Annotated in this window: 70 protein-coding genes, 3 tRNA genes and 1 rRNA gene (2 of these 74 running past the window's edge); 18 read left to right on the plus strand and 56 right to left on the minus strand. The window is 25.8% G+C overall.

Going from position 1 to position 56,527, the window contains the following annotated elements:
• Positions 1–773: ribosomal RNA gene (locus H0H66_RS01670) — 16S ribosomal RNA — on the minus strand (it extends 758 nt beyond the left edge of the window).
• Positions 774–1,012: 239 nt separating this feature from the next.
• Between H0H66_RS01670 and queA the strand changes: the two genes are divergently transcribed.
• Genes queA through H0H66_RS03145 form a run of 4 tightly spaced genes read left to right on the plus strand, consistent with a single transcriptional unit; the run spans position 1,013 to position 5,199 of the window.
• Positions 1,013–2,056, plus strand: a complete 1,044-nt coding sequence (queA, locus tag H0H66_RS01675) for a tRNA preQ1(34) S-adenosylmethionine ribosyltransferase-isomerase QueA (RefSeq protein ID WP_185857724.1) — start codon at positions 1,013–1,015, stop codon at positions 2,054–2,056.
• Positions 2,057–2,082: 26 nt separating this feature from the next.
• Positions 2,083–3,060: a polyprenyl synthetase family protein gene (locus H0H66_RS01680; protein WP_185857725.1), complete on the plus strand. Its 978-nt coding sequence runs from the start codon at positions 2,083–2,085 to the stop codon at positions 3,058–3,060.
• 25 nt (positions 3,061–3,085) lie between these two features.
• Complete coding sequence (locus H0H66_RS03140) at positions 3,086–3,295, plus strand: toprim domain-containing protein (protein ID WP_394366935.1); 210 nt, start codon at positions 3,086–3,088, stop codon at positions 3,293–3,295.
• Positions 3,296–3,312: 17 nt separating this feature from the next.
• Positions 3,313–5,199 carry a type IA DNA topoisomerase gene (locus H0H66_RS03145; RefSeq protein ID WP_394366942.1) on the plus strand — a complete coding sequence of 629 codons (1,887 nt, stop codon included), beginning with the start codon at positions 3,313–3,315 and terminating at the stop codon, positions 5,197–5,199.
• A 10-nt stretch (positions 5,200–5,209) separates the two neighbouring features.
• On the opposite strand, the gene H0H66_RS01690 is transcribed toward H0H66_RS03145, so the two are convergent.
• Entirely contained in the window at positions 5,210–5,632 is a 423-nt protein-coding gene (locus H0H66_RS01690; RefSeq protein WP_185858239.1) for a hypothetical protein, read from the minus strand.
• Between the two features lie 281 nt (positions 5,633–5,913).
• Here H0H66_RS01690 and rsmI point away from each other — a divergent pair, with 281 nt between their 5' ends.
• Positions 5,914–6,576: a 16S rRNA (cytidine(1402)-2'-O)-methyltransferase gene (gene rsmI, locus H0H66_RS01695; protein ID WP_185857726.1), complete on the plus strand. Its 663-nt coding sequence runs from the start codon at positions 5,914–5,916 to the stop codon at positions 6,574–6,576.
• Here the strand turns inward: rsmI and H0H66_RS01700 are convergent.
• Positions 6,573–7,565 carry an aspartate-semialdehyde dehydrogenase gene (locus tag H0H66_RS01700; protein ID WP_185857727.1) on the minus strand — a complete coding sequence of 331 codons (993 nt, stop codon included), beginning with the start codon at positions 7,563–7,565 and terminating at the stop codon, positions 6,573–6,575. The genes rsmI and H0H66_RS01700 overlap by 4 nt on opposite strands.
• A 28-nt stretch (positions 7,566–7,593) precedes the next feature.
• Here H0H66_RS01700 and gmk point away from each other — a divergent pair, with 28 nt between their 5' ends.
• Positions 7,594–8,211 carry a guanylate kinase gene (gmk, locus tag H0H66_RS01705; RefSeq protein WP_238785040.1) on the plus strand — a complete coding sequence of 206 codons (618 nt, stop codon included), beginning with the start codon at positions 7,594–7,596 and terminating at the stop codon, positions 8,209–8,211.
• A gap of 3 nt (positions 8,212–8,214) precedes the next feature.
• Here the strand turns inward: gmk and H0H66_RS01710 are convergent.
• The 3 genes from H0H66_RS01710 to H0H66_RS01720 form a co-directional block, all read right to left on the minus strand.
• Positions 8,215–8,289: transfer RNA gene (locus tag H0H66_RS01710), tRNA-Pro, on the minus strand.
• Positions 8,290–8,299: 10 nt separating this feature from the next.
• A tRNA-Asn gene (locus H0H66_RS01715) sits at positions 8,300–8,373 on the minus strand.
• Complete coding sequence (locus H0H66_RS01720; protein WP_185857728.1) at positions 8,351–8,806, minus strand: RpiB/LacA/LacB family sugar-phosphate isomerase; 456 nt, start codon at positions 8,804–8,806, stop codon at positions 8,351–8,353. Before H0H66_RS01720 ends, H0H66_RS01715 begins: the two co-directional genes overlap by 23 nt.
• Before the next feature lie 112 nt (positions 8,807–8,918).
• Between H0H66_RS01720 and H0H66_RS01725 the strand changes: the two genes are divergently transcribed.
• The 6 genes from H0H66_RS01725 (at position 8,919) to H0H66_RS01750 (ending at position 12,803) form a co-directional block, all read left to right on the plus strand.
• A complete protein-coding gene (locus H0H66_RS01725; protein ID WP_238785041.1) occupies positions 8,919–10,139 on the plus strand; it encodes a phosphoglycerate kinase in 1,221 nt (406 codons plus the stop codon).
• A 56-nt stretch (positions 10,140–10,195) separates the two neighbouring features.
• The gene (locus H0H66_RS01730; RefSeq protein ID WP_185857729.1) at positions 10,196–10,810 is read left to right on the plus strand and encodes a superoxide dismutase; all 615 of its coding nucleotides are present in this window, start codon (positions 10,196–10,198) and stop codon (positions 10,808–10,810) included.
• A 23-nt stretch (positions 10,811–10,833) separates the two neighbouring features.
• The gene (gene folB / locus H0H66_RS01735) at positions 10,834–11,178 is read left to right on the plus strand and encodes a dihydroneopterin aldolase (protein ID WP_394366936.1); all 345 of its coding nucleotides are present in this window, start codon (positions 10,834–10,836) and stop codon (positions 11,176–11,178) included.
• A gap of 1 nt (position 11,179) precedes the next feature.
• Positions 11,180–11,250: transfer RNA gene (locus tag H0H66_RS01740), tRNA-Cys, on the plus strand.
• A gap of 78 nt (positions 11,251–11,328) precedes the next feature.
• Positions 11,329–12,081: a uroporphyrinogen-III synthase gene (locus H0H66_RS01745; RefSeq protein ID WP_185857731.1), complete on the plus strand. Its 753-nt coding sequence runs from the start codon at positions 11,329–11,331 to the stop codon at positions 12,079–12,081.
• Positions 12,078–12,803 carry an Ig-like domain-containing protein gene (locus tag H0H66_RS01750; protein WP_185857732.1) on the plus strand — a complete coding sequence of 242 codons (726 nt, stop codon included), beginning with the start codon at positions 12,078–12,080 and terminating at the stop codon, positions 12,801–12,803. The genes H0H66_RS01745 and H0H66_RS01750 overlap by 4 nt, the downstream gene beginning before the upstream one ends.
• Here H0H66_RS01750 and glmS read toward each other — a convergent pair whose 3' ends face one another.
• Together glmS and H0H66_RS01760 are read right to left on the minus strand one after the other, a co-directional pair.
• Entirely contained in the window at positions 12,804–14,660 is a 1,857-nt protein-coding gene (gene glmS / locus H0H66_RS01755) for a glutamine--fructose-6-phosphate transaminase (isomerizing) (protein ID WP_185857733.1), read from the minus strand.
• Between the two features lie 31 nt (positions 14,661–14,691).
• Positions 14,692–15,510, minus strand: a complete 819-nt coding sequence (locus H0H66_RS01760) for a glycogen/starch synthase (RefSeq protein WP_185857734.1) — start codon at positions 15,508–15,510, stop codon at positions 14,692–14,694.
• A gap of 166 nt (positions 15,511–15,676) precedes the next feature.
• On the opposite strand from H0H66_RS01760, the gene rnr reads away from it, so the two are divergent.
• Complete coding sequence (rnr, locus tag H0H66_RS01765; protein ID WP_185857735.1) at positions 15,677–17,626, plus strand: ribonuclease R; 1,950 nt, start codon at positions 15,677–15,679, stop codon at positions 17,624–17,626.
• Positions 17,627–17,630: 4 nt separating this feature from the next.
• Here the strand turns inward: rnr and coaD are convergent, their stop codons facing one another.
• Complete coding sequence (gene coaD / locus H0H66_RS01770; protein WP_185857736.1) at positions 17,631–18,101, minus strand: pantetheine-phosphate adenylyltransferase; 471 nt, start codon at positions 18,099–18,101, stop codon at positions 17,631–17,633.
• A gap of 76 nt (positions 18,102–18,177) precedes the next feature.
• On the opposite strand from coaD, the gene H0H66_RS01775 reads away from it, so the two are divergent.
• From H0H66_RS01775 to H0H66_RS01785, 3 genes are read left to right on the plus strand one after another with little or no spacing between them, the layout of a single operon-like run.
• On the plus strand, positions 18,178–19,218 hold the full coding sequence (locus H0H66_RS01775) for a PSP1 domain-containing protein (RefSeq protein WP_185857737.1): 1,041 nt from the start codon (positions 18,178–18,180) through the stop codon (positions 19,216–19,218).
• Between the two features lie 20 nt (positions 19,219–19,238).
• Complete coding sequence (locus H0H66_RS01780; protein WP_185857738.1) at positions 19,239–21,542, plus strand: transglycosylase domain-containing protein; 2,304 nt, start codon at positions 19,239–19,241, stop codon at positions 21,540–21,542.
• Positions 21,543–21,545: 3 nt separating this feature from the next.
• Positions 21,546–22,496, plus strand: coding sequence for an NAD(P)-dependent oxidoreductase (locus H0H66_RS01785; RefSeq protein ID WP_185857739.1), 951 nt, complete (start codon positions 21,546–21,548; stop codon positions 22,494–22,496).
• 32 nt (positions 22,497–22,528) lie between these two features.
• Here the strand turns inward: H0H66_RS01785 and H0H66_RS01790 are convergent, their stop codons facing one another.
• The 3 genes from H0H66_RS01790 to H0H66_RS01800 all read right to left on the minus strand — a co-directional run bounded on the left by H0H66_RS01790 (position 22,529) and on the right by H0H66_RS01800 (position 26,125).
• Complete coding sequence (locus H0H66_RS01790; protein WP_185857740.1) at positions 22,529–24,196, minus strand: diflavin oxidoreductase; 1,668 nt, start codon at positions 24,194–24,196, stop codon at positions 22,529–22,531.
• A gap of 154 nt (positions 24,197–24,350) precedes the next feature.
• Positions 24,351–25,259, minus strand: a complete 909-nt coding sequence (cysK, locus tag H0H66_RS01795; RefSeq protein WP_185857741.1) for a cysteine synthase A — start codon at positions 25,257–25,259, stop codon at positions 24,351–24,353.
• A 32-nt stretch (positions 25,260–25,291) separates the two neighbouring features.
• On the minus strand, positions 25,292–26,125 hold the full coding sequence (locus tag H0H66_RS01800) for a serine O-acetyltransferase (protein WP_185857742.1): 834 nt from the start codon (positions 26,123–26,125) through the stop codon (positions 25,292–25,294).
• A gap of 555 nt (positions 26,126–26,680) precedes the next feature.
• Between H0H66_RS01800 and H0H66_RS01805 the strand changes: the two genes are divergently transcribed.
• Complete coding sequence (locus H0H66_RS01805) at positions 26,681–27,910, plus strand: NADP-dependent isocitrate dehydrogenase (protein ID WP_185857743.1); 1,230 nt, start codon at positions 26,681–26,683, stop codon at positions 27,908–27,910.
• Between the two features lie 8 nt (positions 27,911–27,918).
• Here H0H66_RS01805 and H0H66_RS01810 read toward each other — a convergent pair whose 3' ends face one another.
• Genes H0H66_RS01810 through menB form a run of 5 tightly spaced genes read right to left on the minus strand, consistent with a single transcriptional unit; the run spans position 27,919 to position 32,469 of the window.
• A complete protein-coding gene (locus H0H66_RS01810; protein WP_185857744.1) occupies positions 27,919–28,950 on the minus strand; it encodes an AMP-binding protein in 1,032 nt (343 codons plus the stop codon).
• A gap of 3 nt (positions 28,951–28,953) precedes the next feature.
• Positions 28,954–30,051, minus strand: a complete 1,098-nt coding sequence (locus H0H66_RS01815; protein ID WP_185857745.1) for an enolase C-terminal domain-like protein — start codon at positions 30,049–30,051, stop codon at positions 28,954–28,956.
• Positions 30,051–30,743, minus strand: coding sequence for a metal-dependent hydrolase (locus H0H66_RS01820; RefSeq protein ID WP_185857746.1), 693 nt, complete (start codon positions 30,741–30,743; stop codon positions 30,051–30,053). Before H0H66_RS01820 ends, H0H66_RS01815 begins: the two co-directional genes overlap by 1 nt.
• A gap of 14 nt (positions 30,744–30,757) precedes the next feature.
• Complete coding sequence (menA, locus tag H0H66_RS01825; protein ID WP_185857747.1) at positions 30,758–31,648, minus strand: 1,4-dihydroxy-2-naphthoate octaprenyltransferase; 891 nt, start codon at positions 31,646–31,648, stop codon at positions 30,758–30,760.
• Positions 31,645–32,469, minus strand: a complete 825-nt coding sequence (gene menB / locus H0H66_RS01830; RefSeq protein WP_185857748.1) for a 1,4-dihydroxy-2-naphthoyl-CoA synthase — start codon at positions 32,467–32,469, stop codon at positions 31,645–31,647. The genes menA and menB overlap by 4 nt, the downstream gene beginning before the upstream one ends.
• A gap of 78 nt (positions 32,470–32,547) precedes the next feature.
• On the opposite strand from menB, the gene H0H66_RS01835 reads away from it, so the two are divergent.
• Complete coding sequence (locus H0H66_RS01835; protein ID WP_238785042.1) at positions 32,548–32,946, plus strand: hypothetical protein; 399 nt, start codon at positions 32,548–32,550, stop codon at positions 32,944–32,946.
• Here the strand turns inward: H0H66_RS01835 and H0H66_RS01840 are convergent.
• From H0H66_RS01840 to rplM, 39 genes are all read right to left on the minus strand, one after another.
• Complete coding sequence (locus H0H66_RS01840) at positions 32,920–34,197, minus strand: SLC13 family permease (RefSeq protein WP_185857750.1); 1,278 nt, start codon at positions 34,195–34,197, stop codon at positions 32,920–32,922. The two genes, H0H66_RS01835 and H0H66_RS01840, sit on opposite strands and share 27 nt — an antisense overlap.
• Before the next feature lie 35 nt (positions 34,198–34,232).
• Positions 34,233–35,525, minus strand: coding sequence for a phosphopyruvate hydratase (eno, locus tag H0H66_RS01845; RefSeq protein WP_185857751.1), 1,293 nt, complete (start codon positions 35,523–35,525; stop codon positions 34,233–34,235).
• Complete coding sequence (gene rplQ / locus H0H66_RS01850; RefSeq protein ID WP_185857752.1) at positions 35,518–35,952, minus strand: 50S ribosomal protein L17; 435 nt, start codon at positions 35,950–35,952, stop codon at positions 35,518–35,520. Before rplQ ends, eno begins: the two co-directional genes overlap by 8 nt.
• A gap of 29 nt (positions 35,953–35,981) precedes the next feature.
• A complete protein-coding gene (locus H0H66_RS01855; protein ID WP_185857753.1) occupies positions 35,982–36,980 on the minus strand; it encodes a DNA-directed RNA polymerase subunit alpha in 999 nt (332 codons plus the stop codon).
• 26 nt (positions 36,981–37,006) lie between these two features.
• On the minus strand, positions 37,007–37,615 hold the full coding sequence (rpsD, locus tag H0H66_RS01860; protein ID WP_185857754.1) for a 30S ribosomal protein S4: 609 nt from the start codon (positions 37,613–37,615) through the stop codon (positions 37,007–37,009).
• Between the two features lie 16 nt (positions 37,616–37,631).
• Positions 37,632–38,027, minus strand: coding sequence for a 30S ribosomal protein S11 (rpsK, locus tag H0H66_RS01865; RefSeq protein ID WP_185857755.1), 396 nt, complete (start codon positions 38,025–38,027; stop codon positions 37,632–37,634).
• A 2-nt stretch (positions 38,028–38,029) separates the two neighbouring features.
• Positions 38,030–38,410, minus strand: coding sequence for a 30S ribosomal protein S13 (rpsM, locus tag H0H66_RS01870; RefSeq protein ID WP_185857756.1), 381 nt, complete (start codon positions 38,408–38,410; stop codon positions 38,030–38,032).
• Positions 38,411–38,416: 6 nt separating this feature from the next.
• Positions 38,417–38,533: a 50S ribosomal protein L36 gene (gene rpmJ / locus H0H66_RS01875; RefSeq protein WP_185857757.1), complete on the minus strand. Its 117-nt coding sequence runs from the start codon at positions 38,531–38,533 to the stop codon at positions 38,417–38,419.
• Between the two features lie 22 nt (positions 38,534–38,555).
• Positions 38,556–38,771 (minus strand): translation initiation factor IF-1, encoded by a 216-nt coding sequence (gene infA / locus H0H66_RS01880; RefSeq protein WP_014726678.1) that lies wholly within the window; start codon positions 38,769–38,771, stop codon positions 38,556–38,558.
• Positions 38,772–38,815: 44 nt separating this feature from the next.
• Positions 38,816–40,198, minus strand: coding sequence for a preprotein translocase subunit SecY (gene secY, locus H0H66_RS01885; protein WP_185857758.1), 1,383 nt, complete (start codon positions 40,196–40,198; stop codon positions 38,816–38,818).
• Positions 40,195–40,674, minus strand: coding sequence for a 50S ribosomal protein L15 (rplO, locus tag H0H66_RS01890; protein ID WP_185857759.1), 480 nt, complete (start codon positions 40,672–40,674; stop codon positions 40,195–40,197). Before rplO ends, secY begins: the two co-directional genes overlap by 4 nt.
• Positions 40,667–41,176 (minus strand): 30S ribosomal protein S5, encoded by a 510-nt coding sequence (rpsE, locus tag H0H66_RS01895; protein WP_185857760.1) that lies wholly within the window; start codon positions 41,174–41,176, stop codon positions 40,667–40,669. Before rpsE ends, rplO begins: the two co-directional genes overlap by 8 nt.
• Positions 41,177–41,180: 4 nt before the next feature.
• Positions 41,181–41,501 (minus strand): 50S ribosomal protein L18, encoded by a 321-nt coding sequence (gene rplR / locus H0H66_RS01900; protein WP_185857761.1) that lies wholly within the window; start codon positions 41,499–41,501, stop codon positions 41,181–41,183.
• Between the two features lie 11 nt (positions 41,502–41,512).
• Entirely contained in the window at positions 41,513–42,058 is a 546-nt protein-coding gene (gene rplF / locus H0H66_RS01905) for a 50S ribosomal protein L6 (protein ID WP_185857762.1), read from the minus strand.
• A gap of 14 nt (positions 42,059–42,072) precedes the next feature.
• Entirely contained in the window at positions 42,073–42,456 is a 384-nt protein-coding gene (gene rpsH, locus H0H66_RS01910; RefSeq protein ID WP_185857763.1) for a 30S ribosomal protein S8, read from the minus strand.
• 15 nt (positions 42,457–42,471) lie between these two features.
• Positions 42,472–42,741 carry a 30S ribosomal protein S14 gene (gene rpsN / locus H0H66_RS01915; protein ID WP_185857764.1) on the minus strand — a complete coding sequence of 90 codons (270 nt, stop codon included), beginning with the start codon at positions 42,739–42,741 and terminating at the stop codon, positions 42,472–42,474.
• Positions 42,742–42,743: 2 nt separating this feature from the next.
• Positions 42,744–43,295, minus strand: a complete 552-nt coding sequence (gene rplE / locus H0H66_RS01920) for a 50S ribosomal protein L5 (RefSeq protein WP_185857765.1) — start codon at positions 43,293–43,295, stop codon at positions 42,744–42,746.
• A gap of 2 nt (positions 43,296–43,297) precedes the next feature.
• Positions 43,298–43,519 (minus strand): 50S ribosomal protein L24, encoded by a 222-nt coding sequence (gene rplX / locus H0H66_RS01925; RefSeq protein ID WP_185857766.1) that lies wholly within the window; start codon positions 43,517–43,519, stop codon positions 43,298–43,300.
• On the minus strand, positions 43,516–43,887 hold the full coding sequence (gene rplN, locus H0H66_RS01930; RefSeq protein WP_185857767.1) for a 50S ribosomal protein L14: 372 nt from the start codon (positions 43,885–43,887) through the stop codon (positions 43,516–43,518). The genes rplX and rplN overlap by 4 nt, the downstream gene beginning before the upstream one ends.
• A 24-nt stretch (positions 43,888–43,911) precedes the next feature.
• Entirely contained in the window at positions 43,912–44,193 is a 282-nt protein-coding gene (gene rpsQ / locus H0H66_RS01935; RefSeq protein ID WP_185857768.1) for a 30S ribosomal protein S17, read from the minus strand.
• Positions 44,177–44,377: a 50S ribosomal protein L29 gene (gene rpmC / locus H0H66_RS01940; protein WP_185857769.1), complete on the minus strand. Its 201-nt coding sequence runs from the start codon at positions 44,375–44,377 to the stop codon at positions 44,177–44,179. The genes rpsQ and rpmC overlap by 17 nt, the downstream gene beginning before the upstream one ends.
• Before the next feature lie 2 nt (positions 44,378–44,379).
• A complete protein-coding gene (gene rplP, locus H0H66_RS01945) occupies positions 44,380–44,793 on the minus strand; it encodes a 50S ribosomal protein L16 (RefSeq protein WP_185857770.1) in 414 nt (137 codons plus the stop codon).
• A gap of 11 nt (positions 44,794–44,804) precedes the next feature.
• Positions 44,805–45,506: a 30S ribosomal protein S3 gene (gene rpsC / locus H0H66_RS01950; RefSeq protein ID WP_185857771.1), complete on the minus strand. Its 702-nt coding sequence runs from the start codon at positions 45,504–45,506 to the stop codon at positions 44,805–44,807.
• A 5-nt stretch (positions 45,507–45,511) separates the two neighbouring features.
• On the minus strand, positions 45,512–45,889 hold the full coding sequence (gene rplV / locus H0H66_RS01955; protein WP_185857772.1) for a 50S ribosomal protein L22: 378 nt from the start codon (positions 45,887–45,889) through the stop codon (positions 45,512–45,514).
• Between the two features lie 6 nt (positions 45,890–45,895).
• The gene (gene rpsS / locus H0H66_RS01960; RefSeq protein ID WP_185857773.1) at positions 45,896–46,180 is read right to left on the minus strand and encodes a 30S ribosomal protein S19; all 285 of its coding nucleotides are present in this window, start codon (positions 46,178–46,180) and stop codon (positions 45,896–45,898) included.
• A 9-nt stretch (positions 46,181–46,189) separates the two neighbouring features.
• The gene (gene rplB, locus H0H66_RS01965) at positions 46,190–47,014 is read right to left on the minus strand and encodes a 50S ribosomal protein L2 (protein ID WP_185857774.1); all 825 of its coding nucleotides are present in this window, start codon (positions 47,012–47,014) and stop codon (positions 46,190–46,192) included.
• Positions 47,014–47,304, minus strand: a complete 291-nt coding sequence (locus H0H66_RS01970) for a 50S ribosomal protein L23 (protein WP_185857775.1) — start codon at positions 47,302–47,304, stop codon at positions 47,014–47,016. The genes rplB and H0H66_RS01970 overlap by 1 nt, the downstream gene beginning before the upstream one ends.
• Before the next feature lie 3 nt (positions 47,305–47,307).
• Complete coding sequence (gene rplD / locus H0H66_RS01975) at positions 47,308–47,937, minus strand: 50S ribosomal protein L4 (protein ID WP_185857776.1); 630 nt, start codon at positions 47,935–47,937, stop codon at positions 47,308–47,310.
• The gene (gene rplC, locus H0H66_RS01980; RefSeq protein ID WP_185857777.1) at positions 47,928–48,560 is read right to left on the minus strand and encodes a 50S ribosomal protein L3; all 633 of its coding nucleotides are present in this window, start codon (positions 48,558–48,560) and stop codon (positions 47,928–47,930) included. The genes rplD and rplC overlap by 10 nt, the downstream gene beginning before the upstream one ends.
• A 4-nt stretch (positions 48,561–48,564) precedes the next feature.
• Complete coding sequence (rpsJ, locus tag H0H66_RS01985; protein ID WP_185857778.1) at positions 48,565–48,870, minus strand: 30S ribosomal protein S10; 306 nt, start codon at positions 48,868–48,870, stop codon at positions 48,565–48,567.
• A gap of 23 nt (positions 48,871–48,893) precedes the next feature.
• Positions 48,894–51,005, minus strand: coding sequence for an elongation factor G (fusA, locus tag H0H66_RS01990; RefSeq protein WP_185857779.1), 2,112 nt, complete (start codon positions 51,003–51,005; stop codon positions 48,894–48,896).
• Positions 51,006–51,019: 14 nt separating this feature from the next.
• Entirely contained in the window at positions 51,020–51,502 is a 483-nt protein-coding gene (rpsG, locus tag H0H66_RS01995) for a 30S ribosomal protein S7 (protein ID WP_185857780.1), read from the minus strand.
• Between the two features lie 7 nt (positions 51,503–51,509).
• A complete protein-coding gene (gene rpsL, locus H0H66_RS02000) occupies positions 51,510–51,887 on the minus strand; it encodes a 30S ribosomal protein S12 (protein WP_185857781.1) in 378 nt (125 codons plus the stop codon).
• A 90-nt stretch (positions 51,888–51,977) separates the two neighbouring features.
• On the minus strand, positions 51,978–52,799 hold the full coding sequence (map, locus tag H0H66_RS02005; protein WP_185857782.1) for a type I methionyl aminopeptidase: 822 nt from the start codon (positions 52,797–52,799) through the stop codon (positions 51,978–51,980).
• 13 nt (positions 52,800–52,812) lie between these two features.
• Positions 52,813–54,360 (minus strand): 2,3-bisphosphoglycerate-independent phosphoglycerate mutase, encoded by a 1,548-nt coding sequence (gene gpmI, locus H0H66_RS02010; RefSeq protein WP_185857783.1) that lies wholly within the window; start codon positions 54,358–54,360, stop codon positions 52,813–52,815.
• A 10-nt stretch (positions 54,361–54,370) separates the two neighbouring features.
• On the minus strand, positions 54,371–55,186 hold the full coding sequence (tsf, locus tag H0H66_RS02015) for a translation elongation factor Ts (protein WP_185857784.1): 816 nt from the start codon (positions 55,184–55,186) through the stop codon (positions 54,371–54,373).
• A gap of 5 nt (positions 55,187–55,191) precedes the next feature.
• Positions 55,192–55,899 (minus strand): 30S ribosomal protein S2, encoded by a 708-nt coding sequence (gene rpsB, locus H0H66_RS02020; protein WP_185857785.1) that lies wholly within the window; start codon positions 55,897–55,899, stop codon positions 55,192–55,194.
• 16 nt (positions 55,900–55,915) lie between these two features.
• Positions 55,916–56,293, minus strand: a complete 378-nt coding sequence (gene rpsI, locus H0H66_RS02025; protein WP_185858242.1) for a 30S ribosomal protein S9 — start codon at positions 56,291–56,293, stop codon at positions 55,916–55,918.
• On the minus strand, positions 56,293–56,527 hold the 3' portion of the coding sequence (gene rplM / locus H0H66_RS02030) for a 50S ribosomal protein L13 (protein WP_185857786.1). 218 nt of this gene lie beyond the right edge of the window; only the last 235 of its 453 coding nucleotides appear in the window; its start codon lies beyond the right edge, outside the window; it ends in the stop codon at positions 56,293–56,295. The genes rpsI and rplM overlap by 1 nt, the downstream gene beginning before the upstream one ends.

The following is a 56,527-nucleotide window of genomic DNA, read 5'->3' on the forward strand; positions in this document are numbered from 1 at the left end:
GCTTTCGTGCCTCAGCGTCAGTATAGACTTAGTAACTTGCTTTCGCGATCGGTGTTCTGTGTAATATCTATGCATTTCACCGCTACACCACACATTCCAGCTACTCCAATCTCACTCAAGTTTATCAGTATCAATAGCCATTTTAACAGTTGAGCTGCAATATTTCACTACTGACTTAATAAACCGCCTACGCACCCTTTAAACCCAATAAATCCGGATAACGCTCGTGTCCTCCGTATTACCGCGGCTGCTGGCACGGAGTTTGCCGACACTTATTCGTATAGTACATTCATAATTCTTATCACGTAAGAATTTTTATTCCTAAACAAAAGCAGTTTACAACCCGTAAGGCATTCTTCCTGCACGCGGCGTGGCTGGTTCAGAGTTTCCTCCATTGACCAATATTCCTCACTGCTGCCTCCCGTAGGAGTCTGGTCCGTATCTCAGTACCAGTGTGGGGGATCACCCTCTCAGGCCCCCTACCGATCATTGCCTTGGTAAGCCTTTACCTTACCAACTAACTAATCGGACGCACGCCCATCTTTTGCCGTATTACTACTTTAATAATAAAATCATGCGATTTCACTATGCTATAGAACATTAATCCAAGTTTCCTCAGGCTATTTTCTAGCAAAAGGTAGGTTACGTACGTGTTACGCACCCGTACGCCGGTCGCCATCAAAATCTATAAAGATTTTATGTTGCCCCTCGACTTGCATGTGTTAAGCCCGCCGCTAGCGTTCATCCTGAGCCAGGATCAAACTCTCCGTTGTAAAAATTTGTAAAAATTAATATACGTAAAATCTTATTAAAAAATCCTGAAATATCAGGTCTAGAAGCTTCTTTATGCAAAGAACAATAAATATAATTCCAAAAATATTCTATATAATATAGAATGTGCAAGTATACGTCTTTTTTTAATCAAAAAAAAGTTTCAATCAATATATATATTTTTTTTTAAAAAAATAATCTAATTTTAATAAAAATACAAATTTCCTAATTATTAACTAATATGAGAACTTCAGATTTTTATTTTTTATCTCCTTTGAATCTTCTTGCTAAATTTCCTAAACAAGAAAGAGATGAATCTAAATTAATGATTATTCATAGAATGAATCAAAAAATAGAACATAAATTATTTAAAGATTTACATGAATATTTTGAAGAAGGAGATATTATGATTCTCAATAACACCAAAGTTTTTCCTGCAAGATTATTTGGAAATAAAGAAAAAACAGAAGCTAAAATAGAAGTTTTTTTACTGAGAGAATTGGATCCAAAAGATAGAACATGGGACGTATTGGTTGATCCTGCAAGAAAAGTAAGAGTAGGGAATAAATTAAATTTTGGGTCTGGATTAACGGGAGAAGTTATAGATAATACTACTTCTAGAGGTAGGATTTTACAACTTAATTTTAATGGCCCCCATGAAAAACTTATAAGAAAGATAAAAGAATTAGGAAAAACACCTTTACCAAAATACATTAATAGACAACCGGAAAAAAATGACGAGGAACGTTACCAAACTGTATATGCAAAAAAAGAAGGATCTGTTGCTGCACCTACAGCAGGATTACATTTTTCAAAACATTTATTAAAAAAATTAGAAATAAAAGGAATTAATTTAGTAGAAATTACTTTACATTTAGGATTGGGAAGTTTTTTAACAGTAGAAGTAGAAGATATATCAAAACATAAAATGGATTCTGAAAAATGTTCTATAAATGAAAATGTATGTAAAATAGTTAATTCCGCTATACAAAAAAAAAAAAGGATTTGTGCTGTAGGAACTTCTTCTATGAGAGCAATTGAAAGCTCTGTTTCTTCTAACAAAAATTTAAATCCATTTTGTGGATGGACTAACAAATTTATTTTTCCTCCTTATCATTTTAGTATAGCTAATTCTATGATCACAAATTTTCATATGCCAAAATCTACATTACTTATGATGACAGCAGCTTTTACAGGATTTGATTTAATAATGAAAGCATATCAAATAGCAATGGAAAAAAAATATAGATTTTATTCTTATGGAGACGCCATGTTAATATTATAATTATAAAAAGATATCATGATGATATTATGAAAGTTATATTAGAAAAAATAAAAACTACTATAAAAGAAGAAATTAAAGAATTTGAAAAACAATTTTCAAGTGTAATTAAAAGTAATATTCCTCTCATAGATAAAATTACTCATTATATAATTCATAGAAAAGGAAAGTTAATTCGTCCTATATTTGTTTTTTTAGTTGCTAAAATGCTAGGAACAATACGTAAAAAAACATATCATACCGCTTGCTTAATTGAACTTATACACACAGCAACTCTTGTTCATGATGATGTTATAGATAACAGTTATCTTCGACGTGGTTCTTTTTCTGTAAATGCTATATGGAAAAATAAAACTGCTGTTTTAATAGGTGATTACTTATTGTCTAAAAGTCTTTTGATCGCAACAAATAACAATTATTATGATTTGCTTAAAATTGTATGTAAGACTATAAAAAATATGAGTGAAGGAGAATTATTACAAATGGAAAAATCTAAACAATTAGATATTACTGAAAAAATTTATAATCAAATTGTTTTTCATAAAACAGCAAGTTTAATTGCTGCTTCTTGCGAAGCAGGAGCTCGTTCAGTTCATACAGATGAACAAACCGCTTTAAAAATGAGAAAATTTGGAATTCTTGCAGGAATAGCATTTCAAATAAAAGATGATTTATTTGATTATGAAGAAAAAAACGAAAATTTTATAGGTAAACCTATAGGAATAGATTTAAAAGAAAGAAAAATAACATTACCCCTTATTTATACAATTCAAAAAGCTTCTAAAGAAGATCAAAAAAATATTTTAAGCTATATAAAAAATTATGACGAAAAAAAAAAATATAAGATAATTGATTATGTAAAAAAATACAAAGGGTTAGAATATGCAACTCAAAAAATGATTAAACTTCGTAATAAAGCATTAAAAATTTTAGAATTTTATCCAGAGGGAAAAATTAAAAACACACTTAAAATAATGATTAATTTTATAGTGGAAAGAACTCAATAAGTCAAACAATTAAATTTACATGTAGATGAAAAAAAATTTGGTCATTGTAGAATCACCTACTAAAGCTCATACAATACAAACATTCCTTGGAAACAATTATTATGTTATATCTAGTTATGGACATATTATAGATTTACCAGAAAAAAAAATAGGAGTTCAAATTCAAAATAATTTTAAACCTACCTATGTAATGTTATCCAAAAAAAAAAAATCGTTCAAAATATTAGAACATTAATAGAAAATTACGAAATCATTTGGTTAGCTTCAGATGAAGATCGTGAAGGAGAAGCCATAGCTTATCAAATTTATAAAACATTTAATATTCCTAATAAAAAATATAAAAGAATAGTTTTTCACGAAATTACAAAAAAATCCATTCATAATGCTATAAAAAACCCTAGATCAATTAATTATAATTTAGTTTATGCTCAACAAGCTAGACGAATTATAGATCGATTAGTAGGGTTCAAACTATCTCCTATTTTATGGATAAAAATTAATACAGGTCTTTCTGCAGGTAGAGTTCAGTCTATAGCTGTAAAATTAATAGTAGAACAAGAAAAAAAAATCCAAAATTTTGTTCCTTCTCCAATTTATCAAATAAATGGAATTTTTTATTATCCTAAACAAAAAATAACTTTTAATGCTCTTTTGGAAAATGAAATAGAAGATAAAAAAAAAATGAAAAATATTTTAACATTATGTATGAATAGTACTTTTATAGTAAAAAAAATTATTACTAAAAAAGAAAAAAAAAGTCCTCCTCCACCATTTACCACTTCATCTTTACAACAAGAAGCTTATAATAAGCTAAATTATTCTATATCTAAAACAATGTTTTTAGCTCAAAAATTATATGAAAAAGGATTTATTACATACATTCGAACAGATAGTACAAGTTTATCCAAAACTATATTATCGGAAATCAAAGATTTTATACTTTTTTCATATGGGATAAAATATTTATCCCTCAAAGAGTTTTCGAAATATAAAAAAGAAAATAAACCATTTCAAGAAGCTCACGAGTCGATTCATCCTACTGTTATTAATTTTAACAAAAATTATTTAGACTCATTAGATATATTTCAAAAACGTCTTTATAAATTGATATGGAAACGAACAATTATGGGACAGATGACAGATACTATGATTGAAAAAAAAAATATTTACATTAAACCTTCTCAATTAAAAAATTTTTTTATATATACAAAAAAGACTGTTTTATTTGATGGATTTATGAAAATCATAAACCAAGATAAAAATGAAAAAATAGATACTTTCTTAATCAAAAAAGATTTTTTATTAGATAAAAAAGAAATTATAGCTCAACAAATAGTGAAAAATCATTTGTATAGGTATAATGAAGGAAGCTTAGTCAAAAAATTGGAAAAACTAGGAATAGGAAGACCTTCTACTTATGTTCCTATAATTTCTACTATTCAAAAAAGAAATTACGTTCATATACAAAAAATTTCAAAAAAAACAGAAAATCGTGAAATTTTTATTTTAAAAGGAAATTCAATTATTAAAAAAAATGACAATTTTACTAAAATTGAAAAGAATAAATTTTTTCCTACAGAAATAGGTGTTTTAACAACTAATTTTTTAAATCAAAATTTTTATGAAATCGTAAATTATACTTTTACTGCAAATTTAGAAAAAAATTTTGATGATATAGCTCAAGGAAGACAATCCTGGATCGAAGTTGTTAAAAATTTTTATGGTGAGTTTTATAAGAAAATACAATATGTTAAAAAACATGTAGATAAAATTAGAAAAGAACGTTTTCTTGGAACAGATCCAAAATCTAATCAAAAAGTTTTTTCAAAAATAGCTAAATATGGACCTGTTGTTCAAATGGGCGAATTTAATAGTCTTAAAAAACCAAAATTTTCTCCTTTATTAATAAATAAACAAAAAATAGAAACAATTTCTCTTACAGAAGCTTTGAAGCTTCTTGAATTACCAAAATCGTTAGGAATATTTGATGGAAAAGAAATTCTATTAAAAATAAATAAATACAATATTTATATTAAATATAACAATCAATCAATTCCAATCGATGAAAAAATATTTTTGAATAATTTTTTAAATTTAGAAGAAGCTATTAACATTATAATTGAAAATAAAAATAAATAAAAAACTTTAGCTAAGTATCAAAATATCTTTGATTTAAATAAGTAGTAGGATAGGCTTGATCATGTCCTGTTCGTTTAACATGATCTAAATATTTAGGAATATAAGATAAAGCTTTAACTCTATCAGATAAAGACATTCGGTTCCATATATTTTCAGCCATTCTTTTTTTTCCTACTTTATATTTATAATCTATCCAAAAACGATTGAAAGACAAATCTGCAGGAATTTCTTCTATCGAAAAAGATGCTCTAGCATTTTTCATTTTATTTATAATTGATTCATTATAAGGTAAATATTTTCCTATCCATATATAATGTGATAAAGAAAGTCTTTCGGGAAAAATAACTTCTCTTAAAAAACCATTTAAATCATATTTAAATATAATATCCCCAGATACTAAATGACTTCTAAATATATATTGTTTACCTCTCATTATTATTGATTTCATCAGCATTAATTAATATCTTATTAATGCATTAACTCAACTATTATTATAAACAACTATTTTATTTGATGATGAAATTTTCAATTTTAAAAAAAAGTATTTTACATAATTTAGTTTAGTTTTTTTTTAAAATTAAATTATTATAATTTTAATAAAATTGTAATAATTTAATAATTATAATAAACATTCTCCATAATAGAAGTTATGGATTTTTATTTTTAGAACAATAGATTCATTATATCTTTTTTCATAAATCATAAATTTTAAATATGTTATATATTGTCCCTACTCCTATAGGAAATTTAGAAGATTTTACCTTTAGAAGTTTACGAATCTTAAAAGAAGTAGATCTAATTCTAGTAGAAAGTTATAAAGTTTCCAAAAAATTATTGGATTTTTATAATATTAAAAATAGTATAGATAAATATCATATTCATAATGAACATAAAATGATTCCTTTTTTTATCAAAAAAATTAAAAAAGGAAAAAAATTAGCGTTAATATCTAACGCAGGAACTCCCAGCATATCTGATCCTGGTTTTTTACTTATTAGATCTTGTATTCAAGCTTCTATTAAAATAGAATGTTTACCTGGACCTACAGCTTTTGTTCCAGCATTAGTTTGTTCCGGTATATCTATCAACGAATTTATTTTCATTGGTTTTTTACCAAGAAAAAAAAGAAAAATTAAATTAGAAAACTTATCTAAAGAAAATAGAACCATTGTATTATATGAATCCCCTCATAGATTGATACAAACATTAAACGAAATGAAATACTTTTTTGGATCAAAAAGAAATATTGTTATCTGCAAAGAGTTATCTAAATATTTTCAGAATATATCAAGAGGAAACATAGAAAAAATGATTTTATATTATCAAAATATAGGAAGAATATTAGGAGAATATACTATTATCATTGAAAAGAATTAATTCAATATATTTTTTTTTATCAGATATTCTGCAATTTGAATAGCGTTGGTAGCTGCTCCTTTACGGATATTATCTGCTACGATCCAAATATTTATAGAATTTTGAAATGAAAAATCTTCTCGTATTCTTCCTACAAAAACTTCATCTTTTCCATGAGCATATAATGGCATTGGATAAATATTTTTTTTTGGACAATCTTGAACCATTATTCCTTTTGTTTTTAATAATATTTCATATATATCATCTATAGTAGGCTTTTTTTTAAATGTAATATTAACACTTTCTGAATGTCCTCCTATTACAGGAACACGTGCAGCAGTCGCCGTTATTGCTATATTATAATTATTTATTATTTTTTTTGTTTCATTGATTAGTTTCATTTCTTCTATTGTATATCCTTTATCTGTAAATTGATCACAATGAGGCAATACATTTTGATAAATAGGGTATGGATATATTTTGCAAGAAAAATCTCCGTTTTTTTCTTTATGTAACTGATTTACAGCTTTTTTTCCAGTTCCTGTTACGGATTGATAAGTGGAAACAATAATTCTTTTAATTTCATATTTTATATGTAACGGAAATAACACCATTACTAATTGTATTGTAGAACAATTTGGATTTGCAATAATTTTGTCTTGTTTACATAAACAAGAAGCATTAATTTCAGGAATAATTAATTTTTTGCAAGGATCCATTCTCCATGCAGAAGAGTTATCAATAACTGTAGATCCTATATTTGAGAATTTTGGGGCCCATTCTTTCGATATATTAGATCCTGCTGAAAATAAAACAATATCAGGTTTTTTTAAAAATAAATCATATATACTAATGACTTTGTATATTTTTTTTTTAAAAAAAAATTTTTTACCAATAGATTTTTCAGAAGCAGATAGATATAACTCTTTTAATGGAAAATTTCTTTTTTCCAAAAGATCAATCATAACACGACCTACCATCCCTGTTATACCTACTATTCCTAATTTCATTTCTTTATATAAAAATTTTTAATTTTTCATGACATTCAACAAAACAAAGTTAGGTAAAATAATGAAAAAAGGAAAAATGATTATTTTATCAGGACCCTCTGGCTCTGGAAAAACGACTATATCACATTGTTTACTTTCAACATTTCCGGAATTAAAATTTTCGGTATCATGTACAACACGATCAATTCGAAATAATGAAATACACGGAAAAGATTATTATTTTTTGTCAGTAAATTCTTTTATTTCTAAAATAAAAAAATATCAATTTGTAGAATGGGAGGAAGTTTATCCTAAATTATTTTATGGAACTTTAAAAAACGAAATTTTCAAAATTTGGAAATCTAATCAACATGTTTTGTTTGATATAGATGTAAAAGGAGGATTAAATTTAAAAAAAAAATATCCTAATAATTCTTTATCCATATTTATAATGGTAAATTCTGTCAAAATATTGAAAGAAAGATTAATTGCAAGATCTTACAAAAATTCAAATGATAACGAAATGAATTTAAATATTCGTTTAAATAAAGCTAGAGAAGAAAATGATTACGCTAAATTATTTGATTTTGTTTTATTAAATAATATTGATTTATGTCAAACAAAAAGAAAAGCCATTCAAATAGTTTCCAATTTTATTCATAAATAATAATCGGGGTGACTGGATTTGAACCAGCGACCACACGCCCCCCAGACGTGTACTCTAACCTATCTGAGCTACACCCCGATAAAACGAACTCCTCAGGCTGGATTCGAACCAGCGACACCCTGATTAACAGTCAGGTGCTCTAACCAGCTGAGCTACTGAGGATTTTTGGAATTTTTTCTACTCTTATTTTATGTCTTCCCCCTTCAAAATTTGTTTCTAAAAATATTTTTACAATTTCTATAATTTTACTTTTATCCACAAAACGTGCAGGAATACTAATAATGTTAGCATTGTTATGTTTTCTAGCCAAAATAGCAATTTCTTTTTCCCAAACTAAAGCTGCACGAATTTTTTGATATTTGTTAGCCGTCATAGCGGCTCCATTTCCACTTCCACATATAATAATTCCAAAATCTGCCTTTCCTTTATTTACAAATTCGGCTGTAGGATGAATAAAATCCGGATAATCAACTTGTATTCCATATTTGGAAAATCCAAAGTCTTTAATTTTGTGTCCTTTTTCAATTAAAAAATTATTAATCACATATTTATAATGTACTCCTGTATGATCAGACCCTATTGCTATTATTAACATTACGTTTTTGAAAAAGAAAGAAACAATGAATATACATAAAATTTGAAAAATTGATATTATTATTCAATATATAAATTGAGTAATTTTGTACATTTACAAATACCATTTGATTATGATGAAGGAAATAAAAACGGTTGATGACTTTAATTTCAAAAATCAAACGGCTCTAATAAGAGTTGATTTTAACGTTCCTGTAATTATTTCAAATCAATCTTACAAAATAGTAGATCACACACGTATTTTGAAAAGTATTCCTACTATTCAAAAAATCCTTTCTGAAAAAGGAAAAATTGTTATCATTTCTCATTTTGGAAGACCAAAAGGAATTCCTTCTAAAACTTATTCTTTAAAATTTTTAACAGATTACTTATCCCAACAATTAAAAATTACCGTTCATTTTTTTGAAGATTGTATAGGAGAAACTGTTATCGAAAAAGTTAATGAATTAAAAAATGGAGAAATCATACTATTGGAAAATTTACGTTTTTACAAAGAAGAAGAAACAGAAGATGAAAATTTTGCTTTTGAATTATCAAAATTAGGAAATATTTATGTTAACGATGCATTTGGAGTTGTCCATCGTTGTCATACTTCCATTACTATTCTTCCAAAGTTTTTTGGTAAAAAAAAATGTATTGGTTTTCTTATGAAAAAAGAAATCCAATATTTGGATCAATTTTTATGTGGAAAAGGAAAAAGACCTATTACCGTTATATTAGGAGGAGCAAAAATTGATTCCAAGATTGGAATTATTGAAAATATCATTGATTTTTCAGATTATATTTTGATAGGAGGCGGAATGTCTTATCCTTTCATTAAAATAAAAGGAGGAATAATAGGAGATTCTATCATTGAAAAAAATAAAAGAATCGAAAAAACATTAAAAAAAATTTTTCATAAATATCAAAATATAATGAATATTATACATCTTCCAAAAGATGTAATTATAGCTGACTCATTTAAAAATGAAGCCAATACCAAAATTGTGTCTATTGATTCTATTCCAAATGGATGGATGGGATTAGATATAGGTCCTTATTCTATAAAAAATTTTTGCAGAATTATAAAAAAATCTAAAACTATTTTATGGAATGGCCCTGTAGGAGTTTTTGAGTTTCCTAATTTTTCTTTAGGAACAAAATCTATAGCAAAAGCCATAGCAAATGCAACTGAAAAAGGAGCATTTTCCATAATAGGAGGAGGAGACTCTATTGCTTCATTAAAAATGGAAAATTGCGAAAAAAAAATAAGTTATTTATCTACTGGAGGGGGAGCTATGTTAGATAGCTTAAAAAATAAAATACTTCCTGGAATAAAAGCAATAATGGAATAGAATGACAAGGGTTTTTTTAATTATATTTGTTTTTTAGAACATTTAAACAAAGAACTATGTCATTTAAACTTCCAAAATTACTTTATTCATATCAAGATTTTGAGCCTTATATAGATAGAAAAACTATGGATATTCATTACAATAAACATCATGCTACTTACACCAATAATCTAAATGAGGCTATTTTAAATACTAAAATCACGAATTTTTCCATAGAAAAAATTTTAAAAATAGCTCATACTGAATCTTCAGTAATACGTAATAATAGTGGAGGTTTTTATAATCATAATCTTTTTTGGGAAATATTAATACCTCATATAAAATATACTCATCCTAGCACAAGTTTTGATAAAATTATTCAAAAAAATTTTAATTCTTTTGATCTTTTTAAGAAAAGCTTTTCTCAAACCGCAATAAGTCACTTTGGTTCTGGATGGATTTGGTTATGTGTAAAAAAAGATAAATTAGAAATTTGTTCGACTAACAATCAAGATAATCCTATTATGTACGGAATGGGTTGTGAAGGGTTTCCAATATTAGGATTAGATGTGTGGGAACACGCTTATTATTTACAATATCAAAATCGTCGTTTAGATTATATTTCTTCTTTTTGGAAAATTGTGAATTGGAAAAAAGTAGAAGAAAATTACATCGAAGCTATAAATAAATAATATTTTTTTTCATGGGAAAAATCATGTTAGAAAATATTAAATTATTTGGATTTCATGGATGTATGCCAGAAGAAAAATATATTGGATCTCATTATACGATTAATATAGAAATTGAATTTGATTTTTATCAAGCGTCTATTAATGATGATTTGTCCAAAACTATTAATTATGTAGATTTGTATGACATTGTCAAAAAAGAAATGAATATCAATTCTAAATTAATTGAACATTTAGCTCGAAGAATCATTCAAAAAATAAAAGACTATAAAAGACCTTTAGTAAAATATACAAAAATTAAAATTTGTAAGGAAAATCCTCCGTTACAAGGAAATGTAGAGAGAGTTTGTGTTGTTTTAGAGGGTGATTAATGGCACTGTGGCCGAGTGGAAAGGCAGAGGTCTGCAAAACCTTTTATAGCGGTTCGATTCCGCTCTGTGCCTTTTTTTATTACATAACTTGATGTATATTTTTATGTTTTAAAAACAATAAATTAACTTTATTATTGTACAAAAAAAAGGATGAAGATAAATAATATTCTGATTTCGCAGCCACTTAGTGGAGGTTCTTATACTCCATATATAAAACTTAGCAAAAATAAAAATGTAAATATTGATTTTCGATCTTTCATAGAGGTAAAAGGAGCATCATCTAATGATGTAAGAAAACAGAAAATTAATTTTTCTGATTTTACCGTAGTTCTTTTTATTAGTAAAAAATCTGTAGATCATTATTTTCGATTGGCAGAATCGATGCGTTTTAAAGTTCCTATTTCTATGAAATATATCTGTCAAACAGAACCTATTGCTTATTATTTACAGAAGTATATTGTCTTTAGAAAAAGAAAAATTCATATTGGGAATAAATCATTTAAAGATATTTTACCTTATATTAAAAAACATTCAAAAGAAAAATTTCTTTTACCTTCTTCGGATATATTAAAATCCGAAATACCTGATATACTCAATCAACAAAATATTTTTTGGAAAAGAGCTATTTTGTATAAAACAACTTCCAGTGATTTATCAGATTTAAAACATATATGTTATGATATTTTAGTTTTTTTTAGTCCAGCAGAAATCAAATCTTTATTTGATAACTTCCCTAAGTTTGATCAAAATAATATAAAAATTGCTACTTTTGGAAAAAATACTTTAGATGCCGCTTATAAAGCTGGATTAAAAATAGATATAAAAGTTCCAACACCAGAATTCCCTTCTATGTCTATGGCTTTAGAGAAATATATTAAAAAATTAAATACAATCAAATATTGAAAATACTTTTTATTTTTTTTTATTTCATAATTTCTTGTGCTAATTATAAATCTTTATCTGGAGGAGATAAAGATTTATCACCTCCACGTTTTTTGTATTCTACTCCTCAAAATCTCTCTACTTGTGTTAAAATAAATTTAAAAGAAATTAAAATTTTTTTTGATGAAAATATAAAATTGTACGATATACATAACAATATAATTATAAATCCTTATTATATACGTAAATATGTTATTTTTTATCCTATAAATTTTTCTAAAAAATATATTAGCATTCGATTAAAAAAAACTTTAAAAAAAAATACAACTTATAGTATTCAATTTCATAACTGTATTAAAGACGATAAAGAAGGGAATATTTTACCTTTTTTTAAATACGTTTTTTCTACCGGAAAAAATATAGATTCAATTTATATTAAAGGAAATGTGAAAAAAAATATTTTTGAATTAAAAAATAAAAAAAATCTGATAATAGGATTATACCACATTAATAATTGTAACGATATAATTTTGAATAAAAAACCGGATTATATTGCTCATATAAATTATGAAAATAATCAATATAAAATTACATATATAAAAAAAGGAAAATACTTATTACTTTGTTTTGATGACAAAAATGGAAATCAAATACATGAATCAAACAAAAAAGAATTGGTTTTTTTCAAAAAAACTTTTTTTTTATTAAAAGATAAAGAATTTGATATACAAATTTCTAAATGATTATTCTACTGTGACTGATTTTGCTAAATTTCTTGGTTGATCAACATTTTCTCCACGTATATGAGCGATTTGATAAGCTAATAATTGGAGAGGAATAACCGTTACTAACGGACTAAGTATTTCAGAAATATTTGGTATTTTTATCACGTGATCTGCCAAAAGATTAACTTGAATATCTCCTTCATTAATTATAGCTATCACTTTTCCTTTTCTAGCTTTTATTTCTTGAATATTTCCAATAATTTTATCATAACATCCTTTTTTCGTAGCAATAATCACTACAGGCATATTTTCATCAACCAAAGCTATAGGTCCATGTTTCATTTCTGCAGCAGGATAACCTTCTGCATGAATATAAGATATCTCTTTTAATTTTAAAGCTCCTTCTAAAGCAACGGGAAAATTAATTCCTCTACCTAAATAAAGAAAATTGTTAACATCATGATATTTTTGAGATATTTTTTTGATTGTATTATCCATTTTTAAAGTAAAATCAACTTTTTCTGGAATTGATCCTAGTTCTTTACATAAAAATTGATAATGATAATCATTGATTGTAGATTTGTGTTTTCCTATGATTAAAGCTAATAAAACGAGCACTGTAATTTGTGCAGTAAATGCTTTTGTAGATGCAACTCCAATTTCAGGACCTGCATGTGTATAAGCTCCTGCATCTACATTTCGTGCAATTGATGATCCAACAACATTGCAAATTCCAAACACAAAAGCTCCTTTCTTTTTTGCTAGTTTTAAAGCGGCTAAAGTATCAGCAGTTTCTCCTGATTGGGAAATCACAATGATGACATCTTTTTTTCCTACAATAGGATTTCGATATCGGAATTCAGAAGCATATTCCACTTCTACCGGAATACGAGCAAGTTCTTCTAATAAATATTCTCCAATTAAACTAGCATGCCAAGAAGTTCCACATGCTACTATAGTTATACATTTAGCATTTATAAAAATATCTTTATGAGATTCAATCCCATCAATACAAATAATTTTTTCTGGAATTAATAATCTACCTCTTAAAGTATCTAAAATTGTTTTGGGTTGTTCATATATTTCTTTCAACATAAAATATTTGTATTTTCCTTTTTCAATTTCTTTTAGATTGATTTTAAGTTTTTTAATAATTGGATTTAATCTATGATTATCTCTAATTTTTCTAAGATCTAGATCTAATTTTTTACCTTTTTTAAGGATTGCCATTTCTCCATCTTTTAAATAAAGAACATTTTTAGTATGATCTATAAAAGAAATAGGATCAGATGCAACAAAAAATTCTTTTTTATTTATTCCTAAAGATAAAGGACTACCTAATTTAGCAACAATAATTGTTTCAGGATGAGACTTTTCTGCTACAGCAATAGAATAAGCTCCTACAATTTCATTTAATGAAATTCTTACAGCTTCTTCTAAAGATAATTTATTTTCTTTTTTAATATATTCAATTAAATTAACTAAAACTTCTGTATCTGTTTTACTTTTAAAAGTAAATCCATTTTTTAATAAAATAATTTTAATCGCATAATAATTTTCTATAATCCCATTATGAATTATAATAAGTTCATTTGAATTAGAAACATGAGGATGAGCATTAATATCATCTGGAATCCCATGAGTAGCCCATCTTGTATGACCTATCCCCATTGTTCCTTTTATTTGTCTTTTATAAGAAGAAATTTTTTTTTCTAATTCAAAAACTCTTCCTTTGGTCTTATATAAATTGTATCCATTTTTATAAAAAACGGCGACTCCAGAACTATCGTATCCTCTGTATTCTAATTTTTTTAATCCATTAATGAGAATAGGATAAGCTTCTCTATAACCCAAATAAGCAATTATACCACACATTCTAGATAAAATTAGAATTTTTTTTATCTATTTAATTGATCTGTTCCAAAACAGTTTCTTTATAAAATTGTTGATAAACGGTTTCTATCTTTTCTACAGGGTAGTATTTTAATACTAACAATTTATTTATTTTTATATAATCTTCTATTTCCTTTGGAAAAGAAAGATCACCTTTTATAATAGCATCAGAAAAATACATACATAATTTGATGAGATTAAAATAATTTGGATTTTCTAACAATTTTAGTTTCTTAGATTTGATGCCATCAAATTTTATTTTTTTAATAATATTTTTATCCAAAGATCCTTTAAAAGGATTATTGTAAATAGATACAACAATTTTGACATTTTGGTATACTGGATCATTTTTATAAAAATTTTTAATGTACAAAGGGATAAAAGAACTAATCCATCCATATATATGAATGATATCGGGTTTCCAATTCAACTTTTTTACAGTTTCTAAAACCCCTTTTGTAAAAAATAAAGCTCTTTCATCATTATCGTGAAAAAAAATTCCATTTTCATCTTCATCTATTGCTTTTCTTTTGAAATACTCTTCGTTATCTATAAAATAAACTTGTAATCTAGCATCAGGAATAGATGCTACTTTAATTAATAAAGGCTGGTCTATATCATTTATGACTAAATTTATGCCTGATAAACGGATGACTTCATGTAATTGATGTCTTCTTTCATTGATGACTCCAAAACGAGGCATAAATATACGTACATCGTTTCCTATTGATTGTATAAATTTAGTAGCTCTCAATACCGATAACGATATTAGATTTTCTGAAGAAAAGGGAAATAAATCTGAAGAAACATATAATATACGTTTACCTGTCATATTAGAGTTATTTTAAATTTTCTATATACAGTAAAAAAACGGATCATTGCAAATATAATAAATAATATCCTAAGTTTAATAACAAAAATGTTCAGTAATTTTTTGATCTAAAATCTTTAGATTATGGATTTATTAATTATTTATAATAGATAGATATGTTTTTGTCATGAAAAAAGAAAAAAAAATAAAAAAAAAACATTATAATAATTTATCTACAGGATTGATTAACATTACTCATCATGGATATGCATTTGTTCATATTGACGAATTTCAAAATGATATTTTTATACCTAAAAATAAAACTAATCGAGCTTTAAAAGGAGATTTAGTAAAAATTAGATTTTATTGTAACCGTAAAGGAATCAAAATGAAAGGAGAAGTATTAGAAATAATAAAAAGAAAAACTAAAAAATTTATTGGGGTATTAAAATTAAACGTTCGATATAATGATAAATATGGAATAGTAAGTAATAATAATATTCATGTAGATATTTTAGTTCCCATACAAAAATTGAAAAAATATCATAACAATGATAAAGTACTGGTTCAAATCGTATCATGGCCTAAAAAATTTCAAAACCCTTTGGGTAAAATTGTTAAAGTATTTGGAGTTTCTGGTGAATATAAAACGGAAATTTTTTCTTTATTAGAAGAATATGGAATATCCTATGAATTTTCAAAAAAAATGGAAAATGAAGCTAAACAAATTTTTTCCAAATCAATTTTGGATATAAATTTCAGAAAAGACATGCGAAATGTCAATACTTTTACTATAGATCCCTTAGATGCAAAAGATTTTGATGATGCTCTTTCGATTAGAAAATTGAATGATGATACTTGGGAAATAGGAGTGCATATATCTGATGTTTCCTATTATATAAAAGAAGGAAGTTTATTAGATCAAGAAGCATATTTACGTGCTACATCTATTTATTTTGTAGGTAAGGTAATTCCTATGCTTCCTAAAATATTGTCGAATGATCTTTGTTCTTTGCAACCAAAAAAAGATAAATTGAGCTTTTCCTATATTTTTCATATGAATAGTCAAGGAAAAATATTGAAAAATTGGTTTGGAAAAACCATAATACGATCTAACAGAAAATTCACATATGATGAAGTTCAATATATTATCGAACAAAAAAAAGGAGATTATTATGAAGATATTTATACATTATTTTTATTTTCTAAAATTTTAATTCAAAATCGATTAAAAAATGGATCAATTTATCTAGATAAAATGGAAGTCAAATTTGATTTAGATCAAAAAAATAATCCAATATCTCTACATTTAGAAAAAAACAATGACGCTCATCGTTTAATTGAAGAATTTATGTTATTAACTAATCGTAAAATTTCAGAATTTGTTAGTCTAAATTTTAATGAAAAACCCTCTAATAAACTCTATATTTATAGAGTACACGAAAAACCTGATTTTCAGAAAATTTTTTTTCTAAAAAAAATAATAGAACCTTTAGGTTATTTTTTAGATTTAAAAAATTTAAAAACCTCTATTAATCATTTATTAAAAGAGATTAAAGGAAAACCAGAACAAAATATGATTGAAAATTTAATTCTTCGTACTATGAGTAAAGCCAAATATTCCACAAAAAATATAGGACATTACGGATTATCTTTCATATATTATACTCATTTTACATCTCCTATAAGGAGATATTCAGATATAATAGCTCATCGTTTATTATATCATTATTTAACAAATAATAAAGAATATAAACTTAACACTACAGATTTTTATGAAAAACAATCTTTACATTGTAGTAGTAAAGAACGTTTAGCTATAGATGTAGAAAGAACATTTCTAAAATATATACAAGTTAAATATATAAAAAAATTTATAGGAGAAGAATTTTATGGAGTGATTACGGGTTTTACTGATTGGAGTGTTTATATTGATTTATTATTATTTCAAACTGAAGGTATGATAAGATTACGTGATATAAAAGAAGACTCTTACGTTCTAAATTCAAATAGCTATAGTATAATCGGAAAGAAAAAAAGAAAAGTTTATCGTTTAGGTGATAAAATAAAAGTAAAACTTATAGATGTTAATATAGAAAAAAAGCAAATAGGTCTTCATTGGATGAACAATGTATAAAATTTTAAATTCTAACTGTATAAGGGACAAACATAGTATAATCTCCTCCATTTTTTATAATATCTCTCACAATATAAGAACTAATATGAGATTTATCATAAGAAGAAAAAAGATAAACTGTTTCAATAATATGTTTTTTACATAATTCTTTATTAATCCAAAATATATTTTTTTCAAACTCAAAATCCAATTGATTTCGAATTCCTCTTAATAAAAATCTAGCTTTTTTTTTTATACAAAAAGAAATCGTTAATTCATTGAATGAATCAATTTCTATTTTTTGTGATAAACTTGAAAAAGTTTTTTGTATCCATTTTTTTCTTTTTTTAATAGAAAACATATTTTTTTTATCAAAATTTTTTCCAATAGCTATAATAATTTTATCAAATAAATTCAAAGCCCTAATAATAATATCATAATGCCCTAAAGTAATAGGATCAAAAGATCCAGGAAATACTGCAATTTTTTTATTCATTTTTTATATTTATATTTTCTGTAAAAAACATAATTTATTTTTAATTACAAACTTATTAAGTAAAATAAATTAAACAATGTACAAACCATGCTCTGATTGTTTAAATAAATGTGCAAAGAAAGAAAATGTTTATAAAAAATGTTACAAACTTCATGCATTAGATTGGTTATCCAATATTCAATCTCCTTTCGAATATCAAAAATATGATTTTGTAGAAATACAATTCAAAAACAATAGAAAAGAATTTTTTATAAATCCAGAAAAAATATTCCTTAATCAAGGAGATATTGTAACTGTAGAAACAAAATCTGGTATAGGATACGATATAGGTATTGTTTATTTAACTGGAGAATTGGTAAAGTTACAAATAAGAAATCAAACTATTGATTCTAAAACTTTAAAAAAAATATACAGAAAATCAACATACAAAGAAATAAATATTTGGAAATCTTTTAGAAAAAAAGAATTGACTACTATTTTAATAGCTAAAAAAATTATAAAAAATTTTCATATTTCTATGAAAATTTGTGATGTTGAATATCAAGGAGATGGAGAAAAAGCTATTTTTTATTACACAGCTGAAAATAGAATTGATTTTAGAAAACTGATTAAAGAATTTGCTTTTCATTTTCATACACGTATAGAAATGCGTCAAATAGGATATAGACAAGAAGCAGCAAAAATTGGTGGAATTGGTTCTTGTGGTCGTGAACTTTGTTGTTCCACTTGGCTAAAAAATTTTAAAAGTGTAACAACAAATTCAGCAAGATATCAACAACTATCCATAAATATTCAAAAATTAACCGGACAATGTAGTAAATTAAAATGTTGTCTTAATTATGAGTTAGATGCTTATTTAGATGCTATTAAAGATTTTCCGAATTACGATAGTAAAATTTATACAGAAAAAGGAATTGCTCAATGTATGAAAATTGATGTTTTTAAACGAGAAATGTGGTTTTCTTATATCAAGAATCCCAATACTTGGTTCAGAATCAAAGTAAAAAAAATTAAAGAAATTTTAGAAAAAAATAAAATAACACCTCCTTTGGAGGAACTATCAGCTATTCATACTATTCAGAAAACAGAATTAACATTTAAAGATTTATCTATATAACAAAAATATTTTCATATTTCGTGTATAAAACAAATACAAAAATAAATTATTACTTTCGTAGACTTATTTTTTATTTTTGGTTTTTGTTTATTGTAGGAATAAGTAGTATTATTATTATTTTTTATGCCGCTTTCAAAGGTTATTTAGGGACTTTACCCAGCACAAAGGATATAGAAAATCCTGCTATGAAGGTAGGATCAGAGGTATATGATTCTAATGGAATATTACTAGGTAGATTTTTTTCAGAAAATAGGACTTTAATTACCTACAAACAACTTCCAAAAGATCTTGTCAATGCACTTCTAGCGAAAGAAGATATTCGTTTTAAATATCATTCTGGAATTGATGCTAAATCTTTTCTTAGAGCAATTCTTTCTTTAGGAAAAAAGGGTGGAGGAAGTACCATATCACAACAGTTAGCAAAACTTCTTTTTACAGGACCATCTGCAAAAAATAAAATACAAAGAATACACCAAAAACTTTTAGAATGGGTGATGGCTATTGAGTTAGAAAAACGTTATACAAAAGAAGAAATTATTACCATGTATTATAACAAATTTGATTTTTTATATAATGCAAAAGGAATAGAAACAGCGGCTCATACTTATTTTAATAAAAAGGTATCTGAACTCAATTTAGGAGAATGCGCAATATTAGTCGGAATGTTAGAAAATCCTTCTTTATACAATCCCAAAAATTATCCTAATAGAACAAAAAAACAAAGAAATTTAGTTTTATATCAAATGAAAAAATACAATTTTTTGAATATAAATAGATATACAAAAGAGTTAGAAAAGCCTATGATAATCAATTTTAAAATACAAAAAAAAGATTTTGAACTACTTACTTATTATAGTGAATTTTTAAAAAAAGAAATTCAAGACGCTTTAGATGAGCATGAAGAAAAAACTGGACAAAAACTAAATCTTTATTCTAGTGGATTAAAAATATATACATCTATTGATGCTAAAATGCAAGATTATGCAGAAAAAGCCGTAAAAAGACATCTCAGTCAACTACAAATTGAGTTTAATCGCTTTCAAAAAACAAATAAAAATGCTCCCTTTTTAAACATTTCTTCAGAAAAAACAAAACGAATTTTGATATCCGCAATGCATAGAACAACTCTTTACCAAGATTTGAAACAAAAAGGATTTACAGAAAAAAAAATTCTGGAAGAATTTAAGAAACCACAATTAATTAAATTGTTTACTTGGAATGGATCCAAAAAAGTATTGATGTCTCCATGGGATTTTATTCGTTATCAAAAAAGTATAATCCAAGCAGGAATGTTGTCTGTAGAAGCCTATACGGGTTTTATTAAAGCATGGGTAGGAGGAATAGATTTTAATTATTTTCAATATGATCATGTATCACAAACACAACGTCAAGTTGGTTCTATTTTTAAACCTATTTTATATGCTACAGCTATTAACGAATTACATTATAATCCTTGTACAAAAATTTCAAATGAAAAATTTCATTTAGGAAAATGGAGTCCTAGAAATTCTAATGGGAAATACGGAGGTTTTCTTACTTTAAAAGATGGTTTAGCTTTTTCTGTTAATACTATTTCGGCTCGTTTAATATCCGAAATTACTCCAGGTCCAGTAATTGATTTAGCAAAAAAAATGGGAATAGAATCCATAATTCATGAACATCCATCTATTGCATTGGGTTCCTCCGATTTAACTTTATATGAAATGACAGGAGCATTCAATACATTCACGAATTATGGAACTTACGTAAAACCCTCTATTTTGGTAAAAATAGAGGATGAAAATGGAAATTTAATTAAAGAACATGTAGATCTTAGTAGAAGACAAGTTTTTAGTGAAGAAGTAGGGTATATTATGTTAAAACTAATGCAAGGTGTTGTTCAATATGGGACAGCAAGAAGATTGCAATCATATAATTTTTCAGGAGATATAGCTGGAAAAACAGGGACAACTAATGAAAATTCAGATGGATGGTTTATAGGCATGATTCCTAATTTAACTACTGGGGTTTGGGTTGGATGGGAAGATAGATCTTCTCATTTTGAGAGTATTAAATTAGGACAAGGAGCAAATATGGCTTTACCTATATGGGCTTATTATATGAAAAGTTTGTATAAAGATATAAATTTAATTTATCATGATAAATTATCATTCCATAAACCTAAAAATTATCAATCTCATTGGGATAATTGTAATGAAACTCATTTTAAAGAAAAAAACATAATCAGTAAAGAAAAAAAAGAAGAAAACAAAAATTCTTTAAAAGAAATTCTAGATTTAGATAGAAATTTAAATTCAGAAAATAACAAAGATTATGATAAATAATATATGATTAAAAAAATTTTAATTTTGGATAAAAATCACCCTTTTATTATATATAAATTAAAAAAAGAAGGATTTATTTGTGATGAAAATTACAATGATGCAGAAGATCGAATTGATCTATCACGATATCATGGCATTATCTTAAGAAGTAGATTAAAAATAGATAAAAAATTTATTGAAAGGGCGAAAAAACTAAAATTTATAGCTCGTATTGGATCTGGAACAGAAAATATAGATATTGATTATGCTATCAAAAAAGGAATCATTTTAATTTCTTCTCCAAAAGGAAATAAAGATGCAGTGGCAGAACATGCTATAGGGATGCTTTTATGCCTGATGAATTGTATTGTTCGTTCACATCAACAGATAATTACAAAAGGAAAATGGAACAGAGAAATTAATAGAGGAATAGAAATTATGGGAAAGACAATAGGAATTATTGGATATGGAAATACAGGAAAGGCTTTTGCAAAAAAATTATCAGGTTTTAATGTTCAAACATTATGTTATGACATTCTACCTGATATTGGGGATATTTATGCTAAACAAGTAAATATAAATACAATTTTTAAAAAGTCAGATATAATAAGTTTACATGTTCCTTATACCCAAAAAACAAAAGGAATGATAAATTATAATTTTATAAAAAAATTTTGCAAACCTTTTTATTTAATAAATACTTCTCGTGGAGGATGTTTAATTATCAATCATTTAGCAGAAGCATTAAAAAATGGAAAAATATGTGGAGCATGTTTAGATGTATTAGAATATGAAAATTCTTCTTTTAATAAAATTTTTCATAATCATAAATTGTATAAAAGTTTCTTTTATCTTATTCATTCCAATAAAGTAATATTTACTCCACATATTGCAGGATGGACTAAGGAATCTAAATATAAAATGGATAAAGAAATAGTAGAAAAAATTATTTTTTTAAATCAAAAATTTAATTAAATATAAAATGATTTAATTATCAGTAATTAAATTCAGTATACATCTTTTAAGTATCTTCCTTCTTTTTTCATTTTTTTAATAAAAAGCTCTGAATTACATTTTCCTACTTTTTCTATAATGTCACAAATTGTTTTTTCTACATCCATACTCATAGGAATTTTATTTCCACAAACATAAACATAAGCTCCATTTTTTATCCAAGAAAAAAATTCTATTCTATTTTCCCATATTTTATTTTGAACATAAATTTTTTCTTTTTGATCTCTTGAAAATGATAAACTAACACGATTAAGAATTCCTTTTATTTTCCAATTTTGTATTTCTGTTTGGTATAAAAAATCTGTATAGAAATATTGACCCCCGAAAAACAACCAATTTTTACCTGTAGCTTTCATTACTTCTCTTTCATATAAAAATGAACGGAAAGGCGCGATTCCAGTTCCAGGTCCAATAAGAATTATATCTTTATCAGAATTAGGTAGTTTAAACATATGATTTTTATAAATGAAAAAAGATAATTCATCTCCTATTTTAAGTTGGGATAAAAAATATGAACAATGACCATATACCGTCTTTCCATTTGATTGAAAACGATGACGAGATACAGTAATATGAATTACATTTTTATGTACTATAGGAGATGAAGAAATAGAATATAATCTGGGCTTTATCGGTTCCATAATTTTTATTAAATCTTTTAAAGAATATTTTTTTTGCATAGGAAATTTGATTAAAAGATCAATAAGTTTCCACTTTTGATTGAAAGAAATATTCTTTTTTTCTGATAAGAAAGAATATTTCTTTAATAAACTTTCAGATAAAGATAAAATATTCAATTCCTTTTTTAAAATATTCAATATTTTATCTTTATATTCTTCACATACTATATTTTCCTTTATATGTTTTATAAGACGATTGACTTCATAAGAAGGATTTTCAGGAAAAATTCCAATAGAATCTCCAGGATGATATTGAATATCCTTATTCTCTTGAATAAAAATTTCAATATGATGAATTTCTTTATTAGATCCTCTTTCTTGATCATTTAAAATTATATTATTTAAAATTTTTCCATAGATTATTTTATGATTAATATGTTCTGTATTAATTTCACACTTTTTTTTTTTGAAAAAATTTATAATTTCATAATACCATTTATATGCTTGAATTTCATAATCAACATCGCATTTATGTAATGAAACAATTCTTTTAGATCCTATATCATATAGACGTTTATCTACATCTTCTCCTGCTTTACAAAAATAAGTATAAGATTTATCTCCTAATGCTAATACACTATATTTCATATTTTTTAAGGACAGATTTTTATTATGATGAATAAAATCAAAAAAAGATTTTGCCGAAGAAGGAGGCTCTCCTTCCCCATGTGTACTCATTATAATCAAAAAATAATCTTCTTTTTCTAAATCTTTTAAATGATATTGATCTAAACTCATTAATCTAATTTGAAATTCCTCCTTTTTCATTTTTTGATAAATATCAAAAGCTAAATTTTTGGCATTTCCTGTTTCCGTACCATAAACTAACGTTATTTTTTTTTTCTCTTTTTTCTCTTTTTTTAGGCATTTTTTTTCAGGAAATAAAAATCCATACATGTACCCATACATCCATATTATTTCTTCTTGAGAAGATTCTTGCATTAACTTAAAAAATATTTTTTTATTTGATTCAGATAACATTTTGATTTTTTTTATAAAACATTAACAATATTAAACAATTAGAATTATTTGAAATAACTTTTATTCAAAGCAAAAAAATATTTTAACCATAACCGTTAAAAAAGTTTACGTTTAAATAAATAGACATAAATAGTATCATTCCTTTTTTCCATCATCAAAAAAGATTATCAACTGATAAATATCTTTCGCCAGTATCATAATTAACTGTTAATATGGTTGATTTTTTTGAAAATTTAGATAATTGTTTTTCTATAGCAGAAAGTGAAGCACCAGTGGATATTCCCACAAGAATTCCTTCTATTTTAGCTGTTTTCCTAACATAATGATAAGCTTCTTCTTGAGATACTAAAAAAGATCCATCTAATATTTTTAAATTTAAAATAGATGGAATAAAACCGGCTCCTAATCCTTGTAAAAAATGAGGATTAGGATTTCCTCCAAATATAACTGGGGATTCTATAGGTTCTACAGAAAAAATTTTTATATTTGGAAACTTATTTTTTAATACTTCTCCTATTCCAGTAATATGACCTCCAGTTCCTACTCCTGTAATAAAATAATCTATTCCTTGAGTAAAAGCATTGATGATTTCCTTTGCCGTTGTATTTTTATGTATATTGGGATTTGAAATATTATCAAATTGTTTTGGCATCCAAGAATTCGGAATAGTTTCAATTAATTCTTCCGCTTTTTTAATAGCCCCTTTCATTCCATATTCTTTTGGAGTAAGAACAAATTTAGCTCCGAAAATAGAAAACAATTTTCTTCTTTCAAGACTCATAGATTCTGGCATAACTAGAATCAGACGGTATTTTTTAACAGAACAAACCATAGCTAATCCTATTCCTGTATTTCCAGAGGTTGGTTCTATAATAATATCTCCTTTATGAATAATACCTTTTTTCTCTGCATCCTCTATCATCGATAAGGCTATTCTATCTTTTATACTTCCTCCAGGATTATTTTTTTCTAATTTCATCCATACTTGATGATCAGGAAATAATCTTTTAAGACGTACATGAGGTGTATTTCCGATAGTTTTTAAAATACTATCAACTTTCATTTCTTTTTTTTTTTTTTTGTTTTGATTATATCTTATATCATATAATTAATGGGATCAGGGAAAGGACTATTATTTCTCATTCTAATTTCACTTTTCTGATATACTATAGAAAAAGGAGGAATACTTTTTGTAACCCAAACATTCCCTCCAAGTACACTATCATGACCGATCACAGTTTCTCCTCCTAGAACAGTAGCTCCAGCATATATTGTAACTCGATCTTCTATTGTTGGATGACGTTTTTTATTGGCTAATTTTTTATCTACATAAATAGCTCCTAAAGTTACTCCTTGATATATTTTAACTTTATTTCCTATTTCTGTACTAGAACCTATCACTATTCCTGTTCCATGATCAATAGCAAAAGCCTTTCCTATTTTTGCAGATGCATGAATATCTACTCCAGTTTTACTATGTGCATATTCGGTAATTAATCTTGGAATAATTGGAATTTTTTGAATCCATAATTGATGTGCTATCCTATATAATGCAGTGGCAAAAAAACCAGGATAAGAAAGAAATACTTCTTCTATAATTGTTGCGGCAGGATCTGATTTCAATATTTCATCAGCATCTATGATTAATGTTTGATAAATATTAGGAATTTTATGAAAAAAAATTTGAGTAAGAGTTTTAGACTCTTTATCATTTATATTTAATTCAATAAGAATATCATATAAATGTTGTTGTAATTTTTCGTAATCTTTTTTAAAAAAAACGAGATGAGTCAAAATATTTTGATTGGGAGTAAATAAAGTATGAAATAATTTTTTAACAAAATTTTCAGATTTTTTTTTATCAGGATAAATATTTCTATTTTTATTGTTTTCAAGTATTGTTCTTAAAAATCTAACATTTTCTAACATTTATTTTTGGATTAAATTGTTTTTATATCAACACAAACACATTTACTGTTACGGTGTAATTCATTTCTAAAATAAAAATCCATTTTATTTCATTTCTATATTTTCTTTTTTCTAAAGAAATTAAACTTTAACGTAATCGTAATATTACTATTTTACAAACAAAATTATCTTTTAAAATTTTGTTGATAAGTTCCAATTCTCGTAAAAAAATATTTAACTCTATTTTAGATTTAAAAAAAATTATTTGGTTATCAATATTAAACCCTGTTAAAACTACATTTTACTGTAAAAAAAAAGTTCAAAAAAAATACTTCAATTTATCTTTTCTTATACAGAAAATAGAAACATAAAATTTAATCTTTTTGAAAAACTCGATATACATTTTTTTGATAAAGTTTTCCATTTCATCTTTTCCATTCATGACCATAAAAATAAAACCCCTTCGAATTATTCAAAGGGATGAGAATTAATTATCCTGTAATTACGCAAATATAAGAATTTCTTTTTTTTAAAAAAACATGTTATATTATATCAAATTTTTCGAATTTTTTGTTCATGAAAAAAATTGCAGTTAATAATCCTATTGTAGAAATGGATGGAGATGAAATGGCCAGAGTTATATGGAAATACATAAAAAAATATTTTATTTTTCCTTATTTAGATATAAATATTATTTATTTTGATTTGGGAATAGAAAATAGAAATAAAACAGATGATCAAATTACTATAGATGCTGCTTATGCTATAAAAAAATATCATGTAGGAATTAAATGTGCAACAATTACACCAGATGAAGATAGAATGAAAGAATTTCATCTAAAAAAAATGTGGAAATCTCCAAACGGAACCATTAGAAATATTATTGATGGAACTGTTTTTAGAGAACCTATTATAATAAAAAATATTCCTCGCTTTATTCCAAATTGGATCAATCCTATATGTATAGCTAGACATGCTTATGCAGATCAATATCAAGCTACGGATTTTATTGTTAAAAATAAAGGTAAATTATATATTTCTTTTATTCCAGATAACAAAAAAAATAAATCAATAAAATTAAAAATTCATCATTTTATGGGCCCTGGAATAGCCATGGGGATGTATAATACAGATCAATCTATTTATGGATTTGCTCGTTCTTGTTTTAATTACTCTGTATATAAGAAATGGCCACTTTTTTTATCGACTAAAAACACTATATTAAATATATATGATGGAAGATTCAAAAATATTTTTCAAGAAGTATATGATAATGAATTTAAATCAAAATTTGAAAAACTACAGATCATTTATGAACATCGTCTAATTGACGATATGTTAGCAAAAGCTATTAAATCAAATGGAAAATTTATATGGGCTTGCAAAAATTACGATGGAGATGTGTTATCAGATTGTGTAGCTCAAGGATTTGGATCATTAGGAATGATGACTTCTGTTTTACTTACTCCAGATGGTAAAACTTTAGAATCTGAAGCAGCTCACGGAACTATTACAAGACATTATAGATTACACGAAAATGGAAAAGAAACATCCACAAATCCCATTGCTTCTATTTTTTCTTGGACTCGTGGTCTTAAACATCGTGCTTTTTTAGATAAAAATAGAGATTTAGAATCTTTTTCGGAAAAAATAGAACAAACATGTATAGATTTTATAGAATCTGGAAAAATGACTAAAGATTTATTTCAATTATCTCGCAAAAATAAAAATAACTATTTAAGTACTAAAACCTTTCTTCAAGAACTAAAAATGTTTTTTGATAGAAGAATTAATAAAAATATATAGTTTTATATTTATATTAATTTTTTTATAATTTCTTTTCTTCTAAATTTATCCAATAAATTATCTGTAAAATGAGAAATAAAAAAAATGTTTTTGGGTTTATAAAATTTTTTTTTACCAGAAAAAAGATAATTTGGAATATGGAATGAAAATGGTTTTCCTTCAATAACTAATATAATTTTTTCTCCTAAAATTTTATCTGGAATTGAGGATATAAAAAATCGTTTTTCATAAGGAATAAAACAACTAATTTTTTTCTCTATTAACTCTGGAATAATTTTAATCCCTCCACTATTAATAACATTATCATATCTACCTATCCAAATAAATGTTTTTTGAGATATCATATGAACGATATCATTTGTTTGTATAAATGAATATGGATAAGAAATGCCTAAACAATTTCTATGGTCTACACTCAGATGAACATCTTGAAATGATTTATAAAAAATAGATTTATTGGATCCATTAATTTTCTTTATGGCTATATGGCCTAAAGTTTCTGTCATTCCATAAGTGGCATAACAAATCGTTGAAACATTTTGTAATTTTTTTTTCAAAAAATTTGATATAGAACATCCTCCTATTAAAACAATTTTAATATTTCTTAATTTTTCTAAACTAAAAAAAACTTGTATAGGAACCATTGATGTAATATCAAAATATTTTTGAATATTTTTTAAAGGATTAGATGATGGAGGAACACAATATATTTTCCATTTAAAAATAATAGCACGAACTAAAAACATTTTAGCCGCTATAAAATCTGTAGATAAACATAATAAACCTCGAACTCCTTTTTGATTAAGTTTTAAGAATTCTACAGTTTTTATAGCTCTTTCATACATATGTTCTTTATGTAAAGAAATAATTTTAGGAACACCAGTCGAACCAGAAGTTAAAGATGATAACATAGGTTTATTATCATACCAATTTTCTAAAAAAGAAAAAATATCCTTTTTCCAATAACTCTTTTCTTTTTTTTTCTTTCTTAAAAAATAAGAAAAAGTTAATTTTTTTTTGTAAGAAAAATCAATCCACATTTTTTATTGATTTAATAAAATTTTTATTTTCCATTTTATAAATGAATTATACCAAATAGAACCATTGTAAATTCTTAAAGGAGAATTCCAATTATTTACATATAAAATTCCTGTATTCAATCCATGGACATTTTTATTATTATATTTTTTTTGCATTATAAAAATCCATTGAGCAATAGCGTTGATTCCAATATTACTTTCCAAAGAAGAACTAATACTCCATTTTATTTTTCTTTTTTTGGCTTCTAACATCCATTCTTCAGACCCATAAAATCCACCATTTATACAAGGCCTTAATATAAGATGTTGAGGTTGAATAATATTCAATAATTTTTTTTTTTCTATTAATTTATTAATATTTACTAATTCTTCATCTAATGCTATAGGTAATTTTGATTTTTTACATATTTTTGACATATCTTTCCAATTTCCAGATAATATAGGTTGTTCTATAAAATCAACTATATCCAAATCATAAAATTTATCTAAATAATATAAAGCTTTACGGCTATTTTCAAAACAACCATTTGCATCTACACGTATTTTTATAAATGGATATTTTCTTTTTATTTCTTTTAAAATAAGATACTGGTCATTAAAAAAATTTTTGTTTATTTTTATTTTTATAAATGAAAAACCTTTCATAATTTGATTTTCCATTTCGTTTATTGCATATTTTTTATTCTTAAAAGAATTCAACCACATTAAACTATTTACAGGGATTCCTTTTATTCCATAAATAAATTCAGAATCATATAATATTGGAAATTGATTTTTAAAGCTTAAAAAAGCTTGTTCTAATCCAAATAAAATAGATGAATATGAAATATATTTATAATAATAATATATTTCTATTTTTTTCAAAAAAACAATTTTCTGAGAAAGATTTTTTAATTCTATTTCAAATCTTTTTAAGTTTTTAAAAGCATATTGGTCCAATATTGGATTACATTCTCCTATTCCTATTTTATTATTTTGTGTTATTACAATAAACCATATAATATTTTTTTTAAATATTCTGTTAGAATTAAATATTGTTTTTTTGAAAAAAAACGTTTTTTTTTTCAAAAAACAATTAAGATGGATTTGATTTTTATTCATTAAATATGAATGGTTTTTTCCTGTTCTAATAAAATTAATTCTTTTCCTTTTTCATAAAATTTTTTTTTTGCTTCTTCTCGATCAATGCGAATATCTTCAAAAGTATCATAATGAACTCCTAATATTTTTTCAGATTTTAAGAAATCTGAAGCCATAATCGCTTCTTCGATATCCATAGTATATTTTCCTCCTATCGGTAAAATAGAAAGTTTTAATTTTCCAAAAATAGGAATAAGATTCATTTCATACATGACGGATGTGTCTCCTGATATATATAAATTCCCTTCATCTGTATGAAAAAGAAAACCGCCTGGATTTCCTCCATAAGTTCCATCATTAAAAACACTAGAATGAGCAGCCCAAGTATATTTTAATTTTCCAAAAGGAAAAGAGATAAAAGATCCATAATTGATTCCATATGTTTTTATCCCTTTCTTTCCAAAAAAATTAGATATTTCGTAATTAGAAATCACTAAAACATTATGAAATTTATGCGAAAATAATTCCACATCACATACATGATCATAATGTGCATGAGTTAATAAAATATAATCTATTTTTTTAAAAAATTTTAAAAAATTTTTTTTTCTATTTCTAAAAATAGGATTTTCAGAAAAAAAAGGATCTATTAATATAGATTTACCGTGTATTTCTAACATGCATGTACTATGAGAAAAAAAAGTAATTTTCATAATTTTATTATAATTTATAATCCGATGCTAAATACATATAAAAAAGTAAGTATTACCAATTTTTTCAACTCTAAATTGAATAATTTTTTTTCTTTTATTAAAATTATTTTTCTAATATGAAATATTAGAAGAATAGAAATAAAAATGAAAAATAACCATTGATAAGTATTTTTTTGATTTAAAAATATAAAATATCCACCAAAAAATATTGAAAATAATATAATAAATACATGATATAATTTAGCGTATTTTATCCCTAACCATACAGCCATTGTGTATTTTCCACTTTCGTAATCATTTTCTAAATCTCTCATATTATTCACATTCAAAACTCCTACATTTAAAAATCCTATAGATAAAGAAAGAAAAAACATATCCATACACAAAGTATGTGTATATAAAAAAGAACTTCCTCCTACTGAAAAAAAACCAAAACAAATCATAACAAATAAATCGCCCATTCCTACCTTATGTCCATAAGGATAATCACCAATAGAATACTTTATAGAGCTATATATACATATAAAAATTCCTATAAAATATAGGAAAAAAATAAAAATGTTTTTAATGCTATTATAAAGCAATGTAACTCCTGATAAAAAAGATAATATGGATAATATAAAGATTGCTTTTTTCATTTCTGATAAAGAAATCAAACCACGCTGTATTGTTCTTTTAGGCCCTATTCGTTTGATATTATCGACTCCTGTAATACTATCTCCATAATCATTTGAAAAATTAGCCAATATTTGTAATAATAAAGCAGTAATAATACATAAAATATATGATGTAGTTATACATTCATTTGTTCTGGATTTAGATATAAGATAACTTAAAGTTATTCCAGAAAAAGATAAGGGTAAAGTATGAATACGTGCTGCATAAATCCAATGTTTTAATTTCATAAAAATTTAGGAAATTTTTTAAAATTTGGAGATCTTTTTTCTAAAAACGCTTTTTTTCCTTCTTGAGACTCTTCCATCAAATAAAACATTAAAGTAGCATCTCCTGTTAATTGCATTAATCCATGTTGTCCATCCAATTCTGCATTTAAACTACGTTTTATCATTCTTAAAGACATGGGGCTTCTTTTTTGTATAATCTTGCACCATTCTATGGTTTTTTTTTCTAACTCATTTCTTTTTACAACTTTGTTAATCAACCCCATATCTAAAGCTTCTTTAGCGGTATATTTTTTACATAAAAACCACATTTCTCGTGTTTTTTTTTGTCCAATATGACGAGCTAAATATGAACATCCGAAACCTCCATCAAAAGAACCTACTTTTGGACCTACTTGACTAAAAATAGCATTATCTGAAGCTATAGTTAAATCACAAACAACATGTAAAACATGTCCTCCTCCTATGGCATAACCATTAACCATGGCTATAACTGGTTTAGGAATTTCTCTTATTTTTTTATAAAAATCCAAAATATTCAATCTTGGAATTCCATTCTTATCTAAATATCCACCCATTCCTCTTGTAGTTTGATCTCCTCCAGAACAAAAAGATTTTTCACCAGAACCTGTTATAATTAATACATCTATATCTTTTCTGTTATTACATATATTTATAGCGTCTATCATTTCATTGACCGTTTCTACACGGAATGCATTATGACACCATGGCCTGTTAATTTCTATTTTTGAAATTCCTTCTCCAAAAGAAAATAAAATATCTTCATATTTTTTAACTGGAATCCAGTCTATAGTATAATTCATAATAAAAAAATTAAAAATTGATGTTTATTTTTACAAAATAACAAAAAAAAGAGATTTTATTATGTTATGTATCGTAATATGTTATCTATATCTATAGGAGTTTTGATAAGTATAGTGGAAATACTTTATGCTATTAAATTTTTGAAAAAATGGTTTATAGAAATAGAACTTATTCCATTAAGAAAATTCAAATATATTTTGATTAAAGCTCCCACTGAATTTTTTATAGTCCTGATTTTTTTTTATGCTTTTAGTGCTTTATTAGGAGGAATCATAACAGCTTTTATTGCGAAAAATGCAAAAAAAGCTTATTCTATATTGACAGGTTTTATTCTATTTTTCATAGCATTATTTCATATATTCTTTTATCCATTTCCACTATGGTTTAAAATAATAATATTACCCCTTTTTTTTCCTTTTTCATATATAGGAGGAAATTTTATAGAATTTTTACAAAGAAAAAAATGGATCAATTAATAAATAAATAAATCCAAATATATATCCAATCAAGGCTATCCAGCTAATTTTTTTTAAGTACCAAAAAAAATCTATTTTTTCCATACTCATAGTTGCTACTCCTGCAGCAGATCCTATCAGTAAAATACTTCCTCCAGTTCCAGAAACATAAGCTATAAAGTGCCATAGATCATGATTAATAGGATAAGAAAACATAGCTATAGTAGCAGCTACTAAAGGTACGTTATCTATGATGGAAGAAATCAACCCCAATAAAAAAGTAGTTATTTTCCACGTGTAAACTGTTTCATGAATCCAATGAGATAGATGATCTAATTTTCCTATAGCTTCCAAAGCAGAAACAGAAAGTAAAATACTCAAGAAAAATAAAATACTAGAGATATCTATTTTTTTGAAAATATCATCAAAAATAGATTTTGATTTATATTTTTTTGATGCTATAAAAAGCATAATCCCTAAAGAAAACATCATCCCCATATATGGAGGAATTCCTATTATAGTTTTAAAAATAGGAACAAGTAATATGAGAAATAAACCTATTTTTAACATAAAAAAACCTCTTTTTAGTGAATCTTTTGAAAGATTCCCATTTTTATTTATTTGAATATATCCATTGAAAATAGGGATGTAAGAAGCTATTAAAGTAGAAATAACCATACATAATACGGATGGTATAAATATTTTTTTTATTAGATAAATTGTAGTTACTTTATTAGAAATCCACAACATAGTTGTGGTTATGTCTCCAATTGGAGACCAAACACCTCCTGCATTAGCAGATATAATAACTAATCCTAAATAATATAAACGATCCTTATAACTGATAACTATTTTTCTCAAAAGAGAAATTATAACCATAGTGGCTGTAATATTATCTATGATAGCAGATAATAAAAAAGAAGCTATACTTATAATCCATAAAAATTCACGTTTTGTTTTTTTTGTAGAAAAAAGCTCTTTTAAAGCCTCAAATCCAGAATATTTTTCGATAATGGATATAATAGACATAGATCCCACAATAAAAAAAATAATTTCAGATGCTTTTCCTAAGTGAAGTAATAGTAAGTATTTAGGATTTTTTCTCAGTATCAATTGTTGATCTAGTTCATACTCATAAACGGGAATGTTAAGAAATAAAATTAAAGACCAACAAATAGTAGCCATCAAAATAGATGAAATGACTTTGTTCACAGAAAAAAAATCCTCAAGAGTAATTAATAAATATCCCAAGATAAAAATTAAAATTACCATTGATTTTTATATTACTCCTATTTTAGATTGAAGATTTAATTCCATTTTGAATAAATGGAATATTTTCCGAGTTCATTTTCAATACGTAATAATTGATTATATTTTGATATTCTTTCAGAACGACATAAAGAACCTATTTTAATTTGTTCAATATTAAACGCAACGGAAAGATCTGCTATAAAAGTATCTTCAGTATCTCCCGAACGATGAGAAATAATATTTTTATACTTATTTTTTTTAGCTATATGAATTGTTTCAATTGTTTCTGTTAGGGTTCCAACTTGATTAACTTTAATTAAAATAGAATTTGCTATTTTTTTATTTATTCCTTCATTTAATTTTTTTACTTGTGTAACAAAAAGGTCATCTCCGACCAGTTGTATTTGATCTCCTATTTCATCACTTAATAATTTCCATCCTTCCCAATCATTTTGATCCATTCCATCTTCAATAGATATTATTGGATATTTTTTAACTAAATAAGATAAATAAGAAACATGTTCTTCTCTCGATTTTATCAAATTTTTTTCGTTTTTTTTTGATTTTTCAAATATAGAATAATCATATCTATCATTTTCATAAAATTCGGAAGCAGCACAATCTATGGCGATTCCTACTTGATCATAAGGTTCATAATTAGCCATATATATAGCTTCCAATATATGATCCAAAACATCTTCAACTCCGTTAAGATTCGGAGAAAAACCCCCTTCATCGCCTACATTAGTGGAAAAACCTTTTTCATTTAAAATATTTTTTAGTTGATAAAATATTTTATGTCCTATTTGAATAGCTTCTATAAAAGTATTTGCTTTTATAGGAACTATCATAAATTCTTGAAAAACTATAGAAGGGATATTTGAATGTTTCCCTCCATTAATTATATTTATTAAAGGAATAGGAAGAAAACAAGCGTATATTCCTCCTATATATTTGTAAAGAGGAATATTTAATTCATTAGATGCTGCTTTTGCTGTTGCTAAAGATATAGCTAAAATTGCGTTAGCTCCTAATCTTTTTTTATTTATCGTTCCATCTAGTTCCAACATTAATTTATCAATACAAATTTGATCTAGTACAGATTTTCCAATTAATTCAGGAGCAATAATATCATTAATATTTTGAACAGCTTTTAGAACTCCTTTTCCCAAAAAAATATTTTCTTTTTGATCACGTAATTCAAAAGCTTCATTTTTTCCTTTTGATGCTCCAGATGGAACAGAAGCACGTCCTAGTATATCGTTTTCTGTTATAATATCTACCTCTACAGTAGGATTTCCTCTTGAATCTAATATTTGTCTAGATTGAATATTCTTAATTTTACTCATTATTCATTATTTTATTTTTTTTCTTACTACGTCTGACAGATTTGAGTCTTTTTTTAGAAGTATAGATTTCATTAAAATCTACTAATTCTATAAACGAAAGAGGAGCTTGATCTCCAAAACGAAATCCAGTTTTTATGATTCTAGTATATCCACCAGGACGATTTCGAACTTTTTCAAAAATATTTTGAAATAATTCTGATACCGCAGTTTTATCTCTTAAATAAGAAAAAATGTTTCTTTTAGAATGAGTAGTATTAATTTTGGATTTTGTAATAATAGGTTCTATATACTTTCTTAAAGCTTTAGCTTTAGCTAAAGTAGTAAAAATTCTTTTTTTCTTTATAAGAGAGGAAGCCATATTGGAAAGAAGAGATTTTCTATGTCCACATTTTCTTCCTAAATGATTATTTTTATTTCTATGCTTCATTATAATGATTCAATCTATAACTACTATAATTATGATTCCTTCAATTGATATTCTCCTACATTCATACCAAAATATAATCCTTGTTTTTTCATCTGACTTTCTAACTCATCTAAAGACTTTTTTCCAAAATTTCTCATTTTTAACATATTATTTCTACTACAACTTACCAAATCTGCTATAGTAGTTATAGAAGCTGATTTTAAACAATTTTTTGTACGAACAGATAAATCCATATGATTTAATTTAGATTTTAATAATGTTCGCATACGTATAAACTCTTCATTATATTTTTGATCCTTATTAATTTTATCTTGTTTTTTTTCCCCTATTTTTTCGTAAGAAAAAATAGAAAAATACTGAATCAATATTTTTGACGCTTCCATCAAAGCTAATTTTGGACAAATGGATCCATCTGTTTTAATTTCTAATGAAAGATTTTCAAAATCAGTTTTTTGTCCAACACGACAATTTTCTATTGTATATTTTACATTTTTAATAGGAGTAAAAATAGAATCTATTGGGATGATATCAATTGATTCTTCTTTATTTTTTTTATTTTCTTCTGCAGGAACATAACCTCTTCCTTCTTCAATTGTAAAACTTATATCCAAAGGATATAATTCATCTTTATGACAAATTACTAAATCATCATTTAAAATTTTAAATCCAGAAATAAATTTATTTAAAATTTTTCCTGTTACTTGTTTTTCATGATTGATATAAACATTAACCGTTTCTTTATAAGTTTTTGATATTTTTTGTTTAAAACGAATTTTTTTAAAATTTAAAATAATTTCAGTCACATCCTCAATTACTCCTTCTATAGTAGAAAATTCATATTTAACTCCTTTTATTTTAATAGAAGTCACTGCAAATCCTTTTAAAGAACCCAATAACACTCTTCTTAACGCATTTCCCAAAGTAATCCCATATCCAGGTTCTAAAGGTTTCAAATTAAAAACCCCTTTATTATCTGAAAAGTCAGATATTGTAATTCTATCAGGTTTCACAAGATCTAAAATAGTCATATAATTGATTTACTATTATTTTATTTTTATTTTGAATAAAATTCAACAATTAATTGTTCTTTAATATTTTCAGGAATTTGCATTCTTTTTGGCATTGTTCTAAATACTCCAAACATATTTTGTTCATCCAAAATCAACCATTCTACTAATGGACCTGTTTTTTTTTGCATAGAATCTAATATAAGAGGATGTTTTTTAGATCTTTCTTTTATTCCTATTTGATCTCCAGGTTTTAATCTAAAAGAAGGAATGTTAACTACCTGATTATTCACAATAATATGTCTATGCGAAACAATCTGACGTGCAGAAGATCGAGATGGAGCAAATTTTAACCTAAAAACTATATTGTCTAAACGACTTTCACATGCTTGTAACAATAATTCTCCCGTTATTCCTTTTTTTCTTGCCGCTTCAAAAAATAAACTTTCAAATTGTCGTTCTAATATTCCATAAGTATATCTCGCTTTCTGTTTTTCTATTAATTGAATAAAATATTCTGAACGTTTTCCTCTTCGTCGATTGCTTCCATGTTGACCTGATGGATATTTTCTTCTATGAAAATACTTATCTTCTCCATAAATACATTCTCCAAATCTTCTAGATATTTTGGTTTTAGGTCCTATATATTTTGCCATAATTTATTTTAATTTATTAAACTCTTCTCCTTTTAGGAGGACGACAACCATTATGTGGCAATGGAGTGATATCTTTAATTACTGTAACAACAATACCAGAATTACTTAAAGCTCGTATAGCCGCATCTCTTCCAGATCCAGGACCTTTTACTTTTACTTCTACTTTTTTTATTCCAGCATTTAATCCTTCTTTTGCTACATTTTCTGCTACCATTTGAGCAGCATATGGAGTATTCTTTTTAGATCCTTTGAAATTCATTTTACCAGCAGAAGACCACGCAACAACATCTCCTTTTTTATTTGTTAAAGTTATAATAATATTATTAAAAGTAGCTTGTATATGTGCTTCTCCAATAGAATCTACTACAACTAATTTTTTTTTATTTCCCGTTCCAGATGATGATTTACCCATATTTATTTTGTGACTTTCTTCTTATTTGCTACAGTTTTCTTTTTTCCTTTTCTAGTTCTACAATTATTTTTAGTTTTTTGACCTCTCAATGGCAAACCTTTTCTATGTCTAGTTCCTACATAACAACCTATATCCATTAATCGTTTAATATTAAGTTGTATTTCAGATCTCAATTCTCCTTCAATTTTTATATAATCAGATATATATTTTCTAATTTTACTAATATCATCATCAGACCAATGATCTACTTTCTTATTTTCATCTATTCCAACAGAACAAAGTATTTTTTTTGATAAACTCTTCCCTATTCCATACAAATAGGTAAGACCAATTATTCCTCTTTTAGATTTTGGAAGATCTATTCCTGAAATTCTTACAGACATAAATGTTTAACCCTGTTTTTGTTTAAATCTAGGATTTTTTTTATTAATAATACGTAAACGTCCTTTTCTTCTAACAATTTTGCAATTATCAGTTCTTTTTTTTAAAGATGCTCTTGTTTTCATAAAATATAAATTTATTTAACACTCAATATCTATAAGTTATTCTTCCTCTTTCTAAATCATAAGAAGACATTTCTAATCTTACTTTATCTCCTGGTAATATTTTGATGTAATGCATTCTCATTTTACCTGAAATATGAGCTTTAACAATACATCCATTTTCTAATTCTACACGAAACATTGCATTTGGAGATGATTCAATGATTGTTCCATCTACTTCAATATGCTTTTGTTTAGCCATATATAACCATATATAATTTCATCATAATATACACAAAAAATTATTTATTTATAATTACTACGATATTTCATCATCATTAATCCATCATAATGATAGTTTAAAAGGTATATATTGACTTGTTGTGAAATATCTAAAATAACTCCTACTACAATTAACAATGATGTTCCTCCATAAAATAATGCAAAACTTTGATTTAAACCCATACGAAAAACAATGGAAGGTAATATTGCTATTATTGCTAATAAAATAGCTCCAGGTAAGGTTATGATTGATAATACATGATCTATATATTCAGCAGTTTCTTTTCCAGGTTTAATTCTCGGAATATGCCCTCCATTTCTTTTTAAATCATCAGCCATTTGATTTACTGGAATAGCAATAGCTGTATAAAAAAAAGTGAAAACTATCACTAGTATAGAAATAGTCAAATTATACCAAAAACCATAAATATCTTGAAAAAGATGAAAAAAATTTCTAAGTTTCATGTTTTTTATATGATCAGAAAAAGTTAATGGAAATAACATGATAGCTTGAGAAAATATAATTGGCATAACTCCAGCAGATGTCATCTTTAGTGGAATATATTGATGTTTTTTATGAATTAATTGGCTATCTAATCCTAAAGATAAGGATTTATAATGAGAAACATATTGTACTGGAATTTTTCTAACAGCTTGAATAATTATAACAGAAAATAAAATTACTAATAACCATAATAAAAATTCAAATAATAAAATAACTAATCCTCCATTTCCAATTTCCAATTTACTCAAAATTTCTTTGCTAATAGCATCTGGAAATCGTGCTATTATTCCAGACATAATAATTAGAGAAATTCCGTTACCAATTCCTTTATCTGTAATTTTATCTCCTAACCACATAGTAAATAAAGTTCCTGAAGTCAAAATCATGACTCCTATAATCCAAAACATACTTTTTCCATAAAAACTATTTAAATCAATTAAATAAGCCATATTAGAAGAAGAAAAAGGAATAAATTGTTGAGTTAAAGAAACAAGATATACAGGAGCTTGTATTAAACATATTCCTACAGTTAACCATCTAGTAATAAAACTAATTTGTTTTCTTCCACTTTCTCCATCTCTTTGTAGTCTTTGTAAAGAAGGAATAATTATACACATTAACTGGATTATAATAGATGCAGATATGTAAGGCATAATACCTAAAGCTAAAACTGATGCTCGATTAAAAGCTCCTCCTGTAAAAGAGGATAAAATTTGCATCAATCCTTTAGATCCTGAATTAAATTTATCAATAAAATCGCTAATCCCTAAGGGATTAACACCAGGAAGAGGTATATAAGCTCCAAAACGATATACTAATAATAAACCTAAAGTTATTATTATTTTTTTACGTAATTCTTTTAAATTCCAAATTTTACAAAAAGATATTACAAAATTATTCATAATAATTTAATCAACAGAGCTTCTCCTCCTATTTTTTGAATAGAAAATAAAGCTTTTTTACTAAATTTATATGCATATATTTTTAATGAAGTATGTAGTTCTCCTCTACCTAAAATTTTGACAAAATGATTTTTTCTAATCAAATTATTTTTTAAATAGAATTCTTTATTAATAAGAATATTTTTTTCTTGTTTTTGATTTATTTTATTAATACAATTTTGAATTGTATCTAAATTAATACCAACAATTTTTTTACTTTTTTTGAAATTTCTCCTAAATCCAAATTTAGGAATTCTTCTTTGAAGAGGCATTTGTCCTCCTTCAAATCCTTTTTTTTTAGAAAAACCTGATCTAGATTTTGCTCCTTTATGTCCTCTACCACAAGTACCTCCCTTCCCTGAACCTTGTCCTCTTCCTAATCTTAATTTTTTTTTTCTAGATCCATGATTTGGAGACAAAAAAAAATTATTATCCATTATATACTTTTTTTATGGGAATTCCTCTTTGTTTAGCTATGATATAAACATCTCTCATAAGACTTAATGCTTTTATAGTCGCTTTTATAATATTATGATGATTAGAAGATCCTTTAGATTTTGATAAAACATTTCTTAATCCTACTGCTTCAAGAACAGCTCTTAAAGGACCTCCAGCTATTATTCCTGTTCCATCAGAAGCTGGTTTAATAAGAATATGTGCTCCACCATATTTGGCTTCTTGTTCATGAGGGATAGTTCCATTACAAATACATACTTTATATAGACTTCTTTTAGCTTGTTCTCCTGCTTTATGAATAGCATCAGGAGCTTCTTTAGATTTTCCAAAACCATAACCTACTACTCCATTTTCATTTCCTTTAATAACAATAGCACTAAAACTAAAATATCGCCTTCCTTTAGTTACTTTACATACTCGAGTTACTCCTACTAGTTTTTCTTTTAATTCTAATCCTGTATATTTTATTTTTTTTTCTGACATTTTTTTAAAATTCTAATCCTATTTTTCTAATTCCATCAGCTAAAGATTTTATTCTACCATGATACAAATATCTCCCTTTATCAAACACTAATTTTTTTATTTTTAATTTTTTTGCTTTACTTCCTAATAATTTTCCGACTTCATATGCAAGTTCTATCTTACTTTTTTTTTTATCTTTATAAAATTCTTTCTCTTTTGAAGAAGATGAAACTAGAGTTTTTCCAGATAAATCATCTATGATTTGTGCATATATTTCTTTATTACTTCTAAAAACAGAAACTCTAGGTCTATTTAAATTTCCTAAAATTTTTTTTAATTTTTTCATTTTTTTTAAATTTAAGCAGATTTTCCTGTTTTTCTTCGAACTTCTTCTCCTAAATATCTAATCCCTTTACCTTTATAAGGTTCAGGAACTCTAAAAGATCTAATTTTTGCGGATATTATACCTAATAACTGTTTATCATAAGATTTTAAAATAATAATATAATTTTTTCCTTTTTCAGATTTTATTTCGACATTAAGTTCTTTAGGTAGTTGTATCATAATATTATGAGAAAAACCTAAATTTAAATCTAAAATTTCTCCATTATAAGAAGCTCTATATCCAACTCCTACCAATTCTAATTTTTTCTGAAATCCTTTTGTTACTCCTATAATCATATTTCTAATTAATACATGATATAGTCCGTGTAAAGATTTAGATTTTTTATTTTCTTGATTTCTAATAATTGATAATTCTTTTTGATTCAATTTTAATTGAAATTCTTTCGAAATTTTCTGACTTAGATTTCCTAAAAATCCTTTAATAAATATTTCATTGTCAATAATTTCTATATCTACATTTTCGGGAATAAAAATAATTTTTTTTCCAATTCTAGACATAATTTAATGATTTATCAATATATATAACATAAGACTTCTCCTCCTATTTTTTTATTTTTTGCTTGTTTATCTGTAATAATACCACTGGAAGTAGAAATGATAGCAATTCCTAATCCATTTAGAACTCTTGGCATATTTTTATATTTACAATATTTTCTTAAACCTGGTTTACTTATTCTAATAATCTTTTGAATAACAGAAGTTTTTTCTTGATAATATTTTAAAGCTATTTTAATAACTTTTCTATTGTCTTCTGCTTTGTAACCTAAAATATATCCATTTTCTAATAAAACACGTACAATTTCTTTTTTTATTTTAGAAGACGGAACTTCAAGAAGTTTATGTTTTGCTAAAATAGCATTTCTAATTCTAGTTAAAAAATCAGCAATTACATCCATATATTTATTATTTATTTACCAACTTGCTTTTTTTATTCCAGGAATAAGTCCTTGAGAAACTAAATTCCTAAAAACAATACGAGATACTCCAAACTGGCGCATATATCCTCTACATCTACCAGTAATGGTACATCTATTTCTTAAACGGACGGGAGAAGCATCTCTAGGTAATTTTTGTAATAATTCATAGTTTCCAGCTTTTTTTAAAGCTTTTCTTTTATTGGCATATTTTAAAACCATTTTTTCTCTTTTTTTTTGTCTTGCTTTCACAGATTCTTTCGCCATTCTTATTTTTTTTTAAAAGGAATTCCAAACAAAGATAAAAGACTTTTGGCTTCTTCATTTTTTTTAGCAGAAGTCACAAATGTGATATTCATACCCATATTTTTTTTTATTTTATCAATATTTATTTCTGGATAAATTATCTGTTCCATAATTCCCATATTATAATTTCCATAATTATCAAAACTATTTTCTTTCAATCCATTAAAATCTCTTACTCTAGGTAAAGAAATAACAATAAGTCTTTCCAAAAATTCATACATTCTAATTCTTCTTAAAGTCACTTTAACTCCTATAGGCATTCCTTTTCTTAGCTTAAATCCTGATTCATCATGTTTGGAATAACAAAAAATAGCTTTTTGTCCTGTAATATTCGTTATTTCATTCATGGAATGATCTATAAGTTTCTTATCCATAACAGATGAACCAACACCTTGGTGGACTACTATTTTTTTTAATATAGGAACTTCCATAATAGAAGTATACCCAAATTTTTTTATCATATCAGGAATTATTTTTTCTCTATAAAATTTTTGTAAATTAGACTGATAAATCATTATTATTTAATTTTTTTCAAATTAGATATATGTATCGGAGCCTCTTTTTCTATAATTCCTCCTTTAGGTTTTTTTGGAGTTGGTTTTACGTGTTTTTTGATGATATTTACCCCACGTATAATCACTCTTTTTTTTTTCCAAAAAATTTTTTCAATTATACCTTCAGTTCCTTTATAATTTCCTGATAAAACCAGTACTTTATCTTCTCTTTTTATCTTTTTCATAAAACTTCTTGTGCTAAAGAAATAATTTTCATATATTCTCTTTCTCTGAGTTCTCTTGCCACTGGACCAAAAACTCTTGTTCCTATAATTTCTCCAGAAGTATTGATTAATACACAAGCGTTATCATCAAAACTTATATAAGACCCATCTTTTCTTCTAGTTCTATTTTTTGTTCTGATTACTACAGCTTTACAAACTTGTCCTTTTTTAACTGTACTTCCTTTAGAAGTAGCTAGTTTTACGGTGACAACTATAGTATCTCCTAATGAAGCATATCTTTTTTTAGAACCACCTAAAACTCTAATAATTAAAACTTCTTTTGCTCCTGTATTATCTGATACTTTGCATCTAGATTCTTGTTGTAACATTGTAAAATTATAAATATTAAAATATTAATCAGATTTTTCTAATATGTTAACTAATCTCCAACATTTTTTTTTACTCAAAGGTCGTATTTCCATAATATTTACTTTATCTCCATTTTTAGATATATTTTTTTCATCATGAACCATATATTTTTTATTTTTTATAATGCTTTTTTCATAATATCTATGTTTTATTTTTTTTACTTCATATACAACAATAGTTTTATCCATTTTATCACTAATAACTATTCCTTGTCTTTGTTTTCTAATATTTCTAATTTTTTTTTCATATTTATATTTTTCTACCATTAATTTTCTTATTATATTCTGTTTTCAATTTAGCAATCTTTCTTCTAATAGATCGAATTTCCATAGGATTTTTAAGTGGTTTTATATGATGATTAAATTTAATATTTTGATATTTTTTTTGGTTTTCTTTGATTTGTTTCAATAAATCATGAACTGATAAACTTCTTATATTTAAACTATTCATAATCATATTTCATTAGAAATAATAAATTTCATTTTTATAGGAAGTTTTTGAGCCGCCAATCTTAATGCTTCTTTGGCTACTCCAATTTCTACTCCATCTATTTCAAATAAAATTCGACCCGGTTTCACTACAGATACCCAAAATTCAACAGGGCCTTTACCTTTTCCCATACGTACTTCTTGTGGCTTTTTTGTAGCAGGTTTATCTGGAAAAATATTAATCCACAATTGACCTTCTCTTTTCATGTATCTTGTAGCAGCAATTCTTGCTGCCTCCAGTTGTCTAGAAGTTATCCAAGCACCTTCTAAAGCTTTAATTCCATATAATCCTCTAGAAAGAAACAGTCCTTTTTTGGAATTTCCACGAATTCTTCCTTTTTGCTTTTTTTTATATTTCGTTTTTTTGGGTTGTAACATATATAAAAAAATTATTTTTTCTTTCTATTAAAATGATGATACTTATAACCTTTTTGTTTCTTTTGAGTTCCTAATAATGGAGACAATTCTCTTTTTCCATATATTTCTCCTTTCATGATCCATACTTTAATTCCTATACTTCCATACACAGTATGTGCTACAGCCATATGATAATCTACATCAGCACGAAAAGTTCCAAGAGAAATTCTCCCTTCTTTATAAGTTTCACATCTTGCCATTTCTGACCCATTCAGTCTTCCAGAAATTTGAACTCTTATACCTTGAGCATTCATTCTTATAGCAGAAAGAATAGATAATTTAATTGCTTTTTTATAAGAAATACGATTCTCTAATTGTCTCACTAAACCCTTAGCAACTAATGGAGCATCCAATTCAGGACGTTTTACTTCAGAAATATTAATTTGAATTTCTTTTTTAGTAAGTTTTTTTAACTCTTTTCTGACTGTATCCACTTCATCACCTCTTTTTCCTATCACAAGAGCAGGTCTTGAAGTCCTAATTGTGATTGTGATGAATTTTAAAGTTCTTTCGATAAAAACACGAGAGACTATTCCTTTTGGAAATCTAGCTTCTATATATCTTCTTACTTTAAAATCTTCTTGAATCCTATCCTTATAATTATTACACCAACTGGATTGCCATCCTGTTATAATACCAAGACGATTAACAATTGGATTTGTTTTCTGTCCCATAATAATTATATTTCTTTTATATTTTTTTTATCTAAAAACACAGTAATATTACTCGATCTTTTTCTTATTCTATGACCTCTTCCTTGAGGAACAGGACGTAATCTTTTTAAGGTTTTTCCTTGATCCACTCGAATTTCTTTTATATATAAAAATTCTTTTTCTTCAGAAAAAAGTTGATTATATTTTTTTTTCCAATTAGATAATAAAGAAAAAAGCAATTTTTTTAAAATTAAAGAAACTTTTTTTTTACTACTATAATTTAATAAATCTAAGGCTCGATAGATTTCTTTATTTCGAACTAAATTGGCTATTAATCTTATTTTTCTAGGAGAACTTCTGACTCCATTTAAAGAAGCTGAAACGATATTAGTATCCTGTTTCATATTACTCTAATTTTTTATTTTCAATTTATTTTTAGATCCAGAATGACCTCTAAAAATACGAGTAGGAGCAAATTCTCCAAGTTTATGTCCTATCATATTCTCTGTAATATAAACATTAATAAATTGTTTTCCATTATGGACAGAAAAAGTTTGTCCTACAAAATCAGGTAAAATAGTGGAAGATCTAGACCAAGTCTTAATAACAATTTTTTTATCTAGTTTTATATTATTTAAAACTTTTTTATACAATGTTTGGGATACATGTGGTCCCTTTTTCAAAGATCTTGCCATAATAATTAGTTACTTTTTTCTTCTTTGTAAAATATATTTATCAGAATATCGTTTTTTGGTACGAGTTCTAAATCCTTTAGCAGGTTGTCCTCTTCTATTTCTAGGAATTCCTCCAGAAGCTTTTCCTTCACCTCCTCCCATTGGATGATCCACAGGATTCATGGCAACACCTCGTGTTCTAGGTCTTTTTCCTACATGTCTTTTTTTTCCTGCTTTTCCATACCTTTCTAACTGATGATCTAGATTAGAAACAATTCCAATTGTAGCCATACAATTAATCATTATCATTCTAATTTCTCCAGAAGGAAATTTAATTGTTGCATATTTTTTATCTTTTGCAAATAATTGAGCAAATGATCCAGCACTTCTTGCTATTTTAGCTCCTTGTCCTGGTTTTAACTCTATACAAGAAATATGAGTTCCTAGAGGAATATCACTTAAAAAGGTAGAGTTTCCTATATTAAAAGGAATATTTTTACCTGAAATTACTTTTTGTCCGACTTTAAATCCTTCCATTGTGATAATATACCTTTTTTCTCCATCTTCATAATGAAGTAAAGAAATGAAAGAAGATCGATTAGGATCATATTCTATAGATTTTATAACAGCGTAAATTCCAAATTTTCTTCTTGTAAAATCTATAATTCGATATTTTCTTTTATGTCCACCTCCTAAATAACGCATAGTCATACGACCTATATTATTTCTACCTCCGGATTTATATTTTCCTTTTACTAAAGTTTTTTCAACTTTACGAGTTGTAAGTTGATTAAAAGAATTCACAATTCTAAAACGTTGACCTGGTGTTGTGGGTTTTAACTTTTTAACTGACATTAAATCTCTTTTTTATTTAATAAATCAAGTTTTTGATTTTCATAAAATTGAACAATAGCTTTTTTAACTTTATTAGTTCTTCCATAAAGAAATCCTTTTTTAGTATATTTAGATTTATCCTTTCTAGGATAAATCATTGTTCTAACGTTTTTGATAGAAAATCCGAATAATTTTTCTATTTCTTTCTTGATTTGAATTTTATTACAACTTATATCTACCGAAAAAGTATAAAAATTATATTTTTTTCCTCTATAAGATTTATCTGTCATAAAAGGTTTTATTAAAATCATAATTTAAATAGACAAAATTTGATAAATTTTATTAATGGAATTTTCAGAGAAAACAATATATGGAAAACTAATTAAAGAAAAACAATCCAATTCATTTACACTTAATAATTTAAACTTATTCAAATTTCTAGAAGATAAATATAAATTTTTATTTTTTTCTCCAATTATCATTAATGATTTTTTATTTTCTAATTGTAATGATTTTAATAAATTTAAAATTAATTTAGTCTTTGGAACATTTAATTTTAAATCTTCTATGATCATTATTTTATGATGTATTAATTTTTGTTCAATAATAAACCTTCTAACTATATTTTTGGTACGTTTGTTTAATTTCGTAAAATATTTTCTCGGTTTTGGACCAAAAACTCTTCCTCCTCCTCTAAAAATAGGATTTTTTATATTTCCTTTTCTAGATCCTCCAGTCCCTTTTTGTCTGTGTAATTTTTTAGTACTACCGGATAATTCTCCTCTTTCTTTAGACTTATGAGTTCCCTGACGTTGAGCGGATAAATATCTTTTTACTTCTAAATATAAAGAATGATTGTAAGATTTTTTTAAAAAATTTTTATCATTGAATTCTATTTTTTTATCAGTATAATTTCCTTTTATATCTAAAATTTTTAATTCCATTCTTTTTTTTGAATCATTAAGTATGAATTTTTAGTTCCTGGAACTGAACCTTTTAATATCATAATATTATAATCGAAATCAATTTTTAATATTGTTAAATTTTTAACAGTTACACTTTTTTTTCCCATTCTTCCAGCCATTTTTTTTCCTTTAAAAACACGTGATGGATCAGATCCAGCTCCTATTGATCCTGGAGCTCTTAAACGATTGTGTTGTCCATGGGTTTTTTCTCCTACTCCTGAAAAATTATGTCTTTTAACTACTCCTTGAAAACCTTTTCCTTTGGAAATTCCTTTTACATTAACTAATTCCCCTTCTTTAAATATTTTTATATTCACTGAACTACCCAAAATAAAATCAGATACTTTATTTGTTTTAAATTCCAATAATTTTTTTTTTGGACTTAATCCCGCTTTCTTAAAATGATTTAACAAACACTTATTAGTTTTTTTTAGTTTTTTATCATCTATTCCTAATTGTATAGAAAAATAACCATCATTTTCTATTGTTTTTATTTGAACTATATGACAAGGTTTTACTTCTAAAATTGTACATGATACGTTTTTTCCATTTAGTAGAAAAAAACTACTCATTCCTATATTTTTTCCTATTAATCCAGACATACTTTTATACTTTGATCTCTGCTTCTACCCCGCTAGGTAACTCCAATTTCATTAATGCATCTACTGTTTTTGATGAAGCATTATGAATTTGTAAAAGTCTTTTATGAGTAGGAAGAAAAAATTGTTCTCTTGATTTTTTGTTTACATGAGGAGAACGTAATACCGTAAATATTTTTCTTTCAGTAGGCAAAGGAACTGGCCCATTCAATATTACTCCTGTAGGAAGGACTGAATTTACAATTCTTTCGGCCGATTTATCTAATAAATTATAATCATAAGATTTTAATTTAATTTTTATATCATGACCCATAGTATATCAATTTTATTCTACTATTATTTTTTATTTCGATTTTTATTTTCAATAGCTATATTATTTATTACATTTTCAGGAACTTTTTCATAATGAGAAAATTCCATAACAGATGTTCCTCTACCAGACGAAAGTGTTCGTAATACGGTAACATACCCAAACATTTCTGATAATGGAACCAAAGCTTGAATTATTTTTATATTATTTCTACTGTTCATATTTTGTACAACACCTCTTCTACGATTTAAATCACCTATAATATCTCCCATATTTTCTTCTGGAATTAAAACTTCTAATTTCATAATGGGTTCTAATAAAATGGGTTTAGCTTTTTTGGATGCTTCTCTAAAACCCAATTTACCAGCTAACTCAAAAGATAATTGATCAGAATCAACCGAATGATAGGATCCATCTAATATGGTAACTTTTGCGCTATCTATTTCATAACCAGATAAAGGCCCGTTTTTCATCATCTCACGAAATCCTTTTTCTATAGAAGGAATATACTCTTTAGGAATATTTCCTCCTTTTATTTTGTTAATAAAAACCAAACCGGATCCACTTGTATTTCCAGGTTCTAATTTGAATAAAATATCTGCATATTTACCTCTCCCTCCTGTTTGTTTTTTATAAATTTCTCTATGTTCTACTAACCCCGTTAAAGCTTCTTTATATTCTACTTGAGGTTTCCCTTGATTTACTTCAACTTTAAATTCTCGTTTCATTCTATCTACAATTATTTCCAAATGAAGTTCCCCCATACCGGAAATAATAGTTTGACCTGTATAATTATCTGTTCTAACCTGAAAAGTGGGATCTTCTTCCATAAGTTTGGATAAAGCTAAACTCATTTTATCTATATCAGATTTATATTTAGGTTCAATAGCTAACCCAATAACAGGTTCAGGAAACAATATTTTTTCTAATAAAATTGGATGTTTTTCATCACATAAAGTATCTCCTGTTTTAATATCTTTAAAACCTACTACAGCGGCTATATCTCCAGCTCCTATTTTATCAACTGGATTTTGTTTATTGGCATGCATTTGATATATCCTAGAAATACGTTCTTTATTTCCAGATCTAGCATTGAAGCTATAAGAACCTGATTCTATTTGTCCAGAATAAACTCTAAAAAAGGCTAATCGACCAACAAAAGGATCACTCGATATTTTAAAAGCTAAAGCAGAAAAAGGCTCATTTTCACTAGGTTTTCTTTTTTCTTTTTTTTGATTAATAGGATTAGTTCCTACTATATCTTTGACTTCAAGAGGAGAAGGTAAATATCTACATATAGCATCCAATATAGCTTGAACTCCTTTATTTTTAAAGGAAGATCCACATAAAATAGGAATTACTTTCATTTTAATCGTATTCTTTCGTAAAGAAAGAATAATATCCTCTTGTGAGATAGAAGAATAATTTTCGTTTCCATATAAAAATTTCTCCATTAGTGCATCATCATATTCAGATAAGGTTTCAAGAAGTTTATTTTGATAATCATCAACTATATTTTTCATATCTTCTGGAATAGGAATTTTATGATATGTCATTCCATAATTTTTTTCATCCCATATAATTGCTTGATTAGCAATCAAATCAATAACTCCCTTAAAATTATCTCCAATACCAATAGGTATTTGTAAAGGAACTGGATTTGCTCCCAAAATTTTTTGTATTTGAGAACATACATTAAAAAAATCAGCACCTTGACGATCCATTTTATTTACAAAAGCAATTCTAGGAATTGAATATTTATCTGCTTGTCTCCATACGGTTTCAGATTGTGGTTCTACTCCATCTACTGCACTAAATAAAACTACCATACCATCTAAAATTCTCATAGATCTTTCCACTTCAACGGTAAAATCCACATGTCCTGGAGTATCTATAATATTAATTTGATATTTTTTTTTGTTATAGATCCATTCACAACATGTTGCTGCAGAAGTGATGGTTATTCCACGTTCTTGTTCCTGTTGCATCCAATCCATAGTAGCGGCGCCATCATGAACTTCTCCTATTTTGTGATTTATTCCTGTATAAAATAAAATTCTTTCTGTAGTAGTAGTTTTTCCTGCATCAATATGTGCTGCAATTCCTATATTTCTTGTATATTTTAAATCTTTTGCCATAATAAAATAAACAACTAAAATCTAAAATGTGAAAAAGCTTTATTCGCTTCGGCCATTTTATGAATATTTTCTTTTCTTTTCACAGCTTCTCCTTGTTCTTTAAAAGCGTCCCATGTTTCATATGCTAATTTATGAGCCATTGTTTTTTCATTTCTAATAGAAGCACAAGATATCAACAATTTCATTGCTTTTGTTATTTTACTATGAGAAGAAACTGCTACAGGAACTTGAATATTAGATCCTCCCATACGACGACTTCGAACTTCTACATGAGGCATCACATTTTTTAACCCCTCCTTCCATATTTCCAATGCTGTTTTTTCTTCCTCTTCTTTTTCTTTAATGGTGTCTATTTTTTTCATAGCGTTATAGAATATAGTATAAGCTATATTTTTTTTTCCATTTTTCATTAAATGATTCACAAATCGTGTTACTAGAGGATCATGATATTTAGGATCTGGAAAATATATTTTTTCTTTTTTTTTAACTTTTCTCATTAACAGTTTAATCTTTTTTAGCTATTTTAGCTCCATATTTACTTCTACTTTTTCTTCTTCCATTTACTCCAGCTGTGTCCCTAGCTCCTCTTACTATTTTATATTTGACTCCGGGTAAATCTTTTACTCTCCCTCCTTTAACCAATACTATTGAATGTTCTTGAAGATTATGGCCTTCTCCTGTTATATAACTAATAACTTCTCTACCATTTGTAAAACGAACACGAGCTACCTTTCGCATAGCAGAATTGGGTTTCTTGGGTGTAGTAGTATAAACTCTAGTACACACTCCTCTTTTTTGAGGACATAATTCTAAAGCTATAGATTTTCGTTTTTTAGCTACAGAAGAACGTCCTTTTCTAATTAATTGCTGTATAGTAGGCATATCCTATATTTAAAATGCAAATTATGCTATTTAATAATAAATTACAAAACTTAATCAAAAAATAAAATTAATTAAAATTAACATTGAAAATTATAAATCATAAATTTTTTTATTTTGAAAAGGGGCCTCTTCTAATGATTTCAAATTAAGTTCTTTGTAAATATAACGAAAAGTTGAAAGTAAACAAGGGGCGCCATCTACAATAGCAACATTATGTTCATAGTGAGATGAAATTTTGTTATCTATAGTTGTTATTGTCCATCCATCTTTGTGAAAAACAATTCCAGATGATCCCATGTTCACCATCGGTTCTATAGAAAGTACCAATCCTTCCTTTAATTTCATTCCTTTTCCTTTTTTTCCAAAATTTGGAATCTTAGGTTCTTCATGCATACTCCTTCCTAATCCATGCCCTACAAGATCTTTCACAATATTATAGCCTTTTTTTTCAATAAAAGATTGAATAGAATAACCTATATCTCCTATATTATTGTCACATTTACAATTGGAGATACCAATATAGAGAGATTTTTTAGAACAATCTAAAAATTTTTTTATCTCATAAGAAACCTTTCCAACTTCAAAAGTATAAGCATGTTCTCCGTAAAATCCATTCATATATACTCCACAATCTATAGACAATACATCTCCTTCAGATAAAGGATTTTGATTAGGAATTCCATGAACAACTTGATTATTTGGAGAAACACATAAAGTGTTTGGAAAATTATATAAACCTAAAAAAGCGGGTTTACCTCCATGATCACGAATAAAATTTTCTGCAAGTTTATCTAAATAAAGAGTATTAACTCCTGGTTTTACTTCTTTAGTTAACATTCCTAATGTTTTAGAAGCCAAAACAGCACTTTTTTTGATTAATATTATTTCTTCAATAGTTTTTATTTGTATCAAAATATTGATTATTTTATTTATAATATTTAATGATCATCGAAGTTCCAGTCATAATTTTAGGAATAGGAATTCCCATTAATTGTAAAATAGTAGGAGCTACATCCGATAAAACTCCTTCTTTCCTTAAAAGGATATTTTTTTTTTTTATATTCCTATCTAAAATAATAAAAGGAACTAAAGATGTAGTATGAGCTGTATGAGGGGTTCCATCTGAATTAACCATGTATTCTGCGTTTCCATGATCTCCTACTATAATAACTGTATATGAATTATTTATAGCTATTTCAGAACAATATTTTGCACATTTATCAACAATCTCACATGCTTTAATGGTTTCTTTCATTTTTCCTGTATGTCCTACCATATCTGGATTTGCAAAATTTAAACAAATAAAATCGGATTGCCTTTTTTTTAATTCAGGAACAATTTTATTCATAATATTTTCTGCACTCATTTCAGGTTTTAAATCATAAGTAGATACTTGAGGAGACTCACATAAAATTCTGATTTCTTGGTTAAAAGGACTCTCTTTTCCTCCCGAGAAAAAAAAAGTTACATGTGGGTATTTCTCTGTTTCAGCTATACGGATTTGTTGTTTTCCTTCTTTCTCTAAGATTTCACCCAAAGTATCGGCTAAATATTCTTTTTCAAAAAGAACGTGAATTCCTTTGTATTTAGGATTAAAACAAGTCATTGTTATATAATGAGATAAATGTATATTATTCATTTCTGAAAAAATAGCATTGTTTTTTGTTAAAAGTTCTGTTATTTGTCTAGAACGATCAGGACGAAAATTGAAACAAAAAACAATATCTCCATTTTTTATTCTCGAAATAGGAACTTCATTTTCATCAACCATTATTAATGGATATAAGAATTCATCTGTAATTCCATTATTATATAATTTCTCTATAGATGAAATAATATTTTTAGTATAGATTCCTTTTGAATGAACCATTGCATTATATGCTTTTATGGTTCTTTTCCATTTTTGATTACGATCCATTGAATAATATCTTCCTATTACAGAAGATAGTTTTCCAACATATTGTTCAGTGATATTCAAAAGTTTTTTTATATAAAAAATTCCTTTCTTTGGAGGAGAATCCCTTCCATCTGTAAAAACATGTATAAAAACGTTTCTTATTTTTTTTTCATGAGCTACTTTAAGTAAATAAAAAAGATGATCCATATGTGAATGAACTCCTCCATCGGATAGCAACCCAATAAAATGAATTTTTTTTTTATAAAAAGAAATTTTTTTAAAAAGAATATCTATTTTTTTAACAAACAGATGATTTTTTATAGATGTATTAATTTTCTCTAAACTTTGAATTACTTTACGACCAGATCCTAAATTGGTATGACCTACTTCTGAATTTCCCATTTGATCTTTAGGTAATCCAACTTCACATCCAGAAGCTTTTAATTTACTATAAGGATGATTTATAGAACAATAATCAATAAACGGAGTAAAAGCTTGTTGTATAGCAGAAGAATAATAATTTTTATAAGAAGAAATACCCCAACCATCTAAAATAATTAATATTAATTTTTTCATTTAATTCTATTTAAATATTTATTCTTTTGAATGAATTTATTTTTAAGTTGTTATCATATTTATTCATATGTTCTTGAACAGTAATTTCAGTATTTTTTATAAATTTTTGATTTAATAAAGTATTTTCTAATACAAATTTTTCAATTTTACCTTGAATTATTTTTTCTTTGATAAAATCAGATTGATTTTCTTTTTTAATTTGAGATTTAATAATTTCAATTTCTTCTTTTATTAAAAAATCTGGAATTTCTTCTTTATTAAGAAATAAAGGATTCATTGCGGCTATATGCATGGCTATATCTTTAGCCAAAGATTTATTTAATTTAGTAGAAAAACCAACTAATGTTGCAATTTTATTTGTATGATGAGTATAATTCATTACAAATGGAGAATTGATTTTTTCAAAAATTTTTAATTCTAATTTTTCTCCTACAACTCCCATTTGATTTGTGATCATTTCTTGAATACTTTCATATTCATTATACGGGCTATATAAAAAATCAATTTTATTGCTGAATAATAATGATTGTTTTGAAAGTGTAGACAAAAAATTCAAAAATTCAAAGTTTTTGGATAAAAAATCAGTTTCACAACTAATACCTATAATTGTTCCATAAGAATAATCGATATTAACGGAAGCAATAAGAGCTCCATCTTTTTTTTGATATGATGAACGATTAATTGCTATTTTTTCGCCTTTTTTTCTCAAAATATGAATAGCTTTATCTATATTTCCGTTAGAGTTAATCAACGCTTTTTTACAATCCATAATTCCAATACCGGTTATTTTTCTAAGTTGATTAATTTTTTGCACAGGAATTTTCATAAAATTTATTTTTTATTTTTGTGTTCATTTTTATTCATAGAAATTTCATATTGAATTGCTTCTGACACAAATTTTAAAATCACATCTATAGATTTAGAAGAATCATCATTAGAAGGAATCGGGTATTGAATACCATTAGGATCTGTATTAGTATCTACCATAGCAAAAATGGGAATCTTTAATTTTTTAGCTTCTGTCAGAGCTATTTTTTCTTTGTTGGGGTCTACCAAAAAAATACCACCTGGAATGTGATTCATGTTTGAAATAGTTCCTAAATTTTTGTATAACTTACCATATAATCGATCAATTAATAATCTTTCTTTTTTAGATAAAGTATCGAAAGTTCCGTTTTTTTTCATTTTTTCTATATTATTCATTTTTTTTACAGATTTACGAATCGTTGTGAAATTTGTAAGTAACCCCCCTAACCATCTTTCTGTAATACATGGCATATTTGAAGTTTTTGCATAATAGAAAACTTTTTCTCTAGCTTGAGCTTTTGTTCCTACAAACAATATTTTTTTTCCATTTTTTACTATTTTTTTTAAACCATTACAAGCTTCTTCTAATTTTAGAATTGTTTTTGATAAATCTATAATATGAATTCCTCCTTTTTTCATAAAAATAAAAGGACGCATGTTTGGATTCCATTTTCGTGCAATATGCCCAAAATGAACTCCAGCTTTCAATAAATCTTGGGTATTGATTTTCATTATTATTTTTTTAATTTTATCGTTTTGAAAATTGATATTTTTTTCTAGCTTTTTTTTGACCAAATTTTTTTCTTTCTACTTCTCTAGAATCACGAGTTAATAATCCTTCAGATTTTAGTTTGATTCTATTTTTTACATTTAATTGACAAAGTGCTCGAGATATAGCAAGACGAATGGCTTCTGCTTGACCATTAAATCCTCCTCCAAAAACTTTAATGTTTATATCAAATTGATTCAACTTTTTTATTATTTCAATAGGATACATTATTTTTTGATGAATATATTTTGGAAAGTATAAATCCCATTTTTTAGAATTAATGATTATCGATCCATTCCCTATTTTCAAATATATACGAGCAAGTGATCTTTTTCTCCTTCCTATAGTATGTATGATCATAAATTTTGTAATTTCAATAAAACGGGTTTTTGAGCTTGATGTTGATGTTCAGATTTTTTGTATACATGTAAATTTCTAATAATTAATCGTCCTAGACGATTTTTGGGTAACATTCCTTTGACTGATTTATATATTATCTTTCTTGAATCTTTATTCAACAAGTTTTGAATAGAAATTATCTTTTGACCACCTGGATAACCGGTATGATAAATATATTTTTTATTATTCCAT

This window comes from Blattabacterium cuenoti (assembly GCF_014251595.1).
Taxonomy (GTDB): domain Bacteria; phylum Bacteroidota; class Bacteroidia; order Flavobacteriales; family Blattabacteriaceae; genus Blattabacterium; species Blattabacterium cuenoti_Q.

Bases quoted from the DNA above. Each gene is read 5' to 3' on its own strand.
- queA (WP_185857724.1), top strand. From the start codon at position 1,013: ATGAGAACTTCAGATTTTTATTTTTTATCTCCTTTGAATCTTCTTGCT.
- H0H66_RS01680 (WP_185857725.1), top strand. From the start codon at position 2,083: ATGAAAGTTATATTAGAAAAAATAAAAACTACTATAAAAGAAGAAATT.
- H0H66_RS03140 (WP_394366935.1), top strand. From the start codon at position 3,086: ATGAAAAAAAATTTGGTCATTGTAGAATCACCTACTAAAGCTCATACA.
- H0H66_RS01690 (WP_185858239.1), bottom strand. From the start codon at position 5,632: ATGAGAGGTAAACAATATATATTTAGAAGTCATTTAGTATCTGGGGAT.
- rsmI (WP_185857726.1), top strand. From the start codon at position 5,914: ATGTTATATATTGTCCCTACTCCTATAGGAAATTTAGAAGATTTTACC.
- H0H66_RS01700 (WP_185857727.1), bottom strand. From the start codon at position 7,565: ATGAAATTAGGAATAGTAGGTATAACAGGGATGGTAGGTCGTGTTATG.
- gmk (WP_238785040.1), top strand. From the start codon at position 7,594: ATGACATTCAACAAAACAAAGTTAGGTAAAATAATGAAAAAAGGAAAA.
- H0H66_RS01720 (WP_185857728.1), bottom strand. From the start codon at position 8,806: ATGTTAATAATAGCAATAGGGTCTGATCATACAGGAGTACATTATAAA.
- H0H66_RS01725 (WP_238785041.1), top strand. From the start codon at position 8,919: ATGATGAAGGAAATAAAAACGGTTGATGACTTTAATTTCAAAAATCAA.
- H0H66_RS01730 (WP_185857729.1), top strand. From the start codon at position 10,196: ATGTCATTTAAACTTCCAAAATTACTTTATTCATATCAAGATTTTGAG.
- folB (WP_394366936.1), top strand. From the start codon at position 10,834: ATGTTAGAAAATATTAAATTATTTGGATTTCATGGATGTATGCCAGAA.
- H0H66_RS01745 (WP_185857731.1), top strand. From the start codon at position 11,329: ATGAAGATAAATAATATTCTGATTTCGCAGCCACTTAGTGGAGGTTCT.
- glmS (WP_185857733.1), bottom strand. From the start codon at position 14,660: ATGTGTGGTATAATTGCTTATTTGGGTTATAGAGAAGCTTATCCTATT.
- H0H66_RS01760 (WP_185857734.1), bottom strand. From the start codon at position 15,510: ATGACAGGTAAACGTATATTATATGTTTCTTCAGATTTATTTCCCTTT.
- rnr (WP_185857735.1), top strand. From the start codon at position 15,677: ATGAAAAAAGAAAAAAAAATAAAAAAAAAACATTATAATAATTTATCT.
- coaD (WP_185857736.1), bottom strand. From the start codon at position 18,101: ATGAATAAAAAAATTGCAGTATTTCCTGGATCTTTTGATCCTATTACT.
- H0H66_RS01775 (WP_185857737.1), top strand. From the start codon at position 18,178: ATGTACAAACCATGCTCTGATTGTTTAAATAAATGTGCAAAGAAAGAA.
- H0H66_RS01785 (WP_185857739.1), top strand. From the start codon at position 21,546: ATGATTAAAAAAATTTTAATTTTGGATAAAAATCACCCTTTTATTATA.
- H0H66_RS01790 (WP_185857740.1), bottom strand. From the start codon at position 24,196: ATGTTATCTGAATCAAATAAAAAAATATTTTTTAAGTTAATGCAAGAA.
- cysK (WP_185857741.1), bottom strand. From the start codon at position 25,259: ATGAAAGTTGATAGTATTTTAAAAACTATCGGAAATACACCTCATGTA.
- H0H66_RS01800 (WP_185857742.1), bottom strand. From the start codon at position 26,125: ATGTTAGAAAATGTTAGATTTTTAAGAACAATACTTGAAAACAATAAA.
- H0H66_RS01805 (WP_185857743.1), top strand. From the start codon at position 26,681: ATGAAAAAAATTGCAGTTAATAATCCTATTGTAGAAATGGATGGAGAT.
- H0H66_RS01810 (WP_185857744.1), bottom strand. From the start codon at position 28,950: ATGTGGATTGATTTTTCTTACAAAAAAAAATTAACTTTTTCTTATTTT.
- H0H66_RS01815 (WP_185857745.1), bottom strand. From the start codon at position 30,051: ATGAATAAAAATCAAATCCATCTTAATTGTTTTTTGAAAAAAAAAACG.
- H0H66_RS01820 (WP_185857746.1), bottom strand. From the start codon at position 30,743: ATGAAAATTACTTTTTTTTCTCATAGTACATGCATGTTAGAAATACAC.
- menA (WP_185857747.1), bottom strand. From the start codon at position 31,648: ATGAAATTAAAACATTGGATTTATGCAGCACGTATTCATACTTTACCC.
- menB (WP_185857748.1), bottom strand. From the start codon at position 32,469: ATGAATTATACTATAGACTGGATTCCAGTTAAAAAATATGAAGATATT.
- H0H66_RS01835 (WP_238785042.1), top strand. From the start codon at position 32,548: ATGTTATCTATATCTATAGGAGTTTTGATAAGTATAGTGGAAATACTT.
- H0H66_RS01840 (WP_185857750.1), bottom strand. From the start codon at position 34,197: ATGGTAATTTTAATTTTTATCTTGGGATATTTATTAATTACTCTTGAG.
- eno (WP_185857751.1), bottom strand. From the start codon at position 35,525: ATGAGTAAAATTAAGAATATTCAATCTAGACAAATATTAGATTCAAGA.
- rplQ (WP_185857752.1), bottom strand. From the start codon at position 35,952: ATGAAGCATAGAAATAAAAATAATCATTTAGGAAGAAAATGTGGACAT.
- H0H66_RS01855 (WP_185857753.1), bottom strand. From the start codon at position 36,980: ATGACTATTTTAGATCTTGTGAAACCTGATAGAATTACAATATCTGAC.
- rpsD (WP_185857754.1), bottom strand. From the start codon at position 37,615: ATGGCAAAATATATAGGACCTAAAACCAAAATATCTAGAAGATTTGGA.
- rpsK (WP_185857755.1), bottom strand. From the start codon at position 38,027: ATGGGTAAATCATCATCTGGAACGGGAAATAAAAAAAAATTAGTTGTA.
- rpsM (WP_185857756.1), bottom strand. From the start codon at position 38,410: ATGTCTGTAAGAATTTCAGGAATAGATCTTCCAAAATCTAAAAGAGGA.
- rpmJ (WP_185857757.1), bottom strand. From the start codon at position 38,533: ATGAAAACAAGAGCATCTTTAAAAAAAAGAACTGATAATTGCAAAATT.
- infA (WP_014726678.1), bottom strand. From the start codon at position 38,771: ATGGCTAAACAAAAGCATATTGAAGTAGATGGAACAATCATTGAATCA.
- secY (WP_185857758.1), bottom strand. From the start codon at position 40,198: ATGAATAATTTTGTAATATCTTTTTGTAAAATTTGGAATTTAAAAGAA.
- rplO (WP_185857759.1), bottom strand. From the start codon at position 40,674: ATGGATAATAATTTTTTTTTGTCTCCAAATCATGGATCTAGAAAAAAA.
- rpsE (WP_185857760.1), bottom strand. From the start codon at position 41,176: ATGTCAGAAAAAAAAATAAAATATACAGGATTAGAATTAAAAGAAAAA.
- rplR (WP_185857761.1), bottom strand. From the start codon at position 41,501: ATGAAAAAATTAAAAAAAATTTTAGGAAATTTAAATAGACCTAGAGTT.
- rplF (WP_185857762.1), bottom strand. From the start codon at position 42,058: ATGTCTAGAATTGGAAAAAAAATTATTTTTATTCCCGAAAATGTAGAT.
- rpsH (WP_185857763.1), bottom strand. From the start codon at position 42,456: ATGGATGTAATTGCTGATTTTTTAACTAGAATTAGAAATGCTATTTTA.
- rpsN (WP_185857764.1), bottom strand. From the start codon at position 42,741: ATGGCGAAAGAATCTGTGAAAGCAAGACAAAAAAAAAGAGAAAAAATG.
- rplE (WP_185857765.1), bottom strand. From the start codon at position 43,295: ATGATTTATCAGTCTAATTTACAAAAATTTTATAGAGAAAAAATAATT.
- rplX (WP_185857766.1), bottom strand. From the start codon at position 43,519: ATGAAAAAGATAAAAAGAGAAGATAAAGTACTGGTTTTATCAGGAAAT.
- rplN (WP_185857767.1), bottom strand. From the start codon at position 43,887: ATGTTACAACAAGAATCTAGATGCAAAGTATCAGATAATACAGGAGCA.
- rpsQ (WP_185857768.1), bottom strand. From the start codon at position 44,193: ATGGTAGAAAAATATAAATATGAAAAAAAAATTAGAAATATTAGAAAA.
- rpmC (WP_185857769.1), bottom strand. From the start codon at position 44,377: ATGAATAGTTTAAATATAAGAAGTTTATCAGTTCATGATTTATTGAAA.
- rplP (WP_185857770.1), bottom strand. From the start codon at position 44,793: ATGTTACAACCCAAAAAAACGAAATATAAAAAAAAGCAAAAAGGAAGA.
- rpsC (WP_185857771.1), bottom strand. From the start codon at position 45,506: ATGGGACAGAAAACAAATCCAATTGTTAATCGTCTTGGTATTATAACA.
- rplV (WP_185857772.1), bottom strand. From the start codon at position 45,889: ATGAAACAGGATACTAATATCGTTTCAGCTTCTTTAAATGGAGTCAGA.
- rpsS (WP_185857773.1), bottom strand. From the start codon at position 46,180: ATGGCAAGATCTTTGAAAAAGGGACCACATGTATCCCAAACATTGTAT.
- rplB (WP_185857774.1), bottom strand. From the start codon at position 47,014: ATGTCAGTTAAAAAGTTAAAACCCACAACACCAGGTCAACGTTTTAGA.
- H0H66_RS01970 (WP_185857775.1), bottom strand. From the start codon at position 47,304: ATGATTTTAATAAAACCTTTTATGACAGATAAATCTTATAGAGGAAAA.
- rplD (WP_185857776.1), bottom strand. From the start codon at position 47,937: ATGGAATTAAAAATTTTAGATATAAAAGGAAATTATACTGATAAAAAA.
- rplC (WP_185857777.1), bottom strand. From the start codon at position 48,560: ATGTCTGGATTAATAGGAAAAAATATAGGAATGAGTAGTTTTTTTCTA.
- rpsJ (WP_185857778.1), bottom strand. From the start codon at position 48,870: ATGGGTCATGATATAAAAATTAAATTAAAATCTTATGATTATAATTTA.
- fusA (WP_185857779.1), bottom strand. From the start codon at position 51,005: ATGGCAAAAGATTTAAAATATACAAGAAATATAGGAATTGCAGCACAT.
- rpsG (WP_185857780.1), bottom strand. From the start codon at position 51,502: ATGAGAAAAGTTAAAAAAAAAGAAAAAATATATTTTCCAGATCCTAAA.
- rpsL (WP_185857781.1), bottom strand. From the start codon at position 51,887: ATGCCTACTATACAGCAATTAATTAGAAAAGGACGTTCTTCTGTAGCT.
- gpmI (WP_185857783.1), bottom strand. From the start codon at position 54,360: ATGAAAAAATTAATATTAATTATTTTAGATGGTTGGGGTATTTCTTCT.
- tsf (WP_185857784.1), bottom strand. From the start codon at position 55,186: ATGAAAATTCCTGTGCAAAAAATTAATCAACTTAGAAAAATAACCGGT.
- rpsB (WP_185857785.1), bottom strand. From the start codon at position 55,899: ATGAAAATCAATACCCAAGATTTATTGAAAGCTGGAGTTCATTTTGGG.